This is a genomic window from Microbulbifer flavimaris, assembly GCF_001641755.2.
Lineage (GTDB): Bacteria > Pseudomonadota > Gammaproteobacteria > Pseudomonadales > Cellvibrionaceae > Microbulbifer > Microbulbifer flavimaris.
Map to the genome: position 1 here is coordinate 288,358 of NZ_LRFG02000002.1, position 57,671 is coordinate 346,028.

Sequence of the window (57,671 nt, forward strand, 5' to 3'; positions counted from 1 at the left end):
TCACGAGGAGGGTCGACGCACACATGGTCGCTGCGCGCCGGGAGCCGGCTCGTTAGACCGCTGTCAGTGTCGGGCAGGATCAGGCCGGAGCCCAACAAGCGATATGGGCTGCAGATTCAGAGGCACACACACCGCGCTGCCGCGGCTATTTGAGCCAGACAATGGCACCACCGGGATGCCTTCTTCGCTGCTGCGTGTTCACTCACTCCCGGCAAGTACGTCACACGCTGACAGCCATAGGGTGTAACTATCCAGGGCACAGAGGCGCTCGACCTCTGCACTGCCCGGCCGGTAATGCACGCTACTGCCCCAGGACAATAGGGTAATCAACAGTAACAGCGTCAGCAGGGGGATCAGGTTATTACGCATGTATTCTCCCAAGTCCAGCAACAACCCAGTTAGCGAAATGATCCCGACTCACAGCATTGAGCGACGTTAATCCCCTTTCTCGCGGGGCATTCTTCTTACTCATGCGCGAGATCAACGCGGTGCTGGATACCCTGTCTTAATCCCCTTTCTCGCGGGGCACTCTTCTTACCCCACATGAAAGGGCTGGTCGACAGGAACGACCCGTCTTAATCCCCTTTCTCGCGGGGCATTCTTCTTACCACAGCTTTTCAACCAGCTGAAATTAAACCACCAGTCTTAATCCCCTTTCTCGCGGGGCATTCTTCTTACTATTGGGAAGCAGAAAGCTGAGAAGGAAGCACCTGTCTTAATCCCCTTCCTCGCGGGGCATTCTTCTTACTCTTCTCCTTCTCTTTCTTGGCTTTCTCGACTTGTCTTAATCCCCTTTCTCGCGGGGCATTCTTCTTACCTAACGAAGCGACTGAAGAAGCAAAGAAGGAAGAGTCTTAATCCCCTTTCTCGCGGGGCATTCTTCTTACCAAGCGCAACAGTCGAGAGTTCAAGCTGTAACCGTCTTAATCCCCTTTCTCGCGGGGCATTCTTCTTACGCATGGTGCTGTTCCACAAAGCCTGTGAAGCAGGGTCTTAATCCCCTTTCTCGCGGGGCATTCTTCTTACTGAAGCGAAGCACAAAAAGGGCGGAGATAGTAGCGTCTTAACCCCCTTTCTCGCGGGGCATTCTTCTTACTTGTAAGCGCAACACCGCAGAATGCTATTGTAAGGTCTTAATCCCCTTTCTCGCGGGGCATTCTTCTTACTGCACCCTCCTTTTTTCTCTTTAATTTTCAACGAATTAGACAACCCCCTGACAATCGACCACACAATGACAACGCTTGTCGCCCGAGTTATGCCACGAGGTTACCAAACATAGCAAGGCTAGTCCTCCGCGTCATTTGCGAAGCGCCGGTGCAAGACGGAAAACTGGCTGGCCCAGCGTGCGGCTTCCCGCTGCAGGCGTTGGCGCAGTTGCGGTTTGCCCCGCTCCCAGGCGCGGTAAAAGGCCTGCTTACCGGCCTTGCCCAGCAGGCAGGTCCGCTCCGTGTGCTGAAAGTGTTCACGGCGCAGGGTGCGGTCGCGGAACAACTGCCAAACCCAGTGGGCCACACGCTGGCGAAACAGCTCGGCGAGATCGCAGGCCAATGCGGGGCGCCGATACCCCATGCCATGGTAGAAGCCGATGGCCGAATCGAGTCCAGCCGTGGCGAGCGCAATCGCTGCCTCGTGGGTGAGCAGCACGAATGCCAGCGACAGCACCGCATTGACCGGATCGCGCGGTGGACGATGATTGCGACCGTGGAAGCCGAGTGACGGCGCAAACAGCAAGCGGTAACTGCGGTAAAACGCGGCCGCAGCGGCTCCCTCGAGACCACGCAGGCGGGCCAACCGCGGGGGTCGGCCGGCGAGGCGCCCGGCGCAGGCCTGCAGCCGCTCTGCCGTTTGCGCACAGACGCGTGCATGTGCAGGACACTCACGGGCAACTGAGCGCAATAGCGCAGCCTGTTGGCGCAGCTTGCGGGCCACCAACAGGGCGGCCAGCCTGCGCCGCACCTGCGACTGGTGGCAGCAGACCACCTGACTGTAGCGGCGGCGGGCGTCGCCGTGGGTGTGTGCTTGAAACAGAGCGACCTTGCGCACTCCCGGGCTCAGCACCGACAGGGCGATTCCGCGCTGGGCCAATTGCAGCAGCAAGCCGGTATCGAGCTGACAGCGGCTGGTAAGCACCAACCGTTCGAGACTCCCCAGGGGCAGCGACTCAACGGCGTTTTCCGGGCAAAGAATTTTGAGCCGCCGGTCAGCGTACTGCAGCGTCGCACCGGGGTGGTCTAGATACAGAGTGGCCATCATTGCTTCCTCAATCGAGAAACAGGTGTGGCTGCGCCAGCAGCGGCGGGCGACAGCCCAGGGTAATGCAGGTAGGCCCAAACGACAGAATCAGTACCGAGTCCTCCTCGTGGTCGATGAGCGCTGCCAGTTCATGCCGCAATGCCTCCAGCTGGGCAGGCTTCAGTGCACATTCGAACACCGAATACTGCAGCGGACGGCCATAGGCCAGCATTGTGCGGTGCACTTTGCGCAGTCGCTTCGGCAGCTTGATGTCATAACTCACCAACAGGTGCATGCGTCACCCTCCAGACACGGTAGTGCTCGAGGCGGGCATTACAGGCATGCATGTCGGCCGCGCTAAGCTCGCAACCGCGCAGATGCGCCGGCACATCGAGCACCAGCAGGTACACACCGACCCCACGCCGCTGCAATTTTGCCATTACCGCAACCGGCAGCGTGCCGTAGACGACATCCCCCGTCCGCGGCAGGCCCGGGTGCAGATGTGTCACAACACGATCAATGGCAATGCCCTGCTGAGCAAACCACTGCCAGGCTCCGGGATGCCGGCTTACCAGATATCGCGTCATGCGCCCTCCTTTCAATTCGGCAGCGAGGTTAACGTGAGCCTGAGCTCCTGGCGGCATTGGCAAGCTTGCGAGATCGGAAGGGCGACCAGGAATGGAGATGTTGTGGGGCAGGCGGCGTACGAACTCAATGCCGAACAGCATGGAGCTTGCCGCAAAAGAAAGCTGTTACGAAACGGCCACGCCAGGGCGGCTTGGAGACGCTACCGCCGGCGCTGGACAGACCGTGAATCGCTTCGCAGGGGCTCTACTGAGATTGTGCCGCGATTTGGCACAGATTCGATGCCTCTGGGCCCGCGGGAACTGCGGCGCAAAAACGCTGGAACGAACCGCGTGCGCAGTCGGGGAGGCCGGGAAAGGCCGCTACTTCTGACTGTTCTTGCGGCGCTGGGCAGTCCTCTCCATCATCTTTTTCCACATCGCCTTCAGCTCAGGATCGGTGCGCAGCCGTTCATCTGACTCGGCATAGAGTTTCTTGGCCCAAGCCCGGTTAGCCACGCCCAGTCGCTCGGTCACCACGCGATTGAACAGCTCGGATTCGTTGTCAGCCATGATGGCCTCCTGTCAGCGTCAGGATTATACCAGTCCGGATGTTGGGCGCCCGCAGCCGCCACATTTCTCAGCCCAGGGCGGCGTCTTTTATCCCCTTTCTCGCGGGGCATTCTTCTTCCAGATCCTGATAAGCGTGATGCCTATATCTATGGGTCTTAATCCCCTTTCTCGCGGGGCATTCTTCTTACAAAAGGAAGTGGCCGGCATGATTGCAGTGATCAAGTCTTAACCCCCTTTCTCGCGGGGCATTTTTCTTACCGATCGGTGCCTACAAGCTGCCCCGTGACAAGGTGTCTTAATCCCCTTTCTCGCGGGGCATTTTTCTTACCTTATGCCAAAGAGAAGATTGAACAGCTTGAAGAGTCTTAATCCCCTTTCTCGCGGGGCATTTTTCTTACAAATCCGTGACGGCATCCTCGGTGCTGCTGTCATGTCTTAATCCCCTTTCTCGCGGGGCATTTTTCTTACCCTACAACGATGTAAAGGCGGTTGCTGCCATCGGGTCTTAATCCCCTTTCTCGCGGGGCATTTTTCTTACTGCACCCTCCCCTTTTCTCCTTATTTTTCAACGAACTAGACAACCCCCTGACAAGTGATCAATCAATGACAGCGCTTGTCGCCCGGCTTATGCCACTAGGCTCATAACCATACCGTATTTAGCGCACGAAGGCATTTGCTCCGGCATGCCCGGTCAGGGTGATGCACCGGCCGGGTCACAATAAGGATTGTTGTGCCGCTGCCGGCGGGAATTGCCCGGTACGGGCCTGTTGTGCCAGACGGAATACAGCCTCCAGTGTCTTGAGGCCAATGCCGTCCACCTGCGCCAGCTGATTGAGCTGGACGATATGCGGACTCTCCATGGCCGCCAGTACCCGCTCGACATAGTGCGGCCGCAGACCACTCAACCGGGCGACCGTGGCCACCTCCTGGCGACGCAGCCAGTCGCGGGTCTCTGTATAGAGATCATCCGGGACATCCGCCGCATAGCGATAGATTTCCACCGGCAGGGGCAGCGGCTCGAGATACTCCTGCATGATGGCGAGGCTGTCCTGCTCTGACAGGCCGCCGCGATCCGCGCCCAACAACGGGAAGGCGATGGACTCGATCTGGCGCTCGCGCCAGCTGTCCCGGAACTTATCCAGTCCGGCCCGCAGATACTGCAGCCGTGACGGCTGCTTCCAGTGCTGCTTGGTGGGGAAGTTCAGCACCCAGCGCTCAGGGCCTCGATAGAGCCACAGCTTGCCCACCTGGAGTTGACCGGCGGTACAGAGGGCTTCATAGCGGGAAAACATCTGCGGGTAACGCAGGCGGCACTCGAGGGCAATGCCGGCACCCATCACCCCCACACAATTGACCGTGTTGACCAACACCGCGCAGCGGCTGTTGAAAATATTTCCACGAATGATTTTTATGGCCACCTTCTCCCCCTCAGAACAGCGCGTGCGCCTGGATTACAGGACGATTCTCACGGGCGAGCGCCGCCTGCGTGTCTGAGTCAAAGCAGAGGACACGCTCGATATGCGCGGCATCCACCCGCCCCGGCACCAGTACCTCGGCGCAGCGGCTGCGCCGGCCGTCGATCATATCGCACCAGAAACGCGCCCGTAATACTGCCCAGGGCAGCTGCGCGAGCGCTGTCGCGCCCTGGAAAAAACGCGTGCGCGGGCTGGCGGCGTTGCCATCCGACAGGTAGCCCCCCGGCTGGTCGGCCACCGCCACTGCCACCTGTACTAAACACAATTCCGGCAGCCGGTGGCGCAGGGCAAAACTCATCGGGTTACGGGGCACCAGATAGAGCGGAGCGAATCCGTGCAGGGCGCTGCCGCAGGGTAACCTGCGCCAGGCGCGGCGAGCCTGTACTGACGCACAGGAGATATCTGCCTGTACCAGCCCGCGCTCGTGAGCCTGACAATGACTGAGGATGCCGTGTGTGAGGATGGATGGCACATGGAGCCGGTGTACCAGGTACCAGAGTGCTGAGATGCCATGCGCCTGCAAGCCGGCCGCGGTCGATACTCCCCCCGTTGTACACTGCTGCTCCAACCCTGCCACTGTCGCGCCTCCCTGTCGTGAATCGACAGTGGCGATAGTACGGACAGGCCGTGGCTGTGGCCGTGGTGGCAAGCTTGCGAGCGGGGTGCCTCAACCATTCAGTGCTGCCCGTGCCAGGTCAGCTGCAAATGGTGCATATAGCTCGATTTCGAAGATACCGTCGCGGGCGTGAAACGTATTTACACCGCGGGCGCTGCACTCAAGGTCGATGGCCATAGCCAGAGCCAGGCGTGCGGTGCGCGGCTCGCGCGGATGAATACGCTCGATGAAACGGTCTGATAACTTGCCATAGCGGGCCGGGTCGCGACGCAGGGCGGGGGTAAAGACACGCCGGGCCAGCGCATCGATGTGCTGCGGCCCCATGGGAGCCAGGAAAGAGTCGGCATAAGCCTGCGCCAATAAATGCGCGGTGCGCTCCCGCGGAGGAAGGGTGGCGAGGGCGGCACTGGAGAGCAAAATATCCGGGTTATACGCCGTGTGATGACGGAGATACTCCGCTATCAGGGTATTGCGGGCAATGTCATACAGCGCGGCCGCCGGCACCGGATGGGTCTGCATGAGACGAAAGCGCGCCGGCGTCAGCAGGTGCCTATAGGCCGCTCGCAACAGCAACTGCTCCCCGGGATAAGCGCGCGCAATGACGGTGACGCAGGACACGCGCATTCCCTCAGTCGTAAACACCGGCATTGCCTCACCTCCGCTCGCGCGCTATTAACTCGCGGCGAAGTTTACGCAGCGGCCGGCACAGGTCGCGGTTGGCAAGCTTGCGAGTTTTTGCATTGTGACAGGTGGATGGCAGGTAGTTAGCGCGCGGATCAGCAGGTGGCTGCACTTAATGCAGCTGAAAGACGTAGAAACAAGGTCAGCATTACAAATCCCCTTTTACGCGGGGCATTCTTCTTACTCTTCATCGAAGCCTTATTCTTCGGCCTGTATAAGTCTTAACCCCCTTTCTCGTGGGGCATTCTTCTTACTTCATAAGGCAATGGCGGCTGGTAAGATGATGATGTCTTAATCCCCTTTCTCGCGGGGCACTTTTCCTACGAATCACGCGACAGATACACAAGCGAACTACTTGTCTTAATCCCCTTTCGCGCGGGGCATTCTTCTTACAGATGGAGATTGTGTTGCATGTCAAGGCTAACCGTCGTAACCCCCTTTCACGCGAGGCACCCTTCTTACGCGAGAAGTTCGGTCGCCAGACCATGTTCAACACGTCTTAATCCCCTTTCTCGCGGGAAATTCTCTTATAAAAGTGAGAAAAATGATGTATCTATAGTGGAGGCCTTAATCCCCTTTTCACCGGGGCCTTGTCTGACGCAACCTCAACTTCTATTGTTGATCGCTGTACCGGCTGCAAGCCACACACGAAGCTGCGCGGAGAATTCCTTCAACCGTTCGCCATCAAATGGCGTGATATTGCTGGCCAGTGCGCGGCCGCTAGCAGACACACTGCGGCCATTGCGCTCGCGGTCCAGATGTTGTGCCGCCAGCAGCCAGGCCTCGCCGAACAGTCCGCCGGTGCGCGCCGCAATACTGTTTAGCTTGTAAATCACCTCGCTATCGCTGCCGTACTTGCGCAGGTTGCCGGTCTTGCATTCGATCAGCAGCAGGCGATTGTTGTGGCAGACCAGCACGTCCATTTCGTTGCGCACATCGCGCTTGCGCTGGCCGTCATCGGTGAACTGGCAGCCGAGACGTACGTCGCGGGCGCCGGCATCGCGCGCAGTCCAGTAAGCCCACTCCTCCAGCCAGCCGCCATGGAGGTAGTCGAGCGCGTCCTGGTCGCAGAATTCGATTTGCTCGGGGCTGGCATCATCCCACTCGATCAGGCCCAGTTCCGCCGCCTGCTTGAGCAGGGCGACAAACTCAGCACGTGGAATACGCTGCAGTTGCTGGCGCGGCTGCTGGAGCAGCCCGTTACTGTCGCCGGCTTGGTGACAGACCTTGTTGAGCATGCCGAGTATCGGCTGCAACTTGTCGACCTTATTCGCCAGCCACTTGGTAAACGACTTGCGCCGGCCCGCGCGCTCCTGCCAGTCCTCGTCATCGCTCTTGCTACTGCGCAGGGTAATACGATTGGCCTTGAGGTAGCTGTCGATATCGAGCAGGTCCGCATGCAGCGCGGTGGTGTCGCTATCGGGGCCCAGATATTCGAGTGCGCCGTGGGTGGTATCGCAATAGACGAGCTGCTCGCCCAACTCCCTAAACACCTCGGCCAACGCCATCACCATCAGCTTGTTGCCACCAGTGGCATTGAGCAGGAACTCGGCGTTGTCGAACTCTTCGGCAAGCTCTTCCAGCAGTACCCGCTCTCCCCACGCACGAATACCGGCGACCCCGGCGTCGGGCAAGCCATTGACCGCCTTTACTCTGGGCTGCCAATCCAGGCCCTGTAACAGACGCTGGAACGGCTCGACCTCATCGTGCATCCGCTCCGATACTAGCAGCACCACCGCCGTGGGACGCAGTTGCAGGATGGGCAGCAGGTTGGCCAGCGGCTGGCCGGTGACGATACAGATATGCACGGTGCTCATAGACATGCTCTCAGTGGATTCGATTCAGGCAGCCGCCTGGAGGTGGTAGTGGCCAAGACCAAAGCTGGCATTCTTGCCAATGTGGGTGTACTGGCCCCAGTGCAGGGCCTGGAGAAAGGGGGTCAGCTGCCCCTGCAGGGTGATTTGTCCGAGCAGGCCGCCCATGCCCATCTTCTGCCGCTGGCGGCTGGACCAGCGATGCCAGTCGCTCCAGTAGAGCTGCCCGTGCAAGGACACCTGCGATGCCTGCTGTGCCAGCGCCGCGCTGTCCACCGCTTGGGACACGCCATAAAACTGCGACAGCAGGCTGTGCCGGCGTAACAGGGCCGTGAGCAGGGTACGCGCGTCAAGCATGTCGGGGCTGAGAATGCGACCACGCTGCTGGAGACGCAGTGGCGTGCGCAAGCACAGCGTCAGGCATCCATCCTGGCCCTCGCCCAATTCACCAATGCTCATGGGCTTGGGAGTCTCGACATATTCACCCGGCTGCCACAGCAATTGCGGGGGGGCTCCGTCGTCGGCCTCGCGATAGACCTGCTGCAGGTCGAGACGGCTACGATTACGACCTAGGCCTGCGGCGAGCGCACGCCGCCAAGCCTCGACCACCAACGCCAGCTCGGCCAGCGCCGGCCCCAGCAACACCATATGAAAGTGGAATCTCTCGCCGGGCTGCCATTCGCGCTTGCCCGGTGCTGGCGCTTCGATCACATAGGGTGGCGGCACCTCGCGCAGGTTGTGTAGCGGGGCATCGCTCGGTGGTGGCGGCGCGAACAGACGGGTATAGGGGCAGCTGCGCACTAGCGGACAGCCACTGCAATCGCGCTGACGGGTCATGCAGGCGAGGCGCCGCAGAGCGTGACCGAAGGCACCGCGCAACATGGAGCCGCCGTAGTAAGGGATCGCCAGCGGTTGCTTGACCTCGGCCTCAAATCGCAGTCGGACGACGGGTAATTCAGTCACCGGCGAGCTCCTTCAGTGCCGCTTTGGCCTTCTTGTTCTTCTTCACATCGATACCCAGGTGCCGGTAAATCTCCCTTGCGGCACTGGCCAGTGCCTGCCGATCTGCCGGGGACCAGCCGGCAATTGCCTGCTGCATCAGCCCGCGCAGATCGTTCGCCAATTCACAGCCCGGCCCCTGGCCGCGGCCCTCACCGGCCTCCCGCCGCTCCTGCAAGGTGTGGATACTCCGCTGCTGCTCGCTCATGGCCGCGAGTGCGGCAGAACGGGCTTGCGCTTCGGCCCGCTCCTCAGCCTCGCGCTGGGCGCGTTCGGCGCGCTCCTCCGCCTGACGCGCAAGTGCCGCATCGCGCTGCTGTTTGCGCACGCTTTCCTGCTCGGCCAGCTGCTGCAGCGGCGCGGCAAGGCGCTTGAGGAAGGCGTCGGTCGCCGGCAGCTGGCAGCCCGGGCGGCGCAGGAGTACCCAGCCGAACGGCAGTAGCCCAGTGGTCTGGGTTTTGGCATCGGCGGCAAGCCAATAGGTCTTGGGTGCGGGCTGGAAGGTGGGCTTTTCCCCTTTGCCCCCCATGATCTTGATGTGGCGGACTCCGTTCAGCGTTTTACTGTCCGCACCGTTATAGCGACCGAGGCGCAGTAACAGCGCCCGCCCATGCTTCAATGCGGTCGCCAGCTCTTCACTCAACAATTGACGCAGACCTGTCAGCCATCCGCTGTCGGCAATCCCCAGGATGGCGAGGTTATCCAGCTCAGTCCTGAGCAACGGCAGATGAAAGCGGTTGCAGACCTTTGCAAGCTGCTCGAGGGTGTCAGCCCCGGGCAACCCCTGTGATGAGAGCTGCCAGTCGAGTGAAAAGGCATTGTCAAGCCCGGCGGCCAGGCTCTCGAGCAGATTTTCCGGACCGCGGTTGGCTCGGGATTCCTGCTTGGCCGGTTTGCGCTTGCGGTTGACGGCATAGTGCACCCGGCAGCGGGGCAGGTCATTCGCACACTCACTAACGCCATCGGACACCTTGAGGTGGCGCAGTGGATCACTCTCTACCCGCTCATAGTCCAGCAATTGCTGCTGCAGCTCGCGACTGCGCGGCATGCGTACTTCTCGGTATTTCTCGGCAGGCGGTGAAAGGGCGGCACCAGCATTGATCGCGTCCAACAGCGCGGTCCGGATCGCTCCCTTGACGCCGCTACCGGGGATAATTGGTTGCTGACTGTGGGGATTGAAAGCGGTGCGCTGAATTTCCAGGTTGTTTTGAACCCGACGGCCCCGGCTTTCCACCTGGGCCGCCTTGTCCACGACCTGCTCGTAGTGACGCTGCAATGCGGGTGAGCAGGCCACAACATGGCGCGCATGCGGCATTAGTTGCATGCGCTGGCGATACAACAGGCTCCGCAGCGCCACTAATGAGTCGGCGCCGCAGGCCGAGGCCAGCTGCTCCGGAGAGAGCGCGGCAAGCAGCGCTCGCTGGCCGAGCGCGTAGAGGTTGCCGTCCTCCATGACATATTCGGTGGGCTGGTAGTGCTCGTCACAACCGAGGTGGACCGGGCTCAGGGTGCTCAGTGTCAAAGTTTCCTGCTGGAAGAATGGCTTCACGGGGAGTCCTCCACATAAACCGGTACAACCGGTGCATAGCCCTGCTGTACTGCGCCCGGCATCGCAGCGGACACGCCGCCGAGGCCACTGCCGGCCAAAAAGCGCCCGATCTGCCATTCGGCTGGTGCCAGCACGGCGCCGGTATCCGCCATCAGTACCGGATTCTTGAATGGCCGACCAGTCTGTACGGCGCGATCGCCGTGGCGCCCGTAACGGACAAAACGCCGGTAATAGCAGTGTTGCGTTAGCCATCGCTGCCCCTGCGGGGCGCAGGGGGCAAGGGTAAGCCAGCGGTTGGCATGGCTATGTGCCTGCCACTCCCACTCACGACACTCCAGTACCGCAAAGCGGCCTCGACCACTGGAGGCATCGCGGCCGTAGCCCCACTGCCCAACACTGCTCAGCAGCGAGCACAACAACGTCTGGTCGCAACGGCTGCCATCGATGAGCGCATACACGTGCAGCCTGGTACCGGGAGCGAACCACTCTTGACTAACGCTGTAAGGGGCAAAACCCTGTTCGCCAGAGCTGGTGGTATTGGTCAGGCGGTTGAGGCTGTTGTGCCCTCGTGGCAACTGCCTGCGCTCCACTGGATCAGGCTGCAGATGCCGAGACCAGTGTTGTAGGGGTTCGCTCTGGCTTGCCAGTGGCAGCCATTGCAGCCCTTTTTGCGCTTTACGGGTCGACACGTCCGTGAGGTCGAACCCCAACTGCGCCGCCGGCATCGATGGACGAGGCAGATAGCCCTCCGGCAGGGGGTCAGAGAGCACCATAAACGGTGCATCCTGCTGATACCCCTCCAACGCTTGTTCCAGTACGCTGGACCCGCGATCATTGCGAAGAGCCCAGCAGCACTGACCAAACAACGTGTCTCCGCGCAGGGGAGTCGCGAACGGGCTCTGCGGCTCGATGGTCACTTGGAATAGCTGCATAGTGCGATCAACCCGCAAAGGGATCCAGTTCTTCGAAGCGCGCATCCGCGCTCTCACCATTAATCTTCAGGCCCTCGAATCTCAGCTTACCGTAGCCGCGGGAGCCAGAGCCGCCGAGACTGTCCTGCTCGAGCAGCTTGAGCCCCGTCAGCAGCAAATCGACCAACGCCTCATCGCCCTCCTGCAGGTGGCGAATATTAACCACCAAATCAAAACGGGCACCGGCCGGCACGCGCTCGGTCCAGCGCGGGTTGTCTGCCACACCAGAGATACGGTTGATGCTATTTTCGCTCTTGGCCTCGGTGAGTAGCTGACCCTCTTCGCGGCGCTCGTCAAGCCACTGCGACTGCAAGGCAGCATCGGCAAAGCTGATGCGTGTAGGACCAATCTCCTCGGCGAGCTCGATGTTGCTGGAGTCACCGGCGAGACCAAACAGACGTGCAATCTGCGCGGCGGCCTCGCGCTCGCTGCCAGAGAGCCGAGTGAGCATTTCAGCAGAAACCGGCTTGCCTTTGTTCTGCGTGGCAACTCCAGCGCGCCATTCCAGCAGGCTACGCAGCTTGCCCTTGAGGGAGGAGCCAGGAATATAGGGCTCATCCGTGTATGGATGCTTGACGACGGGGTTGTCCGTGCCCCCGATTCGGATCTCGTCACGACCAGCACCGATGTGCAGGCCGGAGTGCAGCTCGATGGTGGCGGTTACCCGGGAGATATGATTGAGTTGCATAGCGGCCTCGTCAGTCTTTTTTGTGCATTTTGTAGAAGCCCATGAAGGCTTCCATAAACAAGCGGAAGTTCTTGAAGGTTTCTTGCTGCTCTATCTGCAGCTGGCCCAGACAATGGCGCAACAGATTGACAAAGTTCTCGCAGACCAGGTCACGACTATGGGCGTACGAGACCTTTGCATTGAGCATTTTCACCAGCGGCAGCTGCTCTGAATAACTCTCAGGGTGCTGCCGGAAGCGCTGGTCCCACATCACAATTTCATCGTAGAAGCGACGCAACTGAGTGCTTTTATTCACGCCAGAACTGGTCTTCTTTCTCAGCCCGCGTGTACTGCCGGCGATATGCTTGGCACAGCCATCGGCTACACTGTCAAATAGCTCCATACTCACCTTTGACAGGTCGATGCCGCTGAGCTCTATTGGGTCGGTATTACCCTCATTTACTGGATGTCGGTTCATTGGGAATCCCCCGGGTTTATCTCAAACGGTATAAATAGCTTTGCAGTGCGAGCCGATAAGCTCGGCGGTACTGGGCGATGGCATCACCCACCTCGTCGGCCAGACGCTCGTAAAGTTTTTTGACGGCCTCTGAATCAGCACGCCCACGATGGCGCTCTACCACCATGCGCTGAGTGCGGTAGGCAAACCGCGAGCGCCAGATACTGGCACTGGGGTCGCCCGCAGCCGCAGCTTCCGCCTGCTCGGACAGACTTAGCAATCCGTATACGTAACTGGTAGAGAGGTTCACTTCATTCCGCAATGTGAGCAATTGCTGTTCACAACCCTCCTCGCCCACGAGCGCCTCAAATTTAGGCCAGCCCAGCACACTGTCGAAGCAGCACACCGCATCCTTGTGTTGTTCATGATGGCGGTAGCCCTTGGCACGCTCCAGAGCCTCCTCCCCCGCTGCGGAGAGCTGGGCCAGCGGCAGACCGGGCTTGTGCAGCGCGATTCCGGCTGAAAAATGCAACTGCGGGTTTTCTGCCACATAGCGTTTAAACTCTGCCCGCATACTCTGTGCCAGACGTATCTGGCTGCGCCAGGGTCCGATCAGGAAGAAGTCGTCCCCGCCGGCAAAAACCGTGTAGGTATCGGGGAAGTGGCGGGCACAGTGCCAGGGCAGAAAGACGGTAAAGAACTGATCAAGCTGCCGGGACAATGCCGACATACGTGCGAAGCTGTTTCCCGGTAACCCCGCTGCAAAAATGCTGCCGAGGTTGTCGACGTCCCCCTTCAATATCCCGAGCGCGGCGATGCCTGCCCACTGCCCCTCCTGTGCGGGGTTGGGTGTGCGGTCTTCGCAAGCAATGTGATTGAAGGTTTTGACCGCACCGGACTCAATATCATCACTGTCACAACCTTGGTATTTGCCATCGGCATAGTGTGCCGAGCTATCGAAACGGGGAACATAACCGTTGAACGCCCGCCGTCCGTAGCCCTGCCACAGAGGCTCCGCTGGGTCTTCTGGCGGCAGCGAGAAGTCCCAGGCACGGCGGAGGTTGCCGCTGCTGGCCTCAGCGCCAAACTTACCGCTACTCTCTTCGGCAGCGGTGAAATAGAGCGAATAGCCGAAGATAGCCACAGAAAGCCCACCACGGCCCTGCAGCGGTTTGTTTGTCAGCAGCAGCCGCTGAAAGCGATCGCTGACCAGCATCTCGCCCAGACGGACCTGATCGGCGGCTAGCGCACAGACTCCATCAAGGTCAGCCCTGCCGGGGGCGCGACCGCTAAGCCGGCAGGCCCCCACGGCAGGATCGAACTGCTCGAGGTACTCAGTGAAAACGGGTGCGGGTGCCCCGCTACCACAAAGGGAAAACGCCTGGAACTTGGCACGCTCGAGTGACGCCATCAGGCGGGCCATCAATTGCTGGAAAGGTGCCGCCCCATCGCTGCGGGCGACAAAGTCGTTGCAGCTGGCGGCCTCCCACGCGAGACCAAGTCCGGCCTGGCCATAACTTTGCTGCAGGAACCAGTCATTGATGCGCCGCTGTGTCTCCATGAGCTGCATGCGGACTGGCTCGGTGTTAGGCGCGAGAATGAGGAACTTGCCCGCGGCATTGATCACCTGGCTGGTGGGAGGCAGGCCCAGGTCATCTAGCACCCGCAATGCCGCGCACTCAGTCAGCAACGAGACATACGCCGAGCGGCCACGGAGGAGTTTGGCAGCCTTCTTGGCACTGTCACCCCCGGTCGCGAAGATAAATTCCTGGATGTTGAAAAAATCTCCCTGAACCAGCAGGAGTTTTTGCTCGTCCCAGTCACTACCGAGGCGCATCTGCACTGCCACTTCGGCTTCTTCATGGCCAAGGTCGTGATGGTAGCGCCATAACGCCGCAGCCAATGCCGCTGTGGTCCTGGAGTGGTCGTACAGGGAGACATCCGGGCGCACCCCGAATGCGGTGGCAGAAGGAATCGCTTGCGCGTAGCACTGCCACAGGCTGTCGAAGTGATCGAGCCACAGGGGCAGCTGTCCTCGATGGCTGGCAGGGATCTCCTCGAGCGCAGTGCTAAACCCCTCCCACAGTCCGAGATACTCAGCCTGGGCCAGGGTATTGTCCGCGGGCTCGCATGCAGCGCGAGACTGAGGAAACAGGCTGCTAACCGACAGGGGTTTGAGAGGGTAGCGAAACTGTAACTCGCTGGCTTGCCCTGCCGTTTTTCCGTCAAGCCGGATCTGCTCGAACAGAGTCAGCTGCCGAGCCTGGAAGTGGTTCTTGCCGGTACTCGTACCCTCTTCTGCGGCGTTGTATTGCTCGAATTTTTCTCGATCAAAGCCGGAAGCCACCCGGTCGGCAGTGGCGATAACCCACTGGAGAAAGGTCTCCGGCTTGTGATGGCGTGCCGCGGCATTTAGCAAGGAGTCGTCTGCCTCCTTGCTTCGCCAACTGGCAAATGGAGCCATTTCAGGCCCGATTAGCTCTGGGAGGTGCTGTTCCAACAAGTCAAAGCCCAACGCCGTGTAGGCAGCGTGGCGATGGGTATACCAGGTACGGCCGCCCTGCTCCTTACGGGGACAATACTCCTGGAGGTGAACTGCCAGCGTTTCCTCATCCATCGGCAATTGCGCGCGCTCGGCAAACTTGCCCAAGTCGTGCAAATAGGCTGCAAGCGCCACCCGCGATGAAAGCAATTGCAAGTTGTCTTGGTTCATAGGCACCTTGGTTACTTGATCTCAATCTCTTCGGGAGCGAGGGCAACGCCATACTGCTTTACCCCCCTCTCGGTATCGATGTACTTCAGCGTATACTTTTCAGCCAACCGGTTGCCCAGTGCGTTACGCAGTGCAGTGTTGACTCGTGAAAGGCGCACCTCGAAATTCCTACGGTCCATCCCCTCCACTTCATCCCGAGCCGTACGGTCGTTCACCCGCATTTCCCCACCAGAGACCGCCTCATAAAAGCGGGTAAATTCGAGCCCATACACCCGGTTTGGCTCATGCTCGAAGGGGTACGCAAGCCCTCCCTGAGCTGACTTGGCCCGATCGACCATCCAGGCGTAGAAGGCGAGGAGACTGTTGCTCATGCTGATGTCGATGCCGGAGGCTCGTACACGCTTGCCGGCCATATCCACCTTGAGATCTGCGGGTTGCTCTGCCGCTCGGATGATCTGCACAGCCTCGCTATAGCTGCGCTTATGGGTCAGGAAGTTCTTCGGGAGCTCTTCACGCATGGGCACAAAGGGAATGTCGGCCAGCATGACTTCAACGGTGGATTCACCGCACAGTCTGTCGCTGGGCCGGGGGTAGAAGAAGTCCGGGCGGGACTCGAACCCCTCTGACACGAGCACATGGCTAAGTTCATCACCCGGTCGGCCAAAAAGACTCATGGCATAGCCAAGGAAGAATCCCATCGTCTTGCGCCCTCCCGCCAGGGAAGCATGAAGCTGAATATCGGCATCTTCACTGAGACGGCGCACGGTCTCACAGATGAAGTCGGCCATCGCGGTATTGTCATGCTGGGAAAAAATATCAGACAGGGGTCGTCCATCTTCAGCCTGCGCCACATGGATATGTTGCGGGGCTAGCGCTAGGCGATCTTCCAGATCGTAATCGCGGCAAAAGTGGTGAAAATGCCCGAGAATTGGATCAAGCAACGCCCTGTGAACACGCTCGGCCCCCTTTGCCGTGGTCAGAATATGGATTTCCGTCGGCAGAAAGGCCTCGCCCTCCCGTTGCAGGAGGCCATAGAGGGTTTCCGTCACAACCTGTGGGGACATCCCGGAGAGAGCTACTAAGTAACGCTTGGGCTGCATGGTTTATCCTTATTATTGTGACGGTTTTAACAGCCGCCATTCAGTGAAGTCAACTGGTGTTGAATTACAGGCGATAACATGGACCACATGAACATAATTTCACCAAGCGAGTTGTCTGCACGCGACAGCAGTTCAGCTCAGCCAGCATGTTAAGGGCTAGGGGACGGTGTGGGGGTATGTCGCAAGCTTGCAACATTACAGATAAGGAAATAGGGAGCCAGGCGACTTGCAAGAGGCGCCGATAACCCCCTCCAGTGTGGAAAGGGGCTATGTGACGGAGGCGGAGGCGACCCTAACCGGGCAGCCATGCGGGCATTTCTAACCTACGGTGATGTGCCTGGTAGGCCCCAGCAAAAGAGCTCCTGCCGTCTTTCTCATGGGGAGGGCCGATAATTCTCGTGGGCGTCCGCGATATACAAGAATCGCCTGATTTGTCGCTCTCCTGTAGCGCTGTGTCCGATCGGCCAACGCAGGTCTTTGAACTCATTCAACAGGTGCTTCTCCAGCAGCAACCTCAACAGGCAACCTTTCTTCACGAACGTGGAGTAGCTGCTCTTGCCGCAGCTTTTATCATCGGCCCACTTGAACTTCATTCTATCGATATCTAAGACTTCGTCGACCAGGCCATTCTCTCGGGCAAACTCCTTTAGATCCCTCATAGGGACTTCTTTGATCCGTTCTGACATTTCACAGCACCCAAACTAAAGGAAAATCAAGGCCGCTAAGATAGCTGATGGGTGTGATTCTGGGTTCGATGTAGCGCCTTTCGGAGTAGGAAGGGCACTGACAGCTTCAGGCTGGACGATGCTCTCAGCCTTGGCCTCCACGCTACTGCCGACAACAATATGAATACCTACCAGCAAAAGGCTGAGGGCGACTAAATTATTACCTATCAACAGCTTACGAGCGATGATCCAGCGGTGTGATAACCTGATCATACATCTCCCTACCCACCTCGCACACCAAGCACCAGTACTGACCAAGAAATCAGGGCAAGACGCATGCCACCTCTAGAAAAATGAATATTATGCCAACGCTTTACGCCTGAACGAACTGCGACTAAATATTTCTTTTCCCTTGGGGATGAACGACACTCCCAGTCGCCTAAATCAAAATCACTGATTCATTAAGAGGACACAAAATGGCGCATAAGGTACATTTCTCAATTCCGAAGAGAGAACTGGGCACCGCAGATGTTGAATTTGACGTTCATCAAAATGATGGAAAGCTTGGAACATTAAGAATTTCTCGAGGATCTCTGGTGTGGTTTCCAACTGGCTCAACTATTGGCAGGAAAATCGGCTGGGGAAAATTTGATAAATTGATGAGCGAGTACACAACTTGTATTGAAGCTCGCTGACATGCACATTCAATACAGCGGGAGTGCATTTGCAAAATAACCAACTAAAGACATTCCTGTTTGTTTGGATATTTGGAGGAGGAACTCTAGCAGCAGCGCTGGATACAGATAAGCCCTATATTGCCTGTTTAATCACTTTCTGACTTGCAAAGTTGTTGATAACCCGACGGAAACAATAAACATTTTCGTTAAGGGCTAGCAGTTTCTTCCTGGCTTGCTGCCTTTCATCGCCCTCTCCAAGGCCGGCTTCAACAGTCACAATACTCTGGAACGCCTTACGTAAATGGGCTACAGGCGATACTATTTTACCCGAATACTCCCAGATCGATAGTGAGAATCGCTTCCTTCAGGTCAGCAGGCTGCACTGCTCCTCCATCCCGCCTCGGCCTCACAAGAGGGTTTTCACGTCAACCGGGCACATTACTCAGCTGGACGGGTTTTGTGACGGGTTCAATAGGCGCAAATGAGATAACACTAAATAAATCAATAAGTTGCAGCCTAATTTCGACTCCCGCCATCCCACCAAATTAAAAAGGCCCGTTACCGCAAGGTAACGGGCCTTTTTAATTTGTGGATCTGACGCGAGTGGAACGCTTAGCGCAGGGTTCGATCGATGCGCGCAAGCGCATCAAGACAGCCAAAGGCTGCCCCGAAGGGGTGAGGAGCGCAGCGACGAATCACTCCCGCCACACATACTTCCAGCCCCCACTCTAAGCCTAAAGGTAACCGGCCTTTTTAATTTGTGGATCTGACGCGAGTGGAACGCTTAGCGCCGGGTTCGATCAACGCGCAAAGCGCGCTAAGACAGCCAAAGGCTGCCCCGAAGGGGTGAGGTGCAGAGTACCGAACCATCCCCCATCAGGCATCTCCAGAGCACCCTCACCTCCCGCTGAAGAAACCACCCCTAAACACACAGGCATATCAGCGAGCAACACGCGCCAGGCCGTAGTTGCCACTCTTGGGCCCCGAAAGCACCGCATGTCCAGGCAGCACGGGAGGTGGCTGACACACCCAGGTCGCCCCGATACCGCTCAAAGTCGAAATACTTTGACTTGGCTCCAGTAACGCCCTACAGTGCAGTCAGTCAAAAGTAAGCCTCTTGTTTAAAATCCTCAGTTTCGTCGCATCCGTAGTACTTCGTCCTGTAGCTTCTAAATTCCAGTCTTTTTTTGCTATCCATGCCTCAAGAAGGCTAGTTTCTATCGTTTACAGGAAATCACCATGTCAAACACTACTACCGGCACCGTCAAGTGGTTCAACGAATCCAAGGGCTTTGGCTTTATCGAGCAGAAGTCTGGCCCTGATGTGTTCGCACACTTCAGCGCAATTGTAAGTTCCGGCTTCAAGACCCTGGCCGAAGGTCAGGCCGTAGAGTTCTCAGTCACCCAGGGCGCCAAAGGCCCGCAAGCTGAAAACATCGTTTGTGTCTGAACCAACATTCTCAAGATGACAGTTGACCCAACACAGGTCCGCTACTGAGTGGCCCCAAAGCCACGTCGGTTGAGAGTCAACCTCCGGGTTTCTCAATCTGAAACATCGGCCTTCAGACTGGTGACAGCCTGAAGGCCAATTGCAACACAAGCTCAGCCCCGTTGAGCCTATCCGCCTGCATACCTTGCCGAGTAACACCTGATCTGCCCTGCCTTATCACTCGAGTTTTTACCCAGCGCAATTTTATTGGCGGTTTTTCCGAGAGAAAATCATGAGCAAAGCTCCAATAGCCAAATTTAATTCGCTGGACGCCGAAAAGTACAGCAACCCGATTCCCGCCCGCGAGTTCATTATGAGTTTGCTTGGAAAGAGTGATGAAGTGCTTGATCGGGAGCGACTGGCAAAAGTCCTGCACCTCTCCGGTGATGCGGAAAAAGAGGCATTGCGTCGCCGCCTGCGTGCAATGGAACGCGATGGGCAGATCCTTTTCGATCGCCGCCAGGGTTACAGCCTTATCAAACCCGAAGAACTTTTGACCGGTCGCGTAATCGGCCATCCGGACGGCTTCGGCTTTCTGACCTGTGACGGCGCGGAGGATGACCTCTTTTTATCTGACAATGAGATGCTAACCGTCTTCGATGGTGACCGCGTGCAGGCACGCATCAGCGGTACAGACCGCCGCGGCCGCAAGATCGGCGTTATTGTCAATGTGCTGAAACGCAACACCTCGCATCTGGTGGGCCGTGTCCAGTTTGAAGATGACCACTATTTTCTCAAGCCGGAAAATAGCCGGATTGCCCACGAGATTGATCTTGATCGTGACGAACTGATGGGCGCAAAGGCCGGGCAGTATGTTTCCGTTGAAATCATCGACTTTCCCAGCCATCGCTATAATGCCTTCGGACGCGTGACCGAGCTACTGGGCAATGCCATGGCCCCGGGCATGGAGATCGACGTGGCAATCCGCAGCCACGACATCCCCCATACCTGGCCCAAGGCTGTAGTACATGCGGCCAGGCAGCTGGGCACTGAGGTACCCGAGGCAGACAAGCTGCATCGTGCCGACCTGAGGCAACTGCCGTTTGTGACCATCGACGGTGAAGACGCCCGCGACTTCGACGATGCCGTATATTGTAAAAAAGAGGCATCGGGTAATTGGCGGCTGTTCGTTGCGATCGCGGACGTTTCCCACTACGTGGCGCCAGGCAGTGCACTCGACCTGGAAGCACAAAATCGCGCTACTTCCGTGTACTTCCCCGGGCGCGTTGTCCCGATGCTACCGGAATCACTGTCTAACGGTTTGTGCTCGCTCAATCCCCGGGTTGACCGACTGGTAATGGTCTGCGAGATGACCATCAGCAAGTCTGGAAAAATGACGGACTATACCTTTTCAGAGGGGGTCATTCATTCGCATGCCAGGCTCACTTATAACCAGGTGAACGCATTCATAAATTCACCAGATTCAGGCCCGGGGCGAAAGACCGCTCGCAAACTTGGTGAGATAGGACCGCACATCCACGCGCTGCACCAGCTGTATTCGGTATTGAAGAAAGCCCGAACAAAGCGTGGCGCAATGGACTTTGAAAAGCCGGAAGTGCAATTCAAGTTTACCCAAGACCGCAAGATCGAACGCATCGTACCCGTCAACCGTAACGACGCGCACATGATGATTGAGGAGTTTATGCTGAGTGCCAATGTGGCGACCGCAGGCTTCCTCAAGCAACAGCAGATGCCGGCACTGTACCGCGTGCATGAAGGCCCACGGGACAAAAAGCTGACCACATTGCGCGCCTTCCTTAACGCCAATGGACTCAAGCTGGCTGGAGGCAACGAGCCTCGCCCCAAGCACTACGATCAACTACTGAGCAGCATCGGGCAGCGCAGTGATGCGCAGATCATCCGCACCATGATGCTGCGGTCACTCAGCCAGGCGGAGTACAGTCCGGATAACCGGGGCCATTTTGGCCTGGCGTATTCCGCTTATGCGCACTTTACCTCACCCATTCGCCGGTATCCGGATTTGATGGTACACAGGGCAATTCGCTCAGTGATCCGAAAGCCAAAGCAACGCGCCAAGCTCCCCCAAGCATTGAAGCTTATATTTGGCGGGAGCAAGGCAGCGGTAAAACGTTTCGACGGCGCGGCGCTACTCCCCCCGCAAAAGAGCTATCCCTATGACAAGGCGGCAGTACAGACTCTTGCAGAGCACTGCTCTAACGCCTCACGCCGGGCCGACAAGGCAAGCTGGGATGTAGAGGCCTGGCTGAAGTGTGAATATATGCAGGACTTTGTCGGCGAGGTTTTCCAGGGTCAAGTCAGTTCCGTTACGCACTTCGGGCTGTTTATTGAAATCGATGACCTGCAGGTTGAAGGACTGATCCATATATCGGCACTGAAAAAGGACTATTACAACTTCGACGCGGCCAATCAGTACCTGACCGGCGAGCGGAGCAATACCCGCTTTGCCATCGGCGATGCCATCAGAGTGCGCGTTGCGAGGGTCGATATGGAGCGACGTAAAATAGAATTTGCGCTAGCTGACTAGCGCAATTCCAGTACATGTTCCAAGTGTTCACTCCTACAAGTGCGCCAGTCTCAAAGCTGCTTGATCACTTTGAGCCTGGCATGAACCAACAGGACTAGCGGCCTGATCCGGAGATATCGTCGCTGCCATGAAATCCCGCCCCTGCCGCGCACAAACCTTGCCCTTTGCGCTCCGTCATTGATTCGGGGGCCTACCAGGCGGGAATATTACTCGACGCAATCATCAATACATCGACTCCATCACGGGAACCCCCCCGTTTTGTGCCCAAGGTCAGACTCCCACGCACTACAGCTTAGATTCGGCGGCTTTCCCACAAGGCGCTGCAAGCTTTATATGTGTGAGCGAGACAGCTTCGGGATCTATCCTTATACCATCGAGGTAAGCCGGGTTCGAAGATGCGATCAACAGCTAGCGCTTACCAATAGCAAACTTCACCTCAATGAGAGGAAGAGCTCAGATGACATCCAAAGTAATGCTCATTACCGGCGCATCTAGTGGCATCGGCCGCGCAACGGCGCTCAAGGCTGCCCGTGAAGGCTTGCAGCTGGTACTGACCGCCAGAAGTGCCGCCCCCCTGGAATCCCTTGTACAGGAGATTGGGGCAGATAAAGCCTTCTCATTAACCTCGGACGTCTCTAAATTCGACGAACAGTCAAAGGTTGTTGAGCAGGCTATCGATAGATTCGGGAGACTTGACGCGGTATTCGCCAATGCCGGTACCGGCGTCGACCAGCCCGGCACGGAGAATGGGGATCCCGAGGAGTGGCGCCAGATGCTGGACGTCAACATCATGGGTTTGCTGTGGACGGCCAAGCTGACCCTGCCTCACCTTCGTGCCACCAAGGGCCACTTCATCATGACCGGCTCCCAGGCCGGCAGGATCGCCCTGAAAGGCTCTATCTATGGCGCTTCCAAGTGGTTCGTGCGCGGCTTCGGCGCCAATCTCGCCGAGGAGATGGCAGAATGGGATGGACGCTGCACCGTCATCGCCCCGGGCATGGTCAACACGGAATTCTTTGATGAGCCCAAGCCGGACAAGCTCGATCCCCAGGATGTGGCCGACGCGGTATTATTCGCCATCAATGCGGAGCCGCGCTGCAATGTCCGGGAGATATTCCTGACCCCCACCTTCTAGATTGGGTGACTTTTCCCCGGGGATGCCCGTGGTGTGGTCACCGATGAACGATCAAGCTCCAACCATGGTTTCCCGGCGTGCGCGAGTATCGGCCCCCTACTGATCCCTACCTCACGGTGGTTCACAGCGACCAGTCCCTGCTGGTGCTGGACAAGCCCAGCGGCCTGCTGTCTGTGCCCGGTCGCGATCCCGCCCACCGCGACAGCCTGGCCAGCCGCGCCCAGGAGCGTTTTCCGGGCGCGATGACGGTCCACCGGCTGGATATGGACACCTCCGGGCTGGTGATCATGGCCCGCAATCCAATCGCGCACCGGCAACTGAGCCGCCTGTTTCAGGATCGGCAAGTGGAGAAGGTCTATTACGCAAAAGTCTGGGGAGAGCTGGCAGAGGAATCCGGGGAGATCGACCTGCCCCTGATCTGCGACTGGCCGAACCGGCCGCGACAGAAAGTGGATTTCGAGGTGGGTAAACCCTCACTCACCCGATGGGAGCGTGTTGCCGTGGGTGATGGTTATAGCCTGGTTCGCCTGAAGCCGGTTACCGGGCGCTCACACCAGCTGCGGGTCCACCTCCAGGCTATCGGGCACCCCATCCTCGGCGATCCCTTCTATGCCCATTCACAGGCGCTCAAGGCCGCGCAGCGACTATTGCTGCATGCGACGACACTGAAGCTTCAACATCCGCTCACCGGCTTGGAAGCGCATTTTGAGAGCAAACTTGATCTTCAGCTCTTCAGTATCTGAGCCCACCTCCTGACACCCAAAGATAAAAAACCTCCCAAGCCAAACCGTTCTATTGTGATGCGCATCACAGAAACATCTTCAATTTCTTTTTTAGGAATACCTCTGTGATAAAAAAAACATGGATATTTGAAGTACTTCAGGATTTATGGGGTCGCAGCTTACCCCTTAGATTGAGACAAACAAAAATAACCCAGTTCGCAGCTGGGCCGGGGGAACAATGAAAAGGACTTTAATTAATACCATTACGCTGTCATCAAGCATCCTACTTGTCGCATGCGGCGGAGGGGGCTCTGGTGACGGGGCAACTCAAGATAGCAACCCTCCCACCAGCACCTCCCCGACTGTCCTTATCGGCTCGATCATCGATAGTCCAATCCAAAATATTCAATTCAAAACCAGCTCAAATCGAGAAGGTACAACTGACAATAATGGTGAATTTGAGTTTGAAGAAAATGACACCGTTGTCTTCTCAATCGGAAACATAGAGTTTGAAGCTATCGATGCAAAGCAGGGCCTGACCCCCCTGGAGCTGTTCGGAACAGGTAACCTTGAAGATCGTAGAGTCATCAATTTCACGCGATTTATCCAGACTCTCGACGACGATGGCGATATCAGCCTGGCCATTACTATTACCGAAAGAGCTGCCAGTGCAGTAGAAACGTCAAGCTTAGTCCTTTCTGATTTTGACAGTGAACCCGCTGACTTTTCAGCGAGTGAAAAAGTCCAAAATTTACTCACTGAACTTAACTTGAGCGAACTGGTTAGCATCGACAATGCCAACACGCACTTTAGTGAATCACTAAGATCCTCCGATATCATCGATACCGACGATGACGGCTCCCCCAACAAAAATGATACCGACGATGATAATGATGGCATCGAAGATCAACATGATGAACACCCCTACGATGAACAGGCCAGTGGGGATTTCGACGGTGATGGCATAGATAACATTGATGATAATGACGACGATAATGACGGCACTGATGACTCCGCTGACGATTTCCCTTTTGACGGTTCTGAAACCACTGACTCCGACGGTGACTCAATCGGTGACAATGCGGACACCGACGATGACAACGATGGCTTTTCAGATGATATCGACGAATTCCCTTATGATCCGGATAAGAGCGGTGATGTAGATGGGGATGGCATCGACAACCTCAGCGACGATGATGATGACGGTGACGGGGTCTTGGACATAAATGACCAGTTCCCTTTGGACGGCTCGGAAACTGAAGACTTTGACAGTGATGGCATCGGTGATAACGCAGATACTGATGATGACAATGACAACATCATCGACTCTGAAGACAGACTGTATGTCACTGGGCAAAGGGACTCATATCTCCAGGAAGAAACCATCAAGCTCACGGCAAAAGGATTCGATCCCAATTTTGAGATAGCGCTTGAGTCCGACGGCTGGCACATCCAATTCTACACGTACAGCGTGGAAGAACCTGGAAACTACCTGACCGAATATGTAAATGGCGGTGCCTACAATGCCAATTTTGATGCATTTTCAAAGCTTTGGACTATCGAATACTGGGCGCCAAGAAAACCTGGTAATTACCGAACAGAGCTTTCCCTCTACTGCAGCATGAGCCCGAGCGCCTGTGAGAGCTTCCCCTACGAAGAGGTGAAACAGAATATCTTTTTCGCCAGTACTTGTGAGCAGGAACCGTGTACCTATGAGCCACTGCCTGCAAGAGGAAACTACGTCACCAATACGGCAACGTCCTCAGTGCAACCAGGGTTCGCACAGAAGAACGACGGCAGTCTCATTGCGATCTATTCAGTGAATAGTGAGTTCAGCACGCTGAGCACGGAATCACTTGATGGGGGAGCCACATGGGAAGACAAGGCTACTTTACCAGAAAGGGTTTATGGTGACCCTTCAATCATTGAAACTGCTGGTGGCTCACTAATATTCGCCGCGCTTTGTAATGGCGGTGGCGGGGTCTGCCTTTACTCCTCATCAGATGGCTCGCTATGGTCAAAGCAGGATATATCACCTTTACTTAACTTCGAACGATGCACCACCTCTGAGTGCACTGAGGAAATTACCGCGGACTCCATAATCCAGCTTTCCAATGGAAGCTATGCTATTTCCTATTCGCACAGGCTCGAGGAAGGCAATGAAATCAAATATGATGTTTTTGTTTCCTCAAGCGAGGACCTGCAGAATTGGAGCAGTCCCGTACAGGTGTCAAATGGACCAGGATGGGAGTACAGCTCCAGCCTACTTCAGACTGAAACTGGTAAGTTTTACATTGCTTATCGTTCAAACGACAGCCAGACAACTACCGTTGCAGCATCTGATGATTTAGCCGACTGGAGCCAGAGGTTTACCCTTGGCAGCTATAACTATGGCTCAAATCCAACGCTGGTAGAGATATCGGGCAAGCCCACGGTTTTCTATGCGAGGAATTTTAACCTTTATTACAGTTACCTGATGTCGAGTGGCACTTTCTCTGACCCATCCATTGTTGCAGATCAGATACCATTTGGACCTGATGTTAAACTTCTTCAAAACGGGAAGCTCGGCATAATTTATGAAATGGATCTTAACAACCAGAGGGATATTTTCTACGAGGAGCTTGATGCTCCGCCGGTAGACGGCTAGCCATATCAGCTGGGATATTTTTGAAAGGGCTGCCTCCGGGCGGCCCTTTTTTTATTCGGAACCCGAAGTCAGGCGCTTGATCACAACACCTCTAATCGCTCTGCAGCGCGTCGATCGGGTTGAGCTTCGATGCCTTGATGGCCGGGTAGACCCCAAATACCAGCCCGATCAGGGCACAGACGGAAAACGACAGCACAATCGCCTGCAGAGACCAGGACACCGCCCAGCCCGCATAGAGTGCGATCGCCTCAGAGAGCAACACCCCAAACAGAATACCCAGTAATCCGCCGAGGATGGCGATGGTAAAGCTCTCCACCAGGTACTGGGTGCGGATATCCCGCTGGGTGGCGCCCACCGCCCGCAGCAGGCCGATCTCACGGGTGCGCTCCAGCACGGTGGCCAGCATGATGTTCATGATGCCGATCCCCCCCACCAGCAGTGAGATACCGGCGACACAGGACATGACGATATTGAAGATGGTCTGTGTTTCCATCTTCTGTGCCATCAGTGCCGCGGGCACCACCATGGTGAAATCCTTGACGTTGTTATGGCGGCGATTGAGAAGGTGAGTGATCGCCCGCGCAGCCTCATTGGCGTCGGTGCCCTCGGCCAGCTGGAACTTGAGCTCGCTGACTTCCGCCGCCAGCAGCGGATGCGGAAAGCGCTGCATGGCGGTGGCGAAGGGCACAAAGATCTGGTTCTGTTCGGCTCCCAGGCGGACCCCTTCGAACTCGGCACCATCGACGAAGGGCGAGTCGAGTACACCGACCACCGTGAACCATAAATGATTGACCTTGATGCGGCCGCCGATCGCTGGCTGACCCGGGAAAAGCTGGCGGGCGACAGACTCACCCAGCACCGCCACCTGGCTCAGCTGCAGCTCATCCTCATCCCTAATCAGGCGGCCGGCCGACAGCTGGAATGGCGACATACGGAAATAACCGGGACTGACGCCTGTGGCCGCTGCCTCATTCTTGCCGTATTCGCTGAACACGCTGTAAGTTTCGAGCGATTTCTGCGCCGCGAACGCCTCGACAAAACCTAGTGTCGCCAGTGCCGCCTCACCGTCGCGCAGGCTCAAGCCCGCTGACTGCTTTCGCTGCTCGTAAAGTTCTTCCTTCTCCAGCTCCGGGCTCTGCACGATCAGGTTGTTGAGGCCCATGGTCTCGATCATGCGCAGGGCCTCCTGTTCGGCGCCCTTACCGATGTTCAGCATGGCGATGACCGCTCCCACGCCGAAAATCATCCCCAGCAGGGTAAGCAGGGTGCGCAGCTTGTGCTGTGACAGCTCGGCCAGGGCCTCGCGAAAGCTCACCAGCAGTGCCTGGCTGCGACCAGCCCGGTACCCGGTCAGGGGTCGCTGTTGCGGGGTACTTTCTCCGACCGGATCCAGTAGCGATTCGCTCATCGGCTCTCCTCCCCCCGCGCGGTATCGCGACTGTCGACCTCGTAGAGTGCGATTCTCTCGCCGGGCTCTAGCCCGCCGGTAATTTCGATATGGGTCGGGGTCACTGCGCCCGTCGTCACTGGCCGGCGTTCGAAAACACCGTCCTGGTATACATGTACATAGCTACCGTCGGCATCACGGAACAGGCTCTGTACGGGTATCTCGATGCGTCGTTCGGGGTCCGCCACGCGGATTTGCGCACGGATGCCACGGCCCAGCTTGAATTGCTCCGGGTGCTGCTGCGCGAAAGTGGCGGTGACCTCGTAATACTTTTGCGGGTTGCCCCGTTCGATGGAAGACGGGGCAGCACTGATACTGGTGACGGTGGCACTGAACTTGCGGGCTGGCTCTGTCTCGAACCACAGGGTGACCGGCTGCTCCTCCGCCAGGCCGGCGGCCTCCCGGTCCAGTACCAGTAACCGCGCCTGCATCAGGCTGACATCGGGCAGGTCGCCCACCTTGCGGCCCGGCCAAATGCGCTTGCCGACCTGGGGCTTTTCACCACGCCAGTTCGCTTCATAGGTGATAAGGCCGTCGTGGGGGGCAATAATTTCCAGCTCGGCGAGGCCTTCGTCCAGCCGTTCGATTTTCGCACTGTGCTTTTGTCGCTGTACCGACAGCACGTCCATTGCACCTTCGGCACTGGTTGAGAAACGCTCGTTTTTCCAGTCGAGGAATTCGAGCTTGGATTGCAGAAACTGGGTATCGAGCTGGTCATCAAGTATTTCCAGGCGGGACTTGATACGGTCGTCATCAATTGCAAACCGCTCGGCAAAGTTTTTTTCTGCACCCACCTGATCCATATCCAGCAGGATTCCCTTCTGCTCGGTGGTCAGCGCGCCTTCTTTTTCCCGCAGGTCTTCCGCAACCAGCGACAGGTCGCCCCGGGCCCAGCGCCGCTGTTGACGCATCAACTGGGCATCGAAGCGGACGATGACATCCCCTTTTTTCACCTTCGAGTACTCGGGCGCCATCCACGCAATCACTTTGGACGGACCGGCCATCGGAGCTTGGATCGCCGTCGCCTCCCTGGCCTCTAATTCGCCCCGGGCAAATACCAGGGCCTCGCGCTCGCTATAGGAGACCTGGTACAACAGTGGCTCAGACATCTCGTCAGCACAGCCGCCCAGCAGCGTGCCCAAACCCAACAGTGAGCCAATTAGAAGCCTTGTCGTCACGGCGTGTTTCATCGGCCCTCCCCGGCTGTGGTCGCGATCGGCTTCGCGGCATTTACCGCTCCCAGAACAATGGAGGCCGTCATCCCCGGTTTCAGGTCGGCCTCTGTTCCCGGCTCAATGCCCACCAGCAGATCGATCACCCGCCGTCGGTCTCCGCGGGCGCGATCGCGCACCACGCTACCCAGTTCTATGATCGTGCCACTGAGCGTGCGCGCCTCGGCACTATCGATGGTCACGTCCACTTCGGCACCGACATACAGCTGCCCCTTGTCCACCTCATCCGCCTGCGCGCGTACCTGCATCTGCGACAGATGAGAAATCTGCAGCACGGGCTGACCGAAGCGCACCGACTCCCCCTCTGAGGGTTTTTCGCCCTGCCAGTTGGGCAGGTACTGGACCAGCCCAGCGATAGGGGCTGTCACCCTGAGCTTGTTAACTTCTGCCTGCAGGGAGGCGGTTTCCGCCTCCAGCTGCTCCACCTTGCCCTCGGCAAGGGAGATATTGAGCACACGGGTACGCCGATGCAGTTCCGCCAGCTCGCGGGCAAGCTGCAGATCGTTAGTGGCAATCTCGAAATCAATCGCGGCTTTCTGCCGCTCGTTTCTCGACATGGAGTGATCGAGGATTTCTGCACGACGGCGGGCCTTTTCATATTCGGCCCGCTTTTCCTCGATGGCCAGTTTGTCATCCTCGGCAATCTGTTCTTCAGTCAACACTATGTTACCGAGCTCACTGCGGGCCTGCTTCAGCTCGGCCTTTTTTTCGATCAGGCGCTCCCGCACCGGCTTGTCATCAAAAGCGACAACAATATCCCCCTCCTCCACATGGGTATTTTCCGGCACCAGCTGCTTGATACTGTATTGCCACATCCTGGAAATGGATGGCGGCGCCACCATAACCGCGTTGGCGGATTCCAGCTCGCCGGCGATCGGCGGCAGCCCAGAGTCACTCCCCACTGCATGCCGCTCATCCGGTGCATCCGTACAGGCGGTCAGCAGCAGGGCGAGGCAGGCGAGAGAGCGTTTCATGAATCCACCTCCGGAAACTCGATCCGTGCACCCATGCCCGGCAGGATTTGAAACTCCGGCGCCTCCGACAGGGAAAATACCAGGCGGTAGTACAGGCCACTGCCCCACTCCTTACGTCTCTGCGGCTGGGTGGCGATCTCGGTGAGTGTGGCTGGCAGCTCACTTTGCAGGCGGGAATCAAATGTGAGGACCGCTGGCTGCCCCTCGCGCACCCGGTCGATATCGATTTCGTGCAGCCAGGCTTCAATATAGAGATCACTCAGCGAGGGGATTTCTGCGATTTCCCACGAGGGCTGCGCCGTCATACCCACAAATACCCGCTCACCGGTCCATGGGTGCTTGCCATAAAGCACCGGTCCGGCACGTTCAGCGCGCAGAGACATCGCCGCAAGCCGCTCCCGGTTCAATTTCAGTTTATCGAGGGATCGATCGATACTGATCTGCTGCTTCTTGATAGCAACATCACGGGCCAGTTTCGCCTGTGCCAGTTCCTTGCGCGCTTTCTCAACCTTTGCCCGGGCCTCCGTTTTGGCTACCTGGAACGACTCGTATTCGAAAGCACTGAGAAACTGCTTCGGCACTGCCGCATCAATGGCGGCTTTTTTCAGCAGCAATTGTTCACGCTCGAGGGCAAACTCTTTTTCCAGCACTGTCTGGGCGTGTTTGTTTTTCTCCTGCTGCAGCTTCTCCCTAGCGGTATTCAGGGCCACTGTTTCCGTGTCGATGGCGCCCTGGATTGACGCCCCATCGAAAACCACGACGATCTCACCCGGCTGCGCCACCTGGCCCTCGGGCATCAGCCACTGCACTTCCACCCGCCAGTTGTCAGTCATGGGGGCGTAAAATGCCTGGCTTTCCCTGGCCCGCAACTCTCCGCTCAGCAATAGCGGTGGCCGCGGTTCTGCAGCCACCGCCAGCAGGGATACCGAGCAAAGCAACAGCAGTATCAGGCGTGACACGATGAGTCCTCCACCACCTTGCCATCGCTCATGCGAATAATGCGCTGGGCGTGGGCGGCGATCTCCGGCTCGTGGGTCACCATAACAATGGTCTGCCCCTGTCCGTGCAGCTGCCTGAGCAGATCGAGAATTTCTTCAGATGTTTTACTGTCAAGGTTGCCGGTGGGTTCATCGGCAAAAATCACTTTGGGCCGATTGATCAGCGCGCGGGCAATGGCGACGCGCTGCCGCTGGCCACCAGACATTTCGAACGGACGATGCGTGAGGCGATGGCCGAGTCCTACCCGTGCAAGCATCTCTGCCGCACGATCGCGCGCGCTGCTTTCATCCAGATTGGAATAGCGCAGCGGTAGCATGACGTTCTGCTGGGCCGTGAGCCGGGGCAATAAGTGAAAGGTCTGGAAGATAAAACCGATATGGCGGTTGCGAATGGCGGAGAGCGTGTCGTCATCAAAGCTGCCCACCTCGCGTCCATCGAGCCAGTACTGGCCCGCGCTTTGCTGGTCCAGGCAACCGAGAATGTTCATCAGTGTCGATTTACCGGACCCGGATGAGCCCATAATGGCGACAAATTCATTTTTCTCGATCTGCAGTGAGACATCTGCGAGCGCCACTACCCTGGCATCGCCATCGCCGTATTCCCGGCGCAGGTTTTTTATCGTTATCACGTCCTGTCCCGATACGGGCGTGAGCCCGTCGGACTCCCTGTCAACAAAGTGGTTATCGGCAGGTTAATCATCCTAGTCTGGTCTGGCAAGTAATCTCACGCTGTACGACTTTCATTGCCCCCCCATAATAGTCATATCATCGGGCCTGACTTTCAGCACAAGCTTCAGCTGTTTTCCTGTCAATGCACACAGGCCAAGCATGGAATAGGCTGTAACCTGGCGCTCCATAGTGAGGGGACTGGTCCAAATGCGTGCTATTCAACGTATCAGAGAGGTATGCAGGGTGCCTTGCACCAAGGGGACCAGCCCCATTGATTCATTCGGCAGCAAGGGCTCGACTTCATGACAGGCCACCGGGACACGGAGGACGCGGAACCACGCCAGACGCTCATAGCTTTGGTCGCGCCACTGGTGCCTGCCGCCATTACCCTCCTCCTCCTCACGCAGCTCCCCCGGGTGATGGCCGGCGAAGTCCTGACATTCGGCTGGGCCTGGGTCCCGAGCCTGGGTATCTCCGCCAATTTCTTTGTCGATGGCCTGAGCTCCCTGTTCGCGCTGCTGATCAGCGGTATCGGCGTATTTGTTGCCATCTATGCTGGCAGCTATCTTTCGGGACACCCCCACCTGCGCCGCTTCTACCTCTACCTGCTGCTGTTCATGATCGGCATGCTGGGGCTGGTCATGGCCGCGGACCTGATCACCCTGTTCGTGTTCTGGGAACTGACCACGATCTCCAGCTATCTGTTGATCGGCTTCAACCACAGCAACAGTGCCGCGCGCCGCTCGGCCTTGCAGGCGCTACTGATCACCGCGCTCGGCGGGCTCTGCCTGCTGGCAGGCTTGATTCTCCTAGGTATCACGGCCGACACTTTTGACCTGCGCGAGATTCTCACCCTCGGTGAACAGGTGCGTGCGAGCACACTGTATGTGCCAATCCTGATCCTGGTTTTACTGGGGGCCTTCACCAAGTCAGCTCAGCTACCGTTCCACTTCTGGCTGCCCAATGCCATGGCAGCACCCACTCCGGTCAGCGCTTACCTGCACTCCGCCACGATGGTGAAGGCGGGTATCTACCTGCTGGCGCGACTGCATCCTGTGCTCGCCTACACCGAAGCCTGGCAGTGGACCCTGACGCTGGTCGGTGCCGCCACTGCGGTGGTGGCAGCGGTGCTGGCCCTGCGGCAGACAGACCTGAAATTGAAGCTCGCCTACACGACAGTAGTGGCTCTCGGCACGGTCACCATGTTCCTCGGCGCCGAGGCTTCAGTCGCCATCGCCGCCGCAGTGACGTTTATCCTCGTGCACTCTTTCTACAAGGCAGCCCTGTTTATGCTGGTGGGTATCATCGACCACCGGACCGGCACCCGCGAGCTGGACCAGCTGGGCGGGTTGCGTAGCGCAATGCCCATTACCTGTTTCGTCGCCGCTGCAGCAGCGCTGTCTATGGCAGGCTTCCCCCCGTTTCTCGGCTTTATCGGCAAGGAGCTGAAATATGAAGGCGCGCTGGCAATCGCTTCCGAACCCCTGCTGGTGGCAGGAGCGGCCGTGTTTGCCAATGCGTTGATGGTGGCAGTGGCGGGAACCGTGGTATTGAAGCCCTTCTTCGGCCAGCGGCGGCCGGCGGACATCCCGGTCACGGAAGCGCCACCGGGACTGTGGCTGGGACCACTGGTGCTGAGTGGTCTGGGGCTGGCCTTCGGGGTCGCCACACCGCTGGTAGCAGACACCCTGATCCAGCCCGCGGTAACTGCCATCCTGGGGCGACCGGAAGTGGTGAAAATGAAGCTCTGGCACGGGATCAACCTGCCGCTGATCCTGAGCCTGCTGACATTCACACTCGGCATACTGGTCTACCTGGCCCAGCGCCCAATACGTGCGGCACTGGCCGCATTCTTCTCGCGCCTGCCGCTGAGTGGCGACCGCGCCTGGGACCGACTGCTGGAAGGCCTCAAGACCCTGGCGGCAGTGCAGACCAACCTGCTACAGCACGGTGTCATGCGTCGCTACCTGACGGTGATCTTCGCCACCGTGGCTGCGGCACTGGGGTTCGTCCTGTTGCGAGCGGGAGAGATTCCGCTGGATATCGACTGGCCACAGCTGACCATCAAGGAGTGGGCCGCGCTGGCCCTGACCCTGGCCGGAGCCCTGGTAGCCGCTACGGCCCGTGCACCGCTGGCGGCCATCTGTGCACTCGGTGCCCTGGGGGTTGGCCTGGCACTGATCTACCTGTTCTTCGGTGCGCCGGATGTCGCCATCACCCAGCTGTTGGTAGAAACCCTGTTCCTGGTGCTGGTAGCCACCACCCTGCACCGCCTGCCGGTTTTTTCCGGTGCTCATAATCCCCGCTTCCGTCCGCTGGACGCATTGCTCGCGCTTTTTGTCGGCGCCCTCGTCACGGTGTCGATACTTGCGGTCATGCAGACACCATTTGATGCCACCACCAGTGAATACTTCGAGCGCACCGCGGTGCCTGAAGCCTACGGACGCAATATCGTCAACGTGATTCTGGTGGACTTCCGCGCACTGGATACCTTCGGGGAAATTGTGGTGGTCTTCACCGCTGCCATCGCCGCGGCCACACTGATCGGCCATCGCCTGCGGAGGAAGAAATCGTGAATTCCGTCATTCTGCAAACTGCCACTCGAGCCCTGGTGGCGCTGATCCTGGTATTTTCCATCTATATGCTGCTGCGCGGGCACAACCAGCCCGGCGGTGGTTTCATCGCGGGGCTGATCGCCGCCGCCGGGTTCGCACTGTTCGCCATGGCCTGGGGTATTGCCGCAGCGCGCCGGGCACTGCGCGTCGAGCCGGGCAAGCTGGCCGCGATCGGCGTGTTACTGGCGGGAATTTCCGGCGCCGTGGCAGCTCTGCTGGGACAGGCCCCGTTTACCGGTCAGTGGCTCTTTATCGGCGCGACAGAGGGAGACAAAGGACTGCCAATCAGCACCATCCTGGTCTTTGATATCGGGGTTTACCTGTCTGTGCTGGGTGCCGTAGTGGCACTGGTTTTTGCACTGGAGGAGGACGCCTGACCATGGAAACGGCTCTCGCAATGGTTGTGGGGATTCTCATCGCTACCGGCGTCTACCTGATGCTGGCACGCAACCTGCTGCGCTACCTGTTTGGCCTGATTCTGCTCAGTAATGCCGCCAACCTGGCCATCTTCACCGCCGGCCGTCTCACCCGCGCATCACCGCCACTGATCCCCGAGGGATTACAGGCTCCGGAAGTGGCTGTTGCCAACCCCCTGCCCCAGGCACTGATCCTGACCGCCATCGTCATCGGTTTCGGCCTGCTGGCCTTTGCCCTGGCATTGATCGTGCGGGCCTACCGCCAGCTTGGAACACTGGACGCGGACACCATGCGCGTCGCCGAGCCCGAGACAAAACCCAAACGGGGGAGAAAGCGCTCTTGAGCTGGTTACTGGCATTTCCCTTCCTGCTGCCCACCCTGGCGGCACTGCTGACTTTTCTGGCCAGGGAGCGGGCCCGCCTGGCCCGAGTCCTGTCCGTGGGCAGCTGTGGCCTGTTGCTGCTGGTGAGCCTGGCGATCTTTGCCCTGGTGGAAAGCGAGGGGGTGCTGGCCGCGCAAATGGGCGGTTGGCCCGCCCCATTCGGGATTACCCTAGTGGCGGACCGATTGAGCGCGGTGATGTTGCTGGTGGCAGCAGTGGTGGGTTTGACCGTGGCTGTATTCGCGCTCTCGGACATCGATCCCCTGCACGAGCAACTCGGTTTTTACAGTTACTTTCAGCTGCTGCTGGCCGGTGTCTGTGGCAGCTTTGTTACCGGCGACCTGTTTAATCTCTATGTCTGGTTCGAAGTGATGCTGATCGCTTCGTTCGCCCTGCTGGTACTGGGCGGTGAACGCATTCAGCTGGACGGCGGTATCAAGTACGTGGCCATGAACCTGGTATCGACACTCTTGATGCTGACCGCCATCGGCCTGTTGTATGGCCTGACCGGCACACTCAACATGGCACAGCTGCACTTGGCACTGTCGGAGGTCGACAACCCACTGGCGCTGGACCTGCTTGCGGTGCTGTTTATCTGCGCCTTCGGTATCAAGGCGGCCATTTTTCCACTCTTCTTCTGGCTGCCTGCGTCATACCATGCGCCGCCGGTCGCGGTGACCGCCGTATTTGCGGGCCTGCTTACCAAAGTGGGTGTCTATGCATTGATTCGCACGTTCACCTTGATCTTCCCGGCCGGCGACGGGCTCGCCCACGATATTCTGCTGGGGGCTGCATTGCTGACCATGCTGACCGGCGTTCTGGGGGCCGCGGCACACTACGAGTTCCGTAAGATTCTCGCTTTCCATATCGTCAGCCAGATCGGCTTCCTGATACTGGGTCTGGCATTACACAGCCCCCTGGCACTGGCAGGCGCCGTGTTTTACATGGTGCACAATATCGTCGCCAAGACGAACCTCTTCCTGATCAGTGGCACCGCGCAACGCCTGACCGGCAGCTTCGAACTGGCGGAGATCGGTGGACTGTATCGCGCGAGCCCGCTGCTGGCGGCGCTGTTCTTCATCGCCGCCTTCAGCCTGGCCGGCTTTCCGCCGCTATCGGGCTTCTGGGCCAAATTCCTGCTGATCAAGGCAAGCCTGGATCAGGCTGCCTACTGGGTGGCCGGCGTGGCACTGATCACCGGAGCGCTCACTCTGTTTTCCATGAGCAAGATCTGGGCCGAGGCCTTCTGGAAGGATCACCCAGCGAATGCCTGCGCCGGACTGGCGACACTGAGTGGCGCGGATCGCTTGCAACGGTTGTTACCGGTGGTTTTGCTGGCGCTGATTACGGTGGCACTGGGGTTTGCGCCCGAGCCATTTATCGACTTTTCCCTGGCGGCGGCAGCCCAGCTGCTGGACCCCGGGGCGTACCTGGCAGCGGTGCTGACACCGCCTGCCGATTGAGTCAGGGAGGAAGCTAGCGTGGGATTGTTTCTGCTCAATATTCTACTGGCCATCAGCTGGTCGGCACTGACCGGCAGCGCCACACTACTGAACTTTTTCGCCGGCTTCGTGATCGGCTATGCGGCGCTGGCGCTCTCCCATCCGCTGCTGGGTGATCGCGAATATTTCCGGCGGGTGCCGCGGGTATTGAGCCTGATCCTTTTTTTCCTCAGGGAGCTGGTGCTGTCCAGCCTGCTGGCAGTGTACGAGGTGCTGTCGCCGAAATTACACAGCCGGCCACGCATCGTGCGGGTTCCGCTTGAGATCCGCGACCACAACCAGATACTGGTACTGGCCAACCTGATTTCCCTGACACCGGGTACGCTGGTACTGGATGTTTCGCCGGACAACGATGCCATTACGGTACATACCATGTTCGTCGACGATCCCGAGGCGTTTCGTCGGGATATCCGCGACGGTTTCGAGAAGCGGGTGCGGGAGGCCATGTCCTGATGCCGATCAAACTTGGAGCGGAGCTATCGCCGATGTTGACGGTGGCCGTTGAAGGGGCCTCGTGGTTGCTACTGTTGGCCCTGGCCCTGTGCTTCCTGCGCATCGCCCGCGGACCGACACTCGCCGACCGGGTGGTGGCGCTGGACGTGCTGAACATTCTCGCCGTGTCCTACTGCGCACTTCTCGCCGTTGCCTCCGGGCGGGCCGTGTACCTCGATGCCGCCATCGCGCTGGCACTGGTGGCCTTTCTGGTTACCGTAGCTTTCGCCCGCTTTATCGAACGGGGCCACCTGCGCGAGGTGCGCAGTAAGGAGGGAAAACCCGATGCCAGTCGCTGAGATCGTGATCGCCACACTGCTACTGGGGGGCAGCTTCTTCGGTTTTACCGCCGCCCTGGGCCTGATCCGCATGCCGGATATCTATACGCGCATGAGCACGTCGGGCAAGTCGGCCACACTCTGCTGTGGGCTGCTGCTGGCGGCGGTCGCACTGCTGTTTCGCGATGCGCAGGTGACCGCGCGCGCGGTCGCGGCGATCCTGTTCTTACTGCTTACGGTTCCTGTCGGCGCCCACATGATCGCTCGCGCCGCCTACCGGGTTAACGACCCCATGTGGGAGGACACCACGATCGATCGCGAGCTGTGGGAGGACGACGGAAGGGGAGAGGCACCGGCCGAACCCGGTGATCCGGGCAGCTGAATCACGGGTTGCAGATCTGGCAACTGCCCGGGTCGGCAAACTTTTCCTCCACCGGATAACAGGCCTCTGCCTTGCAGTGCGCACAGACTGCCCTTCTCTGGCGCAGGCAACCCGTGGCGAAACCACAGGCACTGCAGGGCAATCCATAGTCCATCAGGTCCGGCCAGAAACCGGGCGCCGCACAGTCAGGGCAGAGGCTCAACAGGCGCTGCCGTAAATTGATCGCGGCCTCGCGGATAAACGCTTGCCGGGCCGGACAGTGCATGGCGCGCAAGTCCGGCTGAACGTTCAGTGGCCAGGGAAAAGCTTCGCCGTTAATCAGCGCGCGGCCCCGAACCTGCCGGTAAAGTCCTTCCGCCGCCTGCAATAGAGCGTCCGCATCCTGCAGTCCCTTGGCCAGATAGCCGTTCGCCTGCAGCAACCAGCCCTGCCCCGGGTCCTGCTCGCAGAGCCCGGCACGCAGCTCGTCAGCATCGCGGGCTTCCCACTCCCGTACCTCGAAAGGCCCCTGGGCACTGGCGACAATTTCCAGATCCCGTTCCAGGTCCACCAGTACCAATAACTCATGGTCCCAGCCCACCAGCCCCGGCAACGGACCGGCGCCGAAGCTGCCCTCACTGCCGAGGCCGATGGAGGCCCCGCTCAATTCACAGGCGAGACGCGCTTTATGCCGGGCACAGTCGATGGGGGAAAGTTTGCGCTCTATCTCACCAGAGAAGGTGCCGAGCGTGTCGGTGTCGAAAGCGTCGGTGTGCTGAAGCGTAAGGAGCCCGTCCTCGGCGAGGACAGGGCCAATCACAGACTCTTTGCCGTGTTGCGTGAGCAAGACCGCGAAATCCGCAGAGAGCCCGCTCGGCTGCTGGTGTGACATCCGCTTTCCCTACCTCCGGTCATCTGACGTCGGTCAGTGCAGCATCGACCTCTCGAAAAGGTCATCACAGTATGGAAGTCGAGGCGCATCGCCGCTCAGGCGAGCGGCAATGCGCTCCGGGTCGGCGACAAGCTGGTTCAGGCCGGCCGCCTGGATTCGCCGTAAAGCTCCGCCAGCATATCATCAATGCGTGCGGCGAGCGCTTCCTGGGTGTCGTCCAGCAGAATGACATGGCCCATCTTGCGCCCCGGGCGCAGGCCTTTGCCGTACAACCAGACACCCTCATTCGGCTGGGTCGGCTCTTTATCGACGCCCAGCATGTTGATCATCACGGCGGGGCGCCCGGCGTGGGTTTCCCCCAGCGGCATGCCGAGAATCGCGCGAATATGGTTTTCGAACTGGCTGGTTTCGGCACCAGCCAGGGTCCAGTGGCCGCTGTTATGCACGCGAGGTGCCAGCTCGTTGATCAGCAGCCCGTCTTCACTGACGAAGCACTCCATGGCCAGTACACCCACGTAGTCCCACGCGTTCAGCAGGGTCGACAGGTACTCCTGTGCGGAGCGCTGCAGGGCCTCGTCCGCATCCGGTGCCGGCGCCTTGGAAACCAGCAGTGTGCCTCTGTAGTGATCGTTCTCGGCCAGCGGATAGGTGCGCACTTCGCCATCGGCAGTGCGGGCACCGATCAGGGATACCTCGCGGGAGAACTTGATTCCCTTTTCCACCACGTATTCCTGCTCGGCTTGCTGCTCAAGCACCTCGTCGCGGATCGCGGCCAGCGCCTCGTCGCTGTCGACGCGCCACTGGTTCTTGCCGTCGTAACCGTTCTCACAGCTCTTGATAAAAGCCGGGTATCCCAGCTTCTCCACCGCTGCGCAGATCTCGTCGTAATTGTTCGCGGGCTCGAAAGGCGCTACCGGCAGACCGGCGGCAGTGATTGCGGTTTTTTCCCGCAGCCGGTGCTGGGTCTTCTCGAATGCATCCGGGCGCGGGTAGACGGGGCAGAACTTTTCCAGCGCCCGCAGCAAGTCCACAGACACCTGCTCGCGCTCGGCGGTGATCACTTCAGGGCTGCCCATGGCGCGGTACAACGCCTCCACGTCGGCGTCCTCCCGGGCGTGCACGACCGTACCCAGCCCATCCACACAACCGGTGTTCTCGCCGCCCTCGGCGAGGAAGCTGAATGCGATTCCCAGCGGGCGCCCTTCCTGGGCCATCATCTGTGCCAGCTGGCCGCAACCTACTATTCCAACGCGCCTGACAGTCATCTCTGGTACACCTCGATTATTACTCGCCTTCTCTCAACCGGCATTAACCGGCAGATGTGTCTCGACCTCACTCGACCTCGAACGGCACCTGAGCGCTCTGGCGCTCGCGCCAGGCGATCAGGCGCTGCTGCAGTTCCTCGTCGGTCAGCGACAGCATCTGCGCCGCCATCAGGCCGGCGTTGAAGGCGCCGGAGGCGCCGACGGCCTGGGTGGCAACCGCCACGCCCTTGGGCATCTGTACGATAGACAGCAGACTGTCCATTCCGGTCATGAATTTGCTTTCCACCGGCACGCCGATAACGGGCAGCGGAGTCATGGCAGCAATCATACCCGGCAGGTGGGCGGAGCCACCGGCGCCGGCAATGATTACCTGGGTGCCGTTCTCGTGCGCAGTGGTGGCAAACTCAACCAGCCGCTGCGGGGTGCGGTGGGCAGAAACCACCGCCGTGGCAAACGGGACTTCCAGCTCAGAGAGGGGCTGAGTCGCCTTTTGCATGGTCGGCCAGTCAGATTGGGATCCCATTACGATGGTGACCTTTTCGAAGGGAATCTGTTTCACTTACGGTTCACTCCAGTGTTACACGAGCGCCAGATCAGCGGGTATCGCCACCAGCGTTTGAGGGGGAAGGTAATCGCCGGGGCAGCGCAATACTGGAAGTGCTGCACCCGGGACCGCCAGCGAGAATCCGCCGTCGAGGACAGTTCCTGCATTATACCCGAGCCGGCTTCGCCGACCGCCCCGAATTAAAGGGCACGAAGGATACCAAAACTCGGCAAGAAAGCACGCTGTAGAAGGGCTTCTGGGCCGTTCAGCAGCGTCTTGAACGCCGCAAACGGGCGAATTCCAGCCTCAGGGCACCATTTCCGCGGTCAAACCTCTCCGGTTGGTCATTCCCGGCCAAGTCGCAGCTCTCAACCCATACCGGCTTTACATCTGCTTCCCTGCACAATATCCCGGCGGTCGACGCCCGAACTGCTACTTTTGTTCATTGGACCCTGGTGGCGACCGGTCAACGCGTCACGCGCACTGCCAGCACCCAGCGGTCACTGGCAATCTAATCATAAAGACAGCATCGGAGCCGGCGATGGAACGCCACACACTCTCTCATTTCCACTCCCTGTTGCGCCCTTGGGCGCCGGCATTATTGATTATTGTCTCTGCAGCACTGTGGTGGCCCTCGCCCCGGGCAATGGCCCAGCCGGACTGGAGGGAAGCAGACTGGGGGGATGTCATCCTCAGGGTTGGGGGCAGCTACGTGAGCCCCGACGACGAATCGACGCCGTTCAAGTATGCGGTTTTGCAGAACTGGGATCTTTACAACGCCCGCTGGGAGATCGACAGCGAAACCAGCTGGAATCTCTCCGCCGTGTGGCAGCCCCTGGACCACTGGGGCGTTGAGCTCCTCTATATCGGCAGTACAGGGTTTGACGCTGACCTCCAGGGCTTCCGCGCCCTGCCGGGGCGCAATGCTATCCCGCTGGGGGATTTCGAGGTCACCTCATCCAATGCCCTCATCAACTGGTATCCGCTCGGAGCGGAATGCCTGGGGCGACCGTATGTGGGTATCGGCATCAATTACACCGATTACCACGATGTTTCCCTGAACGGCGAGCTGTCGGATTTCCTGATCGATTCAGGTGTCGCCACCGGACCCGGGCGGCTGTCCCTCAGTTACTCCTGGGGTGTCGCCGCACAGGCGGGCCTGGATTTTCACTTCGCTCACGGCAGTCCATGGCTCGCCAACCTGTCGCTGCTCTACTTCAAGTCGGATACCGATGCGCGCATCACCTTTCCCACTGAGCCGGGCTTTGACCGTCTTTACTCGGATTTTGATTACGACCCCTGGATTGTAAATCTCGGTATTGGCTACCGATTCTGAGTCGCCGGCCGCAGCAGCGGCAGCCCTGAAATAATTTCATAAGGCGGGGAAAATACTTGGCCAGATTTAACAGACAACAATTCCCTCTGTTCCCTCTATCCAAGCCGCAACTTGTCAGTGCGTGTGCAGCTTTAGTCCTGCTCAGTGCCACAGCGCCGGGGTTAGGTGCCTGCCTGCCCGACAATATCGGCACCGAGGGACCAGACGATATCACCTGTGATATCGACAATGATGCAGTGGGCGCCGACGTCAGCGGACTCGGTGGTGACGATACGCTCAACCTGCTCGGCGGCACCACCGGCACCGTGGACGGCGGAGACGGTGCCGACACCATTCTTTTAGATGGTGTCATTGTGGAAGGCGACGTCCTCGGCGGCGTCGGTGACGACACCATTATCATGGACAACCGCGACACCCGCATCGGTACGCCTCTGGATGAAGGGGCCATCGACGGTGGTGCCGGCAATGACACCATCGAGCTACTCGATGGCCTGACATTTTTTGCCCTGGGCGGGGATGGCGACGATGACATCCTGCTCGATGGTGGCTTCGTGTTCCGCTACATCGACGCTGGGGCCGGCGACGACAATATCTACTGGGATGAGGGTATTGCCAACGAGGTGCGCGGGGGGCCGGGCTCCGACACACTGCTGATCGATTCCTTCGCCTACGATGGTACCGCTCTGCTCGACGGCGGTGACGACCTTACCAGCACCGACGGCGCCATCGACACTCTGACTTTTGTCCTCGATCACGAGATCGACGGCAACCTGCTGCGCAACTGGGAACGCATCGTTATCGAGGGCAGTTCAAAGATGATCTTCTCCGGCACCCTGGCGGTTGGCGGCGGCAGGGACGGTGATGGCAATGACCTGGGGCTAGAAATTTTTTTCGGCGGCCTGGTGGAGTTCGTGCCGCGCAACTACCGCATTAGCGGCAATGTCACCAATGCGGGGACGTTAAACCTGCAGAATGCGCGCTATGACAGCCTGACCCTGAGCCCGGACAGCGAGGGCAGGTTCGGCAACTACCGCGGCAAGGATGGCCGCCTGTGGCTGGACGCGCGACTCGGCGGTGACGGCGCACCGGCGGATCTATTTCGTGTCGAGGGCAATGTCACAGGCCGTACACTTGTCGATATCGCCAATCGCGGCGGGCTCGGTGCGCCAACCTTCGGCGACGGCATTCGCGTGATCCAGGTGGATGGCAACTCGCCGGACAGCGCCTTCACACTGGCCGGCGACTTCACCACACGGGATGCCACTCCTGCGATCGTGGGCGGCGCCTATGCCTATACCCTGCAACAGGGTGGCCGCGACACGCCTGAAGACGGCGACTGGTATCTGCGCTCCACCTTCGACAGTCTCGATGCGGATTTCCCGGGGCTGCAGGTTCGCTGGCAGCCCGCAGCCGTACTTTACGAATCCCTGCCACTCCTGCTGCGGCAGCTGAACCAGCCGGAAACCCTGCGCCAGCGTGTGGGCAACCGCTTCTGGATGGGGAGCAGTTACCAGGACCTCGGCAACTGCGACTTCCCCTCATCCGTGGAGCAGACGATCGATGGTGGTGGAGCCTGGATTCGTGTGCGCGGCGACTATGGCGAACTGGCGCCAAAGATCAGTACCACCCGGGCACAATGGGAGCAGGATGCCTGGCGAGTCCAGACCGGCATCGATGTCCCGCTGGGATTCACCGTCCGCGGTACGCAGCCCCTTGCCGGCGTGGCCCTGCACTACAGCGAATCCGATACCGATGTGGAGTCCTTTTTCGGCAACGGCAATATCCAGCTGGAAAACTATGGCACAACCCTTTTTGGTACCTGGTACGGAAACCGCGGGGCATACTTTGACGCACAAATACAGCTGAACTGGTTTGAAGCGGAGCTGGATCCCGATGACCTGCGTCCGCTGGCCGAAGACAGCGAGGCCTTCGGCTACTCGCTGGCCCTCGAGGGTGGACGTACTTTCAAGTTGTGTGACTATTACTCCGCAACCCCCTTTGCCCAGCTGGTGTATTCCAGCGAAGACATCGACGACATCATCGACGACTACGGAGTGAAGTTTTCCCAGGCAGACAACGATGGCTGGCGTTTCCAGTTCGGCTCGGCGTTCGAACAGCGCATCAGTCGCCGTAAATCCCAGCGCAATATGTTTGGCGACAGGCCGCTGGAGCGCATCGCTTTTTATATCACCCCCAGCGTCAACTACTTCTACGACGATGTGGCCACTGTCGACGTCTCCGGGACCCAGTTGCGCCAGGAGGGGGACAACTGGTACGGCCAACTCGCCCTGGGCGCCACCTACGACGAGTGCGGCGATGAATGCTCCGTCTATGGTGAGCTGAATCTATCCTCCAGCCTCAACAACTTCGGCGACAGCACCACCGCAGGACTGATCTTCGGTTTCCGTTTCAAGTGGTGAGTAGCGCAGCGACCCTCTGATGAAATACGACAGACGCGTCTGGGGCTGGGCATTCTACGACTGGGCCAATTCGGCCTTCGCTACCGTTGTGCTCGCGGGTTTCTTCCCGTTGCTGTTTCAGGACTACTGGAGTGCCGACGCAAGCGCCGAAGCCGCCAATCTGCGCCTGGGCTGGGCCAACGCCGCCGCCTCACTGATCATCGCACTTTCGGCTCCCTTCCTCGGCGCCATTGCCGATCGCAGTGGCGCACGCAAGCGACTGTTGCTGCTGTTTGCCGTGGGCGGCATGCTCGCCACCGGACTGCTGGCCGAGGTCCCCCAGGGCAGCTGGTTCCCTGCGGCGCTGCTGTTCGTCTGCGGCACGATTGGTTTTCTCGGCGCCAACCTGCTCTATGATGCGCTACTGGTGCACGTGGCTCCGGTCGAGCGCTGGCACGCCGTATCCGGCCTCGGCTTTGGGCTCGGCTACCTGGGGGGCGGGTTGCTGTATCTGGGCTGCGTCGCCGCCGCACTCAAACCGGCACTGTTCGGTTTTGCCGACGGCACCGAGGCGGCCCTGGCCGCTTTTGCCATCACCGCCCTCTGGTGGGCCCTGTTCTCCCTGCCGCTGCTGCTACTGGTGCCGGAACCGCCGGCCACTGCCGCAGCAGCCACCACCTCGCTGTGGAGAGACAGCGGTGGGCAGGTAATCGACACCCTGCGTGCCCTGCCCCGGCACCGCCACCTGCTGTTGTTCCTGATCGCCTACTGGCTCTATATCGATGGTGTCGGTACCGTGATTCGCATGGCCGTGGCTTACGGGCGCGCACTGGAATTCGAGCGTTCCCACCTGATTCTGGCGTTGTTGCTGGTACAGTTTATTGGCTTTCCCGCCGCCATCGCTTTCGGACACCTGGGCAACCGGATTGGTCCGCAACGGGGGATCTATATCGGCCTCGCCATCTACACACTGGTGTGCATCTGGGGATTCTTTATTCGCGCACCCTGGGAGTTTTTTGCCATTGCCGTGTTGATCGGCCTGGTGCAGGGTGGCGTGCAGGCGCTGAGCCGTTCCTGTTACGCACGGTTGATACCCGCCGAGCAGAGCGGCCAGTTCTTCGGCTTCTACAACTTGATGGGGAAGTTTGCCGCACTGATCGGACCGCCGCTGTTCGGTCTTTTCGGCACCTGGTTTGGCGATGTGCGCTATTCGATGCTGTCGCTGATCATCCTGTTTGCCGCCGGTGCCATCCTGCTCTCGAGAATCCCCGCTACAGCATTCAAATAGCATTGCGACTTCTGCCGGAGCGAGCCCGTCACACCGGAACAAACACCTGAGTCCAATATTTTACTCGGCACGAAGCACCGGGCTTTGACAGATCTCGGAGCGCGAGACTTGGCAGAACTTGCCGACGCCCGCGTGCCCCCAAACACCGTGCCACAAAAAATCTGAATCGAAACACTTGAATAAGCCGCTGCGCCCTTCACGGCACAGCGGCCCTGCGGAGTGGCTTCAGCCGGCCTCGGTAAGCCCGGCCGCTGGAGTGTCAGCGGACTTTTTCGTGGAGGGAATCACGCGGCGGCCGTAGGCGGCGAGCAGGAAACCGATCGGGAACATCAGTACACCGTAGATGGCTGACGGCACCGACATCTCACTGGAGTGCAGCAGTGTCAAAGTGACCATCAAACCCAGGGTGCCATTCTTGATCCCCAACTCTGTTGCCACCGCCAGCGCCTGTGGGCGCGAGAGTCCGCAGGCGCGACTGCAGAGCAGCCCCAGGCCCACACCCAGCAGATTGAGCAGGATGGCGGAGGGTCCGGCCTGGGCCATCAACTCCAGGAAGCGATCGCGAATGCCGTAGACCAGGGCAACCACCAGCACGGCCAGCACCAGACCGCCGAAAATACTGACAACCCCTTCGGCACGGTGGGCAAGCCTGGGCTGCCAGGCCCGGATTCCCATTCCGATCATCACCGGCAACAGGACGATCGCCGATAGCATGGCGACAGTGCGGCCGAACGGCAGCACGATTTCCCGCTCGGCGCCAAAGTACAGCTGCAGCGCATAATTGGCGAATATCGGCAGGGTCATCACGGTAATCAGGCTTGCGCACACCGTCAGCACAATCGATAGCGCCACGTTGCCACGTGCCAACAGGGTGAAGAGGTTGGAGGTGGTACCACCGGGGCAGGCGGCGATGATCACCAGCCCGACCGCAATTGCCGGGGGCAGGCTGAGCAGCCAGCAGAGCGCGAAGGCAATCAAGGGCATCACCAGTATCTGCGCGACACTACCGATAATCAGCCCGGTGGGTTTCACCGTCACCTGGTGAAACTCCCTGGCTGTCAGCGTCATGCCAATGCCGATCATGATGATAAACAGGGAGATCGGCAGACCGATCGAGATCAATGGACCTGATTCCACGGGGGGCTCCTCACATCATTCGTCGTTATTATTTTGCTTGCGTTTGCCAACGCATTGGCAAACCCTAGCATAGGCCTCCCTGCTGCGCCGCTTTTTTGAAGCGCCTACGTTCGGGCAACTGAAACGCCGCACCGGCATGGCAACTCCATGACTGATTACTTCACAAACGTCCAACCGGACCACTGGGCAAACCTGCTCTGGGCTGTGAGTGCACCCCATATCGTGCGCGACTGCGGACTGCCCCTGCTGCCGCCGGAGCGGCAGGCGGCACTGCGGGAGTATTTTGCCGCCGGTGAAAACCGTGCGCGCCTGGAGCCGCTGCTCGCCACTTACCTGACCGAGCGACCGTCGGGGCGCCTGGGCATCTACTTCGAGGACCTGTGGGGCTTCGCGTTCGAACATCACCCCCAATACCAGCTGTTGGCACGTAATCTGCCCCTGCGCGAGCAGGGTCGGACCCTCGGCGAGCTGGATTTCCTGGTGCGCTACCTGCCGGAAAGTTGTGTCGAGCACTGGGAACTGGCGGTGAAATTCTACCTGCAGGTTGACGGGCGCCACTGGGTAGGCCCGGGACTACGCGACCGGCTCGATGTGAAATTGGCTCGCATGCGCAACCACCAGCTTCCGGTGGCACTCGGCTCCACCGCCAGCGCCGAACTGGCCCAACACTTGTGGCAGGTGTCCCGGCAGTGGGCCCTGGTGCCGGGAAGGCTGTTCCGCCCACTCTGCGAGGCGCCACCGGTTTCCGCCGAGATCAACCCGCAAGTCAGCAACTACTGGTGGGCAACACCCTCGACCCTCGGTCGCGAATTCGCAGTGGCAGCACGGGAGGCGGGGATGGGGGAAACGCACAACTGGCGCTGGACGCGGTTACCGAAACAGGCCTGGCTGGCCGACGGGGGCTATGCTGTTGCCGAAGACGTCGGCATCCATACAGTCATCGAGCAATTCTCGCAGCAGGCGGCCTTCCGGCCCTGGTGTATTGCTGCCCGTTACCATGGCAGCGAGCAGAGCCGCGGCTTTATCGTTCCGGAAGACTGGCCGCACCGCGCCGCGATACCGCCCCCCTCCGCACCTGACTCTGACTCCAACACCGACACGGACACTGGTAACAGCAAGCCACCACAACATTGACCGCGTGCTGACAAAAGGCTGCCGGGCGTCGCAAAAGGCCCATGAGACAGAGAGGCAGCAATAGCGGCTTGCGAGCGCAAATGGGCTATGAATGCCTGGTCAGGTCAAAAGCTTGGCTATGCAGCCCCTGATTTAACCTGAATCAGGACATTATTTTCTGTCATCGATTGACAGGAATGGCGCAACGGTTAGAATTTTCAAAAATTTCTGAAAGTTCAAAATATAATGGATCTACTGACAGGCCAGACCAGGGCGTTCGTACTGCACTTTGGCGAGATGGGCAGCCGCTGGGGCTTCAACCGCACCGTTGGGCAGATGCTGGCCCTGCTGACTGTGCACGGCGAGCCGCTGAATGCGGACCAACTTGCCGAGGCACTCCGTGTGAGTCGCGGCAACGTGAGCATGGGTCTCAAGGAGCTGCAGGCCTGGCGCCTGATCGAACTGCGTCACCGGCCCGGAGACCGTAAGGACTATTTCACCGCCGCGGGCTCGATTTGGGATATGGCGCGCACGGTGTTCGAAGAGCGCCGCAAGCGCGAGCTGGACCCGACACTGTCCCTGCTCCGCCAACTGTTGTTGAACGAGCCAGACAACGAGCGGGAGGCGGCAGCCCAGGAAAAAATGCGTCAGGTTTATGACCTGCTCGAACTGCTGGACCAGTTTGCCAACACCCTGAGCCGGCTTGATGAACGAGACCTGCTAAAACTGATGAAGCTGGGTTCGGGCGTCACCCGCCTGCTCGAGCTGCGGGAAAAAGTAAAGGGAGGTGTCGCCGGCAAAACGGATCGCTAGGGGCTGGGGCGCCCAATGCCAGTCCGCCACGGGAGAGCCATTCGCCAACTACAGAGGTTCCCATGCTCGATACACTGATGCTGTCGAGAATACAGTTCGCAGCCAATATCAGCTTCCACATCCTGTTCCCCGCCATCACCATCGCACTGGCGTGGATACTGTTCTATTTCAAGCTGCGACACGACCAGACCGATAACCCGATCTGGATGCGCGCCTACCGTTTCTGGGTCAAGGTGTTTGCACTCAACTTTGCCCTGGGTGTGGTGAGCGGCATCACCATGTCGTTCCAGTTTGGTACCAACTGGCCGGGCTACATGGAAACCGTTGGCAATATTGCCGGTCCACTGCTGGGCTATGAGGTCCTTACCGCGTTCTTCCTGGAAGCCACCTTCCTCGGCATCATGCTCTTCGGCATCAACAAAGTACCCAGCAAAGTCCATACGTTTTCCGCCTTTGTCGTGGCTGTGGGTACCATGCTGTCGACATTCTGGATCCTTGCACTCAACTCCTGGATGCATACCCCCGCCGGATTTGAAATGCGCGACGGTGTCGCCCATGTCACCAGCTGGATGGAAGTGATTTTCAATCCCTCCTTCCCGTACCGCTTCGCCCATATGCTGATCGCCTCTGGCCTGACCGGGGCATTCTTCGTGGCGGGCCTGTCTGCCTACCGGATCCTTAAAGGCGACCATAAAAAGGCGCCGCGGCTCACACTGAAAACCGGCCTGGTCATTGCCGCGGTGCTTGCGCCGATCCAGGCCTATGTGGGCGACCTGCATGGACTCAACACACTGAAACACCAGCCGCAAAAAATCGCGGCAATGGAAGGAGTCTGGGAGACCGAGCGAGGCGCTCCTCTGTTGCTGTTTGCCATCCCCGATGAGGAAGAGCGCACCAATCACTTTGAAATTGGCATCCCCAAACTGGCCAGCCTGATCCTTACGCACGATGCCGATGGTGAGATCGTCGGACTCAACGAGTTCGAGGGCGATCACCCGCCGGTCAAGCCGGTCTTCTTCGGTTTCCGGCTCATGGTCGCGATGGGTCTACTGATGATCGCGGTTGCCTGGACCGGCTGTTACTTCCTGCGCCGTCGCGGGGAGCTCCCGCAGTGGCTGCTGAAAGTCGTGGTGGGCATGACGTTCTCCGGTTGGGTTGCCACCCTGGCGGGCTGGTACGTCACCGAGATCGGGCGCCAACCCTGGCTGGTCACCGGCGTGCTGACCACCGCCGACGCAGTGACCCCGCTGGCGGCCGGCAACGTGGGCTTCTCACTGGCCATGTACCTCACCATTTACGTGATATTGCTGTGGGCCTATATCCATACGCTGAGGGTCATGGCCCGCAAGGCGGTCGAGGTGGAGGAATTCGAAACCACCACGCCTCAGAAGGAGGGCACCATCACCAACCTGCCCGGCGCAACCCAGGAGGGACAGGCATGAACCCTGAGACGATGACTTTCAACGAGTGGTTGCCGGTGATCTTCATCGGCATCATGGGCCTCGCGGTACTCATCTACGCCGTGTTGGACGGCTACGACCTCGGGGTGGGCATTCTGCTGCCCATGCAGACACAGGATGAACTCCAGCGGGATACCATGATCGCCTCGATCGGCCCCTTCTGGGATGCCAACGAAACCTGGCTCGTGCTGGCGATCGGAATTCTGCTGATCGCTTTTCCCGCGGCGCTGAGCCAGATCATGTTCAGTCTTTACATCCCGGTAGCGATCATGCTCATCGGGCTCATTTTGCGTGGGGTTGCATTCGACTTTCGCGCCAAAGCCGCAGTGGACCACAAGCTCACCTGGGACCGGGTATTCAAGAGCGGCTCCCTGCTCACCACTCTTTCACAGGGCTATATGCTCGGTCAGTATGTGATGGGTTTTGAAAGCGGCTGGCAGGCGCAGATGTTCTCCCTGCTCAGTGCTCTCGGCGTGACCGCAGCCTACAGCTATATTGGTGCGGCCTGGCTGGTGATGAAAACCGAGAGAGACCTGCAGAAACGCGCGGTGCAGTGGACCCGCAAGGCGGGGCGTGCCACTTTACTCGGCGTGCTGGCGGTGTCGCTGATCAACCCGCTGGTCAACCCGGGCGTGTTCGATCGCTGGTTTACCTATCCGCTGGTGATGTTCGTACTGTTGATTCCCACGCTGACCTTTGCCGGATTTGTGGTCAATGATCGCCTTCTCAAGCGGCTGCCGAAGGAAAATGATCGCCACTGCCGGGTGCCCTTTTTCCTCACGGTTGGCATCTTTCTGCTGTGCTTCTCCGGCCTGGCGTTCAGCTTCTTCCCGGAAATTGTGCCCGGCGAACTCAATATCTGGCAAGCTGCCAGCGCCCCGGAATCCCTGAAATTCATTTTCGTCGGCGCGGCGATCGTGGTCCCCCTGATTCTCGCCTACACCGCGTTTTCCTACTACGTGTTCTGGGGCAAGGCGACTGAACTGAAATATCACTGAAGATAAAAGCGAGAGAATAGAAAGGGGAGCCAGTGGCTCTCAAACTGTGGAAAAGTAGGGGCCTGTCGGCCCCCTTTCCTCTGGTGTCGGTGAGTCAACAGTGAGACTACTCCTCACTCACCCACTCGTCCTCGTCCAACCTCCGCGCCGCGTCATCAATGGACATGCAACTCGAGCGACCCCGCGGGAACCGGAAGGGAATCACTGGCTCTTCCTCCGCCTCGGCGAGATCACAGATGGTCTCATACAGGCGCATATCCATGAACATGCTGGCCGATGCACTGGGCTGGGGCTTCAACAGCTCCGGCTCGTCCGCGCTGTGCAGGTCCGTCAATGTCTGTAGATAAGCCACGATGGCGTCTTCCTGCGCATCGGTCATGCCCAGCGCGCCAACGAGGAACGGCGGCGACTGTGTAGCAGGAACATCTGCGCGCGGCCAACAGTCGTTGGCCAAGGCCACGGCCTCGGTCAATACCGTTTCCGCAGGCAGGACATCCTCACAGCGATCCTTTACCTGGCTCGTGTTGTAGAAGTGCACGATGGATTTCATGCTCTTGAAGAAACCGTTGTGCGTATACGCCTTCACGAATTGTCGGTTGGGACGCTTGTCGATATTGCGGATCGTGGGTGTACGAAAGAAGCCCGGACGATGAATTGCAGTAGTTTCAGACATACCGCCATCAAGGATACCTCCGTTCAGGGGCACTTCTGGGTTCGGCGGGGTGCCGATGTTGTGGTACGCTTGGTCCATGTATGTCTGCAGCAGCTCCGAGCCGTCATCGGTGTCCGGGTTGTCACTGTGGCAGAAGGCGCACTGTGCCGCCGGAATATCATCCCTAGACTCCCGCGGCGAGAAGGGCAGGTCCACGTTGTAGAACAGGTCGTGGCCCAGGTTTTCCTGATCCGTAAAGAGTACCAACGGGAACTTGCCATATTCTTTGTCAGGATTAGAGGCCTGCAATGTCTGCACGTCCGTACAGACACTGGGGTTCCAGTAATCACGGAAGTCGCTATCGATACAGGCCAGCTCAGCGCGGATTGCCAGATCCCGCTTGGAGGTAAACGAGTTGATATCCTTGGAATGCTGGTAGGCACCGACAGACATCATCAGCCGCTTGAAGGTGATATCCAGATGCCGCTCGCCGTTATAGGCAATCACATTGCTGCAATTCAGCGGTGTATCCCAGGCCAGCTCATAGAGCCAGGCATAATCTGAAGACTGCACGGTCAGGCACACCTGGTCCCGCGGCATATTCTGCTCGACCGTATTGGGGATGGGGTTGATCGCCTGGTCAGTGGTGGCGCCAATATATTTGGCATAGCCCAGTACCACCGGGTTTTCGATATCGTGGAACACCTCCTCGCCGATATGCGGCGCAGCGCCCGGGAAACCCTCTATGTTGGGTCGCCCCAGCGCGCGGCCATCCCAGAAGTTACCGCCGCAATACTGCTCCACCCCCGGAGGGTTGTTTGGCCCACCAAGGTCGCAGGGCAGGAACGGCTCCACGAAACTGGCGTAGGTATTACTCGGGGGCTTACGCCGCCCGACCGTAGCGGGATCTGCCCCCGTAATCGCCACCTGCGTCAAATTGACGTTTGAATCGCCGCCGGTGCCGCCGGTTTCCGGGGTATGGCAGGTCACGCAGCCCATTTCCCCTGAGCTGGAAAGGCTGGTATCGAAAAAGACATGCTTGCCCAGCAGCTTCAGGGCAATGTCCCTGTCATCTGCCTGTACGGCTGCCGTCTGTGCGCCAAATGCGAGAGACAACACCCCCGCGACTATCCAATTTCTGGAAGGGCGCCGTGGCCCTCCCTCCCCTAGTGAGCTGACCACGCTGTACCTCCTGTACATCCCGCTACCTCTTCGCACGGCTCGACAGAGTTCCCCATGAAACCGCGGCGAAATTACCCTAAAGAAAACCCAAAGTTGCGACTCACCGGGAGAGCACCCACCAAATCAGGCTGTCACTGCCCCACGGATGTCGCTACGCACAATCCTAGCGCCTGCACAAAAAGTGACCGCAAAGGCTGCGCCAATAATTTCCGCTCAATTCGCAGGGGTTTGTCTCCATCGATGTCCGCCGCTGCCGCAGGGCAAAATATCCGAATAGTTTCGAGTTCCCCCACGCAAAACCCGGGTTTTTATGATCCAGCTCACGCGCAAAGTGCTCGCCGGTTGCGGCTGGACACTGAGTGCAAGATAATCCGGTGTCACCAAACGCCAAAAAGAAGACTCGCGTGCGCCAGGTCAGGCCAATAGTGCGAGCCGAGGTGATAACTACAAGGTAAAAATGCCACGACCCGAATGTGATGCCCTCGGGTTAAACAAGAGAGTTACCGAGCGTTGACTGATCCCAGCCCACCCCTGCCACGAAGGCGGTATACAACCCTGCCCCGAAAGCCACAACGAAAGAACGGCCGAGAGAAGTTCGACACACTGCTCGATGCCCTCGACGGCCTGCTGCAATTTCGCGAAACCAGCGAGATCAGCCTATCGGACCTGAGCGAGGCCGCAGGCGTGCCCGCCGCATCGGTTTACCACTTCTTCCCCAATCGCGAGGCGCTGTTTGCCGCTCTGATGCAGCGGCACCTGGATTCGCTGCCCGACGTCAGTGCCGGCTCCAGCCCCAACTGGCAGAGCCGCACCGAGCACTTCCTGGATCAGCTCCAGAAACAGCTGTGCGCCAGCGAATCGGTGATGAAAATGCGCTTCGGTCCCGCCCCCGGCTGGGCGGTACGGGAACTGCTGCTGGAAGACCGCAACCGCCTGGGGCTGCGTCTACTGGATTACCTGGATACGGACTTTGAGCTGCCGGCCTCACCCCGCTGGCCGGAGCGCTTTCGGGTAGCACTGACCATCGCAGAGGGTATCTGGTCCGGCGCCTACGGCCGCTTTGGCCGCATCGATGACTTCAATATCGACGAAGCCAAGCGGGCCGTCATCGCCTATCTCGAGTATTTCTTCGGGGAACGGCTGCCCCTGCGCATCCGTGAGGAGGAAGAGGCCCTGCTGGACTGAGCGGGCCTGGGAATCGGCCTCAGAGGTGGCCGGTCTTCACATAGATCAGCGCCCCGTCTTCACGGGTAAAAGGCGTGTGCTCACTCAGGTGTGGGCTGCGAATCCAGCTGCCCCGGGGATACTCGCCATGCTCGTCAAAAAAAGTCCCCTCGATCACGAAAATCTCTTCGCCGCCCAGGTGCATATGCTGCTGGAATTGCGTGTACGGGGCCCAGCGCACCAGTGCCACACGTTCTCCCTCCAGCTCGTGTAGCCCCAGCACCGAGAGCCCCGGCACCAGCCCGGGCTGCCACTGTGCCGCGCGGGTATCGATGACTATCCGGTTCTTTTCCTTTTCGCTGTGTTGGTGCAGTTTGACAAAGATGGTACAGCCTTCCGGGCCCACGCTCGGGCTGTGGCTGGAACCGATCGGGTTGCGGATATAAGTCCCCGCCGGGTAACTGCCATATTCATCCCCGAAAGCCCCCTCGAGCACCAGGATCTCCTCACCGCCGCCATGGGTATGCTCGGGAAAGGTGCTGTTGGGCGCATAGCGGACGATCGAGGTCGCGCGCGCCACCTCATCGCCAATACGATCCAGCATCATGCGCTCGACGCCTGCCACCGGCGACGGGCGCCACTGGTATTCACCCGGACGGATAACCGCTCTGCGATCAAAGTTCGCATTCAGATCCACACTACAACTCCCAAGCAGTCCACATTGACTATAGTGATCCAGTCCCACGTCTCCGACCGGAGACCTGAGACGCTGCAACGCGCAGCTCGTGAGCCAGTACTTACGGCACAGGCCTGGATTGGATCAAGTGATTGGATCACGGGCCCGTAAGATTAGCTATAAAAAGAAAGCTCATTAGGTCGGTTAGTTAGATTGTCATGGGGAAGTCCCAGGCCTGTTCCCCGCTATACCGCTGCGCCAAATTCAACCCAGAGGCTACACTTACGTCGTGGCCGTTCGATAATTTCGCAGGAGCTTGCCATGCCAATACCTTCCCACTCCCTTGAGAACGACTTTCCCGAATTCAGTGACACCATCCAGCGCCTGAACCGTGAAGACCTGAGGTTCAAAACCGAAAGCGAAACCTACCACAAACTCGACAAACAAATTCGCGGACTGGAAGAGCGCGGGGTAGCTACCGACGATAACCACTTCAATTCCCTCAAAATCCAGCGGGCCCACCTGAAAGACCGCTTGTATCACCGGATCACAAACAGTCACCAGCCGCCGTTGCACTGATCGCGCCAGCTGGACAGTACGGGCGCCCTCGCGCAGACTCTGACTTTCACAGTGATCGCAGCAGGGCGCCATGCAACTCTACCTGACCAACTCCTCACCCTATGCCCGCAGTGCCCGCATCGGATTGCGCGAACACAACCTGCTTGCGCAAGTAAGGGAGACGGTATCCCACCCATTCAGTAACGAGGCGGATTTCCTGAACGCAAATCCGCTGGGCAAAGTGCCGTGCCTGGTCACCGACGCCGGTCACAGCATCATGGATAGCGAAGTCATCTGCGCCTACCTGGACAGCGAGCTGGGCAATGGCCAGCTCGGATCGGCAGTGGAAAAAAGCTGGGAGCTCAAGACGTTCTCTTCCGTGTGCTCGGGGCTCATCGACACCCTGGTACTGCTGCGCATCGAAAAAAGCCGGGAGCACGACGGATTGCGCTCAGAATTCTGGTGGCAGCGATACCAGGATGCCATACAGCGCACTCTCGATTACCTGGCGCAGCATAGCGGGCTGTTGCCCGGGGAGCTGTCCCTGGCGCATATCAATCTCGCCGTGGCGCTGGGCTATCTCGACTTCCGCCACGCCGAGATCGATTGGCGTAGCAGCCACAGGCAGCTGGCGGAAATAGCGGCCGGACTGGAGCAACGCCCGGCCTTTCGGGAGACGGTCCTGAGAGACTGATCCACCAGCAGCCCTCTGCCACCTGCCCCCGGTGGCTCTGTTGAAAGAACCTCCGCCAGCCTAACCTGCACTGCAGGCAACCGCGGAGAGAGCCCATGACTTCCCCGATGTTTTCTGCCTCCGAGCTGGAAACGCTCGGCCAGTCTGGCCTGGAGCGCATGCAGGCGGCGATTCACAGCGACGACCACGACCGCATCAAGACCAGTTTCCAGCATGTCACAGCCCTCTACCATGAGCTGCACGTGCTCTTTCACGGTTGGATGACATCCATCATTGCCTACAGCAGCGACAAGCTCGGCCATGAGGCCGCCAAGCACCTGGTACCCATGGAATCACTATTCTCCAACTTCGCCGGAGAGGGCGTGAGCCTCGCCAGTGTGCGGCCGTTTATGGAAGATCCGCTTGGAGTCTTCACAGAGAAGCTGGAACATGGAGATACGGACGGCGCCTTTGAGTTCTATCGCACCGTCGAAAGGGGTGCTCGGGATCTGCACGACTTCTACCGGGACTACTGCGCACTGATGCTCACCCGCCTCTACCGGCAACACGGTATCGAACACCTGAATGACTGCCTGCGCAACAGCTGTGAAAAGGATTGGCTGAGCTGGTATGACAGCGTCAACAAATTGCCGGACAAGGAGCGCGTTATCCGCACTGTTGAGTTCTACGCCATCGCCAATTTCGGCAAGGTGACAGTGCGGGAAGACGAAGAGTGGGTTCACGCCGTGCAGAATCCCTGCGGCAGTTGCGGACGCCAGCAGCGCAGCGGCCGTTACGAACCACCCTGGAATTTCGCCATCATCGAGGAGGAGCACCCCCTATCTTACGAGATGGGCGGCAACACCGTGTACCGGGCACACGTAGCGATGATGCACCACATTCTGCCGATCGAACTGCACGGCGGTCCCTGGCCCCACAAGCAGTGTCCGCGCTCAAAGTACGGGCGCTGCTATATCTCCATCCACAAACGGAATCCGTTCGAGCCAGTTCCCCGGGAGGAAATTCGCTGGTCGGACTGATCGAGATTACCGGAAGGGCTACCAGGCCATCCAGGCGGCGATCCCCGCGGCCGCCAGCAATGCGAACGCCCAGATCAGGTCGAAATTGATCCAGTGCTGGCGCAGTATCGTCAGGCCGAATTTCCGGTATACCACCCAGGCCGTCGCCCCCATTACCAGCAACATGGCGGCAGTATGCAGACCCACTGCCAGCACCATATCCATACCCGCTGCGGAGACATGGCCCGCATGACCACTGTGATCCATCCCCGCACCCGTCACACCCATCAACGCCGGAATCACCATCAAACCGGCACCGTGGGCAGTGGCCATGAGGAAAGACCAGAGGAACAGATCCCCGAAACCCACCTTCATACCCACCCAGCGAGGGTGTCGGTAGTAGTTGAACAGCTTGTAGAGGCCGAAGAGCAATAACAGGCCTGCGGTGAGCCACTGCAACACGGATAGAGAGATGAACTGCAACCCCAGCAATACCAGCAGCGCCGCGAGGCCAATCGCGAGGGCGTGGCCTGCGGCAATGGGAATCAGGGATAGCCAGATCACCCGTTCGCGCTGCTGCTGCAGCCCGAGTGACAGCGCAAACAGCCAACCCATGCCCGGGTTGAGACCGTGGAAGGCGCCAAAGCCGAGCATGGCGAGCCAGGGGCCGAGAGGCCCTAACACCTCGTTCTCCACGGGGTCATGACGGGTAGCAGAAGGAATCCGTGGAGGCGTCGCCACCCTCCAGGCGGATCTGGTGGACCCGGGTCTCACCAAAGTCAACGAAGAAATCCGGATCCAGAGCGATGCCGCCGTCGGGATCCACATTGACCTTTACCATCCAGCCTCCCATTTTGTCCGGGTAAAACTGATCATCCCAGCTGC

The 57,671-nt window shown here is 58.9% G+C and carries 55 protein-coding genes and 2 CRISPR repeat arrays (1 of these 57 running past the window's edge); of the genes, 24 read left to right on the forward strand and 31 right to left on the reverse strand.

The window, feature by feature from the left end:
* Positions 1-198 precede the first annotated feature (198 nt).
* From AWR36_RS16185 to AWR36_RS16080, 18 genes are all read right to left on the reverse strand, one after another.
* Entirely contained in the window at positions 199-369 is a 171-nt protein-coding gene (locus AWR36_RS16185) for a hypothetical protein (RefSeq protein ID WP_156417394.1), read from the reverse strand.
* Between the two features lie 63 nt (positions 370-432).
* Positions 433-1,166: direct repeats of the CRISPR family, unit length 36 nt; unit sequence GTCTTAATCCCCTTTCTCGCGGGGCATTCTTCTTAC.
* A 118-nt stretch (positions 1,167-1,284) separates the two neighbouring features.
* A complete protein-coding gene (cas1, locus tag AWR36_RS06115) occupies positions 1,285-2,250 on the reverse strand; it encodes a CRISPR-associated endonuclease Cas1 (protein ID WP_067082591.1) in 966 nt (321 codons plus the stop codon).
* 10 nt (positions 2,251-2,260) lie between these two features.
* Positions 2,261-2,527 carry a CRISPR-associated endonuclease Cas2 gene (cas2, locus tag AWR36_RS06120; RefSeq protein ID WP_067082594.1) on the reverse strand — a complete coding sequence of 89 codons (267 nt, stop codon included), beginning with the start codon at positions 2,525-2,527 and terminating at the stop codon, positions 2,261-2,263.
* Positions 2,505-2,819, reverse strand: a complete 315-nt coding sequence (gene csx16, locus AWR36_RS06125) for a CRISPR-associated protein Csx16 (protein WP_067082597.1) — start codon at positions 2,817-2,819, stop codon at positions 2,505-2,507. The genes cas2 and csx16 overlap by 23 nt, the downstream gene beginning before the upstream one ends.
* Before the next feature lie 360 nt (positions 2,820-3,179).
* Complete coding sequence (locus tag AWR36_RS06130; RefSeq protein WP_067082600.1) at positions 3,180-3,368, reverse strand: hypothetical protein; 189 nt, start codon at positions 3,366-3,368, stop codon at positions 3,180-3,182.
* Positions 3,369-3,451: 83 nt separating this feature from the next.
* A CRISPR array of direct repeats spans positions 3,452-3,906; the repeat unit is 36 nt; unit sequence GTCTTAATCCCCTTTCTCGCGGGGCATTTTTCTTAC.
* A 175-nt stretch (positions 3,907-4,081) separates the two neighbouring features.
* Positions 4,082-4,786: a macro domain-containing protein gene (locus AWR36_RS06135; RefSeq protein WP_067082603.1), complete on the reverse strand. Its 705-nt coding sequence runs from the start codon at positions 4,784-4,786 to the stop codon at positions 4,082-4,084.
* Between the two features lie 10 nt (positions 4,787-4,796).
* Positions 4,797-5,420, reverse strand: coding sequence for a DUF4433 domain-containing protein (locus tag AWR36_RS06140; protein WP_176491104.1), 624 nt, complete (start codon positions 5,418-5,420; stop codon positions 4,797-4,799).
* A 90-nt stretch (positions 5,421-5,510) separates the two neighbouring features.
* Positions 5,511-6,107 carry a hypothetical protein gene (locus AWR36_RS06145; protein ID WP_096866620.1) on the reverse strand — a complete coding sequence of 199 codons (597 nt, stop codon included), beginning with the start codon at positions 6,105-6,107 and terminating at the stop codon, positions 5,511-5,513.
* Between the two features lie 638 nt (positions 6,108-6,745).
* On the reverse strand, positions 6,746-7,957 hold the full coding sequence (locus AWR36_RS06150; protein WP_067082612.1) for a Card1-like endonuclease domain-containing protein: 1,212 nt from the start codon (positions 7,955-7,957) through the stop codon (positions 6,746-6,748).
* A gap of 24 nt (positions 7,958-7,981) precedes the next feature.
* On the reverse strand, positions 7,982-8,917 hold the full coding sequence (cas6, locus tag AWR36_RS06155; RefSeq protein ID WP_067082615.1) for a CRISPR system precrRNA processing endoribonuclease RAMP protein Cas6: 936 nt from the start codon (positions 8,915-8,917) through the stop codon (positions 7,982-7,984).
* Positions 8,910-10,502: an RAMP superfamily CRISPR-associated protein gene (locus tag AWR36_RS06160; protein ID WP_067082618.1), complete on the reverse strand. Its 1,593-nt coding sequence runs from the start codon at positions 10,500-10,502 to the stop codon at positions 8,910-8,912. The genes cas6 and AWR36_RS06160 overlap by 8 nt, the downstream gene beginning before the upstream one ends.
* Entirely contained in the window at positions 10,499-11,434 is a 936-nt protein-coding gene (gene csm4, locus AWR36_RS16190) for a type III-A CRISPR-associated RAMP protein Csm4 (RefSeq protein WP_067082621.1), read from the reverse strand. Before csm4 ends, AWR36_RS06160 begins: the two co-directional genes overlap by 4 nt.
* A 7-nt stretch (positions 11,435-11,441) precedes the next feature.
* A complete protein-coding gene (gene csm3 / locus AWR36_RS06170; protein WP_067082623.1) occupies positions 11,442-12,161 on the reverse strand; it encodes a type III-A CRISPR-associated RAMP protein Csm3 in 720 nt (239 codons plus the stop codon).
* A gap of 10 nt (positions 12,162-12,171) precedes the next feature.
* Positions 12,172-12,618 (reverse strand): type III-A CRISPR-associated protein Csm2, encoded by a 447-nt coding sequence (csm2, locus tag AWR36_RS06175; protein WP_067082628.1) that lies wholly within the window; start codon positions 12,616-12,618, stop codon positions 12,172-12,174.
* 16 nt (positions 12,619-12,634) lie between these two features.
* Positions 12,635-15,310 (reverse strand): type III-A CRISPR-associated protein Cas10/Csm1, encoded by a 2,676-nt coding sequence (gene cas10 / locus AWR36_RS06180; RefSeq protein WP_067082629.1) that lies wholly within the window; start codon positions 15,308-15,310, stop codon positions 12,635-12,637.
* A gap of 11 nt (positions 15,311-15,321) precedes the next feature.
* Positions 15,322-16,410: a CRISPR-associated ring nuclease Csm6 gene (gene csm6 / locus AWR36_RS06185; RefSeq protein WP_067082632.1), complete on the reverse strand. Its 1,089-nt coding sequence runs from the start codon at positions 16,408-16,410 to the stop codon at positions 15,322-15,324.
* A 374-nt stretch (positions 16,411-16,784) separates the two neighbouring features.
* On the reverse strand, positions 16,785-17,069 hold the full coding sequence (locus AWR36_RS06190) for a hypothetical protein (RefSeq protein WP_067082634.1): 285 nt from the start codon (positions 17,067-17,069) through the stop codon (positions 16,785-16,787).
* 42 nt (positions 17,070-17,111) lie between these two features.
* Entirely contained in the window at positions 17,112-17,348 is a 237-nt protein-coding gene (locus AWR36_RS16080; protein ID WP_141398481.1) for a hypothetical protein, read from the reverse strand.
* A 203-nt stretch (positions 17,349-17,551) separates the two neighbouring features.
* On the opposite strand from AWR36_RS16080, the gene AWR36_RS16085 reads away from it, so the two are divergent.
* The 6 genes from AWR36_RS16085 to AWR36_RS06215 all read left to right on the forward strand — a co-directional run bounded on the left by AWR36_RS16085 (position 17,552) and on the right by AWR36_RS06215 (position 26,250).
* The gene (locus AWR36_RS16085; RefSeq protein ID WP_141398482.1) at positions 17,552-17,770 is read left to right on the forward strand and encodes a hypothetical protein; all 219 of its coding nucleotides are present in this window, start codon (positions 17,552-17,554) and stop codon (positions 17,768-17,770) included.
* A gap of 1,221 nt (positions 17,771-18,991) precedes the next feature.
* Entirely contained in the window at positions 18,992-19,201 is a 210-nt protein-coding gene (locus tag AWR36_RS06195) for a cold-shock protein (protein WP_067082637.1), read from the forward strand.
* 271 nt (positions 19,202-19,472) lie between these two features.
* Positions 19,473-21,746 carry a ribonuclease R gene (rnr, locus tag AWR36_RS06200; protein ID WP_067082640.1) on the forward strand — a complete coding sequence of 758 codons (2,274 nt, stop codon included), beginning with the start codon at positions 19,473-19,475 and terminating at the stop codon, positions 21,744-21,746.
* A 457-nt stretch (positions 21,747-22,203) separates the two neighbouring features.
* Positions 22,204-22,881 (forward strand): SDR family oxidoreductase, encoded by a 678-nt coding sequence (locus tag AWR36_RS06205; RefSeq protein WP_067082643.1) that lies wholly within the window; start codon positions 22,204-22,206, stop codon positions 22,879-22,881.
* Positions 22,882-22,958: 77 nt separating this feature from the next.
* Positions 22,959-23,624: a pseudouridine synthase gene (locus tag AWR36_RS06210; RefSeq protein WP_067082646.1), complete on the forward strand. Its 666-nt coding sequence runs from the start codon at positions 22,959-22,961 to the stop codon at positions 23,622-23,624.
* Between the two features lie 217 nt (positions 23,625-23,841).
* Positions 23,842-26,250: a sialidase family protein gene (locus tag AWR36_RS06215; RefSeq protein WP_067082648.1), complete on the forward strand. Its 2,409-nt coding sequence runs from the start codon at positions 23,842-23,844 to the stop codon at positions 26,248-26,250.
* 91 nt (positions 26,251-26,341) lie between these two features.
* On the opposite strand, the gene AWR36_RS06220 is transcribed toward AWR36_RS06215, so the two are convergent.
* The 5 genes from AWR36_RS06220 to AWR36_RS06240 are packed head-to-tail and all read right to left on the reverse strand — an operon-like array spanning position 26,342 to position 31,530.
* Entirely contained in the window at positions 26,342-27,658 is a 1,317-nt protein-coding gene (locus AWR36_RS06220) for an ABC transporter permease (RefSeq protein WP_082679438.1), read from the reverse strand.
* Positions 27,655-28,887, reverse strand: coding sequence for an efflux RND transporter periplasmic adaptor subunit (locus tag AWR36_RS06225; protein ID WP_067104539.1), 1,233 nt, complete (start codon positions 28,885-28,887; stop codon positions 27,655-27,657). Before AWR36_RS06225 ends, AWR36_RS06220 begins: the two co-directional genes overlap by 4 nt.
* On the reverse strand, positions 28,884-29,903 hold the full coding sequence (locus AWR36_RS06230; RefSeq protein WP_067082655.1) for an HlyD family secretion protein: 1,020 nt from the start codon (positions 29,901-29,903) through the stop codon (positions 28,884-28,886). Before AWR36_RS06230 ends, AWR36_RS06225 begins: the two co-directional genes overlap by 4 nt.
* Positions 29,900-30,862: an HlyD family secretion protein gene (locus AWR36_RS06235; protein ID WP_067082658.1), complete on the reverse strand. Its 963-nt coding sequence runs from the start codon at positions 30,860-30,862 to the stop codon at positions 29,900-29,902. Before AWR36_RS06235 ends, AWR36_RS06230 begins: the two co-directional genes overlap by 4 nt.
* Entirely contained in the window at positions 30,850-31,530 is a 681-nt protein-coding gene (locus tag AWR36_RS06240) for an ABC transporter ATP-binding protein (protein ID WP_067082661.1), read from the reverse strand. Before AWR36_RS06240 ends, AWR36_RS06235 begins: the two co-directional genes overlap by 13 nt.
* A gap of 342 nt (positions 31,531-31,872) precedes the next feature.
* On the opposite strand from AWR36_RS06240, the gene AWR36_RS06245 reads away from it, so the two are divergent.
* The 7 genes from AWR36_RS06245 to mnhG are packed head-to-tail and all read left to right on the forward strand — an operon-like array spanning position 31,873 to position 37,638.
* A complete protein-coding gene (locus AWR36_RS06245) occupies positions 31,873-34,146 on the forward strand; it encodes a putative monovalent cation/H+ antiporter subunit A (protein ID WP_067082664.1) in 2,274 nt (757 codons plus the stop codon).
* On the forward strand, positions 34,143-34,562 hold the full coding sequence (locus tag AWR36_RS06250) for a Na+/H+ antiporter subunit B (RefSeq protein WP_067082667.1): 420 nt from the start codon (positions 34,143-34,145) through the stop codon (positions 34,560-34,562). Before AWR36_RS06245 ends, AWR36_RS06250 begins: the two co-directional genes overlap by 4 nt.
* A gap of 2 nt (positions 34,563-34,564) precedes the next feature.
* The gene (locus tag AWR36_RS06255; RefSeq protein WP_067082670.1) at positions 34,565-34,945 is read left to right on the forward strand and encodes a Na+/H+ antiporter subunit C; all 381 of its coding nucleotides are present in this window, start codon (positions 34,565-34,567) and stop codon (positions 34,943-34,945) included.
* Positions 34,942-36,447, forward strand: a complete 1,506-nt coding sequence (locus AWR36_RS06260; RefSeq protein ID WP_067082675.1) for a Na+/H+ antiporter subunit D — start codon at positions 34,942-34,944, stop codon at positions 36,445-36,447. The genes AWR36_RS06255 and AWR36_RS06260 overlap by 4 nt, the downstream gene beginning before the upstream one ends.
* Before the next feature lie 18 nt (positions 36,448-36,465).
* Positions 36,466-36,939, forward strand: coding sequence for a Na+/H+ antiporter subunit E (locus tag AWR36_RS06265; RefSeq protein WP_067104541.1), 474 nt, complete (start codon positions 36,466-36,468; stop codon positions 36,937-36,939).
* Positions 36,939-37,277, forward strand: coding sequence for a cation:proton antiporter (locus AWR36_RS06270; RefSeq protein ID WP_197409241.1), 339 nt, complete (start codon positions 36,939-36,941; stop codon positions 37,275-37,277). Before AWR36_RS06265 ends, AWR36_RS06270 begins: the two co-directional genes overlap by 1 nt.
* The gene (gene mnhG / locus AWR36_RS06275) at positions 37,264-37,638 is read left to right on the forward strand and encodes a monovalent cation/H(+) antiporter subunit G (RefSeq protein ID WP_067082683.1); all 375 of its coding nucleotides are present in this window, start codon (positions 37,264-37,266) and stop codon (positions 37,636-37,638) included. Before AWR36_RS06270 ends, mnhG begins: the two co-directional genes overlap by 14 nt.
* 1 nt (position 37,639) lies before the next feature.
* Here the strand turns inward: mnhG and AWR36_RS06280 are convergent, their stop codons facing one another.
* The 3 genes from AWR36_RS06280 to purE all read right to left on the reverse strand — a co-directional run bounded on the left by AWR36_RS06280 (position 37,640) and on the right by purE (position 40,333).
* Positions 37,640-38,509 carry a DUF6671 family protein gene (locus AWR36_RS06280; RefSeq protein ID WP_067082686.1) on the reverse strand — a complete coding sequence of 290 codons (870 nt, stop codon included), beginning with the start codon at positions 38,507-38,509 and terminating at the stop codon, positions 37,640-37,642.
* Positions 38,510-38,646: 137 nt separating this feature from the next.
* Positions 38,647-39,774: a 5-(carboxyamino)imidazole ribonucleotide synthase gene (locus AWR36_RS06285; protein ID WP_067082689.1), complete on the reverse strand. Its 1,128-nt coding sequence runs from the start codon at positions 39,772-39,774 to the stop codon at positions 38,647-38,649.
* 67 nt (positions 39,775-39,841) lie between these two features.
* On the reverse strand, positions 39,842-40,333 hold the full coding sequence (purE, locus tag AWR36_RS06290) for a 5-(carboxyamino)imidazole ribonucleotide mutase (protein ID WP_082679439.1): 492 nt from the start codon (positions 40,331-40,333) through the stop codon (positions 39,842-39,844).
* A gap of 526 nt (positions 40,334-40,859) precedes the next feature.
* Between purE and AWR36_RS06295 the strand changes: the two genes are divergently transcribed.
* From AWR36_RS06295 to AWR36_RS06305, 3 genes are read left to right on the forward strand one after another with little or no spacing between them, the layout of a single operon-like run.
* Entirely contained in the window at positions 40,860-41,654 is a 795-nt protein-coding gene (locus AWR36_RS06295) for an OmpW/AlkL family protein (RefSeq protein WP_082679440.1), read from the forward strand.
* A 56-nt stretch (positions 41,655-41,710) separates the two neighbouring features.
* Positions 41,711-44,074 carry an autotransporter family protein gene (locus tag AWR36_RS06300; protein ID WP_141398483.1) on the forward strand — a complete coding sequence of 788 codons (2,364 nt, stop codon included), beginning with the start codon at positions 41,711-41,713 and terminating at the stop codon, positions 44,072-44,074.
* A 19-nt stretch (positions 44,075-44,093) separates the two neighbouring features.
* Positions 44,094-45,341 (forward strand): MFS transporter, encoded by a 1,248-nt coding sequence (locus AWR36_RS06305; RefSeq protein ID WP_067082696.1) that lies wholly within the window; start codon positions 44,094-44,096, stop codon positions 45,339-45,341.
* A 225-nt stretch (positions 45,342-45,566) separates the two neighbouring features.
* Here AWR36_RS06305 and AWR36_RS06310 read toward each other — a convergent pair whose 3' ends face one another.
* The gene (locus tag AWR36_RS06310) at positions 45,567-46,478 is read right to left on the reverse strand and encodes a bile acid:sodium symporter family protein (RefSeq protein ID WP_067082697.1); all 912 of its coding nucleotides are present in this window, start codon (positions 46,476-46,478) and stop codon (positions 45,567-45,569) included.
* Between the two features lie 147 nt (positions 46,479-46,625).
* Between AWR36_RS06310 and AWR36_RS06315 the strand changes: the two genes are divergently transcribed.
* The 4 genes from AWR36_RS06315 to cydB all read left to right on the forward strand — a co-directional run bounded on the left by AWR36_RS06315 (position 46,626) and on the right by cydB (position 50,862).
* A complete protein-coding gene (locus AWR36_RS06315; protein ID WP_067082700.1) occupies positions 46,626-47,612 on the forward strand; it encodes a DUF1853 family protein in 987 nt (328 codons plus the stop codon).
* A gap of 225 nt (positions 47,613-47,837) precedes the next feature.
* Positions 47,838-48,404, forward strand: coding sequence for a GbsR/MarR family transcriptional regulator (locus AWR36_RS06320; RefSeq protein ID WP_067082702.1), 567 nt, complete (start codon positions 47,838-47,840; stop codon positions 48,402-48,404).
* A 62-nt stretch (positions 48,405-48,466) separates the two neighbouring features.
* The gene (locus AWR36_RS06325) at positions 48,467-49,846 is read left to right on the forward strand and encodes a cytochrome ubiquinol oxidase subunit I (protein WP_067082705.1); all 1,380 of its coding nucleotides are present in this window, start codon (positions 48,467-48,469) and stop codon (positions 49,844-49,846) included.
* The gene (cydB, locus tag AWR36_RS06330; protein ID WP_231745268.1) at positions 49,843-50,862 is read left to right on the forward strand and encodes a cytochrome d ubiquinol oxidase subunit II; all 1,020 of its coding nucleotides are present in this window, start codon (positions 49,843-49,845) and stop codon (positions 50,860-50,862) included. Before AWR36_RS06325 ends, cydB begins: the two co-directional genes overlap by 4 nt.
* Before the next feature lie 106 nt (positions 50,863-50,968).
* Here the strand turns inward: cydB and AWR36_RS06335 are convergent, their stop codons facing one another.
* On the reverse strand, positions 50,969-52,633 hold the full coding sequence (locus AWR36_RS06335) for a cytochrome-c peroxidase (RefSeq protein ID WP_067082708.1): 1,665 nt from the start codon (positions 52,631-52,633) through the stop codon (positions 50,969-50,971).
* A gap of 573 nt (positions 52,634-53,206) precedes the next feature.
* Between AWR36_RS06335 and AWR36_RS06340 the strand changes: the two genes are divergently transcribed.
* A complete protein-coding gene (locus AWR36_RS06340; RefSeq protein ID WP_067082712.1) occupies positions 53,207-53,881 on the forward strand; it encodes a TetR/AcrR family transcriptional regulator in 675 nt (224 codons plus the stop codon).
* Positions 53,882-53,900: 19 nt separating this feature from the next.
* Here AWR36_RS06340 and AWR36_RS06345 read toward each other — a convergent pair whose 3' ends face one another.
* Complete coding sequence (locus AWR36_RS06345) at positions 53,901-54,557, reverse strand: cupin domain-containing protein (RefSeq protein WP_067082716.1); 657 nt, start codon at positions 54,555-54,557, stop codon at positions 53,901-53,903.
* 300 nt (positions 54,558-54,857) lie between these two features.
* Between AWR36_RS06345 and AWR36_RS06350 the strand changes: the two genes are divergently transcribed.
* From AWR36_RS06350 to AWR36_RS06360, 3 genes are all read left to right on the forward strand, one after another.
* Entirely contained in the window at positions 54,858-55,115 is a 258-nt protein-coding gene (locus AWR36_RS06350) for a YdcH family protein (protein ID WP_067082719.1), read from the forward strand.
* Positions 55,116-55,185: 70 nt separating this feature from the next.
* Positions 55,186-55,788 (forward strand): glutathione S-transferase family protein, encoded by a 603-nt coding sequence (locus AWR36_RS06355; protein WP_067082721.1) that lies wholly within the window; start codon positions 55,186-55,188, stop codon positions 55,786-55,788.
* A 95-nt stretch (positions 55,789-55,883) separates the two neighbouring features.
* Positions 55,884-56,807 (forward strand): hypothetical protein, encoded by a 924-nt coding sequence (locus AWR36_RS06360; protein ID WP_067082723.1) that lies wholly within the window; start codon positions 55,884-55,886, stop codon positions 56,805-56,807.
* Between the two features lie 18 nt (positions 56,808-56,825).
* On the opposite strand, the gene AWR36_RS06365 is transcribed toward AWR36_RS06360, so the two are convergent.
* Both AWR36_RS06365 and AWR36_RS06370 read right to left on the reverse strand, forming a co-directional pair.
* Positions 56,826-57,470: a hypothetical protein gene (locus AWR36_RS06365; protein WP_197409242.1), complete on the reverse strand. Its 645-nt coding sequence runs from the start codon at positions 57,468-57,470 to the stop codon at positions 56,826-56,828.
* A 16-nt stretch (positions 57,471-57,486) separates the two neighbouring features.
* Positions 57,487-57,671, reverse strand: the final stretch of a protein-coding gene (locus tag AWR36_RS06370; RefSeq protein ID WP_067082730.1) for a selenium-binding protein SBP56-related protein. Its footprint extends 1,213 nt past the window's final position; 185 of the gene's 1,398 nt are visible here — the last part of the coding sequence; the start codon falls outside the window, past its right edge; it ends in the stop codon at positions 57,487-57,489.

Excerpts from the sequence above, each read along its gene's own strand:
- AWR36_RS06355 (WP_067082721.1), top strand. The coding sequence starts at position 55,186 with ATGCAACTCTACCTGACCAACTCCTCACCCTATGCCCGCAGTGCCCGC.
- csm3 (WP_067082623.1), bottom strand. The coding sequence starts at position 12,161 with ATGCAACTCAATCATATCTCCCGGGTAACCGCCACCATCGAGCTGCAC.
- AWR36_RS06190 (WP_067082634.1), bottom strand. The coding sequence starts at position 17,069 with ATGAGGGATCTAAAGGAGTTTGCCCGAGAGAATGGCCTGGTCGACGAA.
- AWR36_RS06130 (WP_067082600.1), bottom strand. The coding sequence starts at position 3,368 with ATGGCTGACAACGAATCCGAGCTGTTCAATCGCGTGGTGACCGAGCGA.
- AWR36_RS06325 (WP_067082705.1), top strand. The coding sequence starts at position 48,467 with ATGCTCGATACACTGATGCTGTCGAGAATACAGTTCGCAGCCAATATC.
- mnhG (WP_067082683.1), top strand. The coding sequence starts at position 37,264 with ATGCCAGTCGCTGAGATCGTGATCGCCACACTGCTACTGGGGGGCAGC.
- cydB (WP_231745268.1), top strand. The coding sequence starts at position 49,843 with ATGAACCCTGAGACGATGACTTTCAACGAGTGGTTGCCGGTGATCTTC.
- AWR36_RS06205 (WP_067082643.1), top strand. The coding sequence starts at position 22,204 with ATGACATCCAAAGTAATGCTCATTACCGGCGCATCTAGTGGCATCGGC.
- AWR36_RS06315 (WP_067082700.1), top strand. The coding sequence starts at position 46,626 with ATGACTGATTACTTCACAAACGTCCAACCGGACCACTGGGCAAACCTG.
- AWR36_RS06195 (WP_067082637.1), top strand. The coding sequence starts at position 18,992 with ATGTCAAACACTACTACCGGCACCGTCAAGTGGTTCAACGAATCCAAG.
- csm2 (WP_067082628.1), bottom strand. The coding sequence starts at position 12,618 with ATGAACCGACATCCAGTAAATGAGGGTAATACCGACCCAATAGAGCTC.
- AWR36_RS06350 (WP_067082719.1), top strand. The coding sequence starts at position 54,858 with ATGCCAATACCTTCCCACTCCCTTGAGAACGACTTTCCCGAATTCAGT.
- AWR36_RS06150 (WP_067082612.1), bottom strand. The coding sequence starts at position 7,957 with ATGAGCACCGTGCATATCTGTATCGTCACCGGCCAGCCGCTGGCCAAC.
- AWR36_RS06295 (WP_082679440.1), top strand. The coding sequence starts at position 40,860 with ATGGAACGCCACACACTCTCTCATTTCCACTCCCTGTTGCGCCCTTGG.
- AWR36_RS06280 (WP_067082686.1), bottom strand. The coding sequence starts at position 38,509 with ATGTCACACCAGCAGCCGAGCGGGCTCTCTGCGGATTTCGCGGTCTTG.
- AWR36_RS06230 (WP_067082655.1), bottom strand. The coding sequence starts at position 29,903 with ATGAAACGCTCTCTCGCCTGCCTCGCCCTGCTGCTGACCGCCTGTACG.
- AWR36_RS06225 (WP_067104539.1), bottom strand. The coding sequence starts at position 28,887 with ATGAAACACGCCGTGACGACAAGGCTTCTAATTGGCTCACTGTTGGGT.
- AWR36_RS06305 (WP_067082696.1), top strand. The coding sequence starts at position 44,094 with ATGAAATACGACAGACGCGTCTGGGGCTGGGCATTCTACGACTGGGCC.
- AWR36_RS06245 (WP_067082664.1), top strand. The coding sequence starts at position 31,873 with ATGACAGGCCACCGGGACACGGAGGACGCGGAACCACGCCAGACGCTC.
- cas2 (WP_067082594.1), bottom strand. The coding sequence starts at position 2,527 with ATGCACCTGTTGGTGAGTTATGACATCAAGCTGCCGAAGCGACTGCGC.
- AWR36_RS06320 (WP_067082702.1), top strand. The coding sequence starts at position 47,838 with ATGGATCTACTGACAGGCCAGACCAGGGCGTTCGTACTGCACTTTGGC.
- AWR36_RS06285 (WP_067082689.1), bottom strand. The coding sequence starts at position 39,774 with ATGACTGTCAGGCGCGTTGGAATAGTAGGTTGCGGCCAGCTGGCACAG.
- AWR36_RS06360 (WP_067082723.1), top strand. The coding sequence starts at position 55,884 with ATGACTTCCCCGATGTTTTCTGCCTCCGAGCTGGAAACGCTCGGCCAG.
- csx16 (WP_067082597.1), bottom strand. The coding sequence starts at position 2,819 with ATGACGCGATATCTGGTAAGCCGGCATCCCGGAGCCTGGCAGTGGTTT.
- csm4 (WP_067082621.1), bottom strand. The coding sequence starts at position 11,434 with ATGCAGCTATTCCAAGTGACCATCGAGCCGCAGAGCCCGTTCGCGACT.
- AWR36_RS06215 (WP_067082648.1), top strand. The coding sequence starts at position 23,842 with ATGAAAAGGACTTTAATTAATACCATTACGCTGTCATCAAGCATCCTA.
- cas10 (WP_067082629.1), bottom strand. The coding sequence starts at position 15,310 with ATGAACCAAGACAACTTGCAATTGCTTTCATCGCGGGTGGCGCTTGCA.
- rnr (WP_067082640.1), top strand. The coding sequence starts at position 19,473 with ATGAGCAAAGCTCCAATAGCCAAATTTAATTCGCTGGACGCCGAAAAG.
- AWR36_RS06145 (WP_096866620.1), bottom strand. The coding sequence starts at position 6,107 with ATGCCGGTGTTTACGACTGAGGGAATGCGCGTGTCCTGCGTCACCGTC.
- AWR36_RS16185 (WP_156417394.1), bottom strand. The coding sequence starts at position 369 with ATGCGTAATAACCTGATCCCCCTGCTGACGCTGTTACTGTTGATTACC.
- AWR36_RS16080 (WP_141398481.1), bottom strand. The coding sequence starts at position 17,348 with ATGATCAGGTTATCACACCGCTGGATCATCGCTCGTAAGCTGTTGATA.
- cas1 (WP_067082591.1), bottom strand. The coding sequence starts at position 2,250 with ATGGCCACTCTGTATCTAGACCACCCCGGTGCGACGCTGCAGTACGCT.
- AWR36_RS16085 (WP_141398482.1), top strand. The coding sequence starts at position 17,552 with ATGGCGCATAAGGTACATTTCTCAATTCCGAAGAGAGAACTGGGCACC.
- AWR36_RS06270 (WP_197409241.1), top strand. The coding sequence starts at position 36,939 with ATGCCGATCAAACTTGGAGCGGAGCTATCGCCGATGTTGACGGTGGCC.
- AWR36_RS06220 (WP_082679438.1), bottom strand. The coding sequence starts at position 27,658 with ATGAGCGAATCGCTACTGGATCCGGTCGGAGAAAGTACCCCGCAACAG.
- csm6 (WP_067082632.1), bottom strand. The coding sequence starts at position 16,410 with ATGCAGCCCAAGCGTTACTTAGTAGCTCTCTCCGGGATGTCCCCACAG.
- AWR36_RS06255 (WP_067082670.1), top strand. The coding sequence starts at position 34,565 with ATGGAAACGGCTCTCGCAATGGTTGTGGGGATTCTCATCGCTACCGGC.